The sequence below is a fragment of the Ruegeria sp. YTSC325 genome, assembly GCF_059609525.1.
In genome coordinates this window covers 1-54,557 of the sequence record NZ_JBXWLY010000021.1, presented here as the reverse complement: position 1 = coordinate 54,557, position 54,557 = coordinate 1, and the positions used below count along the sequence as shown (strand labels likewise).

Sequence of the window (54,557 nt, the reverse complement as noted above, 5' to 3'; positions counted from 1 at the left end):
AAGCCGAAGCCGAAGCCGAAGCCGAAGCCGAAGCCGAAGCCGAAGCCGAAGCCGAAGCCGAAGCCGAAGCCGAAGCCAATCTTGAACGTTTCAAGGAGAACCTGTCCGAACGTCATTCGGAAAAGAAAGGTGGCTTTGTTCCGGCGTTGATCGGCGGTGCGATTGCAGCCGCAATCGGGTTCGCGGCGGGCAGTGCTGGTTTGTTCGACTCCGGCAGCTCGGACGCGTTGACCACGCTCGAGGCAAAGCTGACCGATCAAGCCAACCAAATCGACGCGCTCTCGAAATCTCTGTCCGATGGCTCGGACTTGGAAAGCAAGATTGCTGCTTTGACAGAACAGTTGGCTCCGATCACTTCGGATCTGGACGCCGTCCAATCCGGCCTTGATGGTTTGTCAGGACAGATCCAGCCTCTGGCTGATCGCTTGGCCGCGCTGGAAAGCGGCGCGCTGACCCAAGGAGCCACCCCCGAAACCACAGCCGCATTTGAAGCCGAGTTGAAAAAACTGCAGGACTCGCTGGCTGCCCAACGCGCCGAGGTTGAAAAGATGGTTGCGGAAGCTCAGGCTCTGGAAGCAAAAGCTTCGGATGAGGCTTTGGCCGCGACCAATGCAGCGATACTGTCTAAGCTCCACGGGCAGTTGGATGCAGGGCAACCCTATTCCGACCTTCTTTCCGAGCTGTCAGCTGGCGGGGTCGAAATCCCGGGCGCGCTGTCCACGGCGGCCGACAATGGAGTTGCGACGGTTTCGGCCCTGCGTGAGGATTTTGCGCCAGCCGCCCGCGCTGCTCTTGCCGACGCCCGAGAGGCGGAGAAAGGCACGGGGATCGTCGCGTTCCTCCAGCGCCAGACGGGTGCGCGTTCGGTAACACCGCAAGAGGGTGATGATCCGGATGCGATCTTGTCTCGTGCGCAAGCGGCGCTGTCCGCCGGTGATGTGGCTGGGGCTTTGAACGAACTGAAATCTCTGCCCGAGGCGGCCCGTGCTGCGCTGGCTGAATGGGAACAAGCGGCGCAGACACGGGTATCTGCCGTGGATGCCGCAGATGCGCTTGCTTCTGGCGCGAACTCGAACTGAAGGACCTGCCATGCTGTGGTCACTGATAAAAATCCTTGTATTTGTTGCCATTGTTGGCCTTCTGGCTATCGGTGCCGGGTTCCTGATGGAAACCAGCGGCGGTATTCAGATCACGGCAGGTGGCACGGAATACACTCTGGGGCCTTTGCAATCGGTTATTGCGCTGGGCGTGTTGGTCTTTGCGATCTGGCTGTTCTTCAAACTGCTGACCCTTCTGATCGCCACGCTGAAATTCCTAAATGGCGATGAAACCGCCCTGTCGCGCTATTTCGACCGCAGCCGTGAACAGCGCGGCTATCAGGCGCTGGCTGATGGGCTGATGGCACTGGCTTCGGGCGAGGGGCGCATTGCCATGTCCAAGGCCACCAAGGCCGAAAAACTGCTGAACAAGCCTGAACTAACCAATCTGCTGGTGGCACAGGCGGCCGAGATGAATGGTGACACCAAGAAAGCCTCGGACACCTATAAGAAACTGGTGACGAACAACGCCACCCGGTTTGTGGGCGTGCGTGGTATCTTGAAGCAGAAACTGGCCGAGGGTGATGACGATACCGCCCGGAAGCTGGCCGAAAAGGCGTTGGCGATCAAGCCGCGCCACGCCGAAACGCAGGATATTCTGCTGGGTTTGCAGACCAAGTCGCAGGATTGGACGGGCGCGCGTTCGACTCTGACGGCCAAGCTTAAGGCTGGTCATCTGCCGCGCGACGTGTTCAAACGCCGTGATGCAGTGCTGGCGCTGTCCGAAGCCAAGGGCATTCTGGACGAAGGCGCCACGGTCGAACAGCAAGAACACGCGATCGAGGCCAACCGCTTGTCGCCTGATCTGGTTCCTGCCGCTGCGATGGCCGCGCGGGCCTATATCGAAAAGGGCAAGCCGCGCGCCGCGACCAAGATCCTGAAAAAAGCGTGGGAGGTGCAGCCGCATCCCGATCTGGCCCATGCCTTTGCGGAAATCGCGCCGGATGAAACGCCGGATGCGCGGATCAAGCGGTTCACCGCCCTGACCCGTATCCACCCGGAAAACCCTGAAACGCGCCTGATCCTGGCCGAGTTGAACATCGTGGCCGAGGATTTCCCCGAAGCTCGCCGTGCGCTGGGCGATGTGGTAGAAAAACAGGCCGATGCCCGTGCCTATACGCTGATGGCGGCGATTGAACGGGGCGAGGGCGCCCCGGACGCGGTGGTGCAGGGATGGCTGGCCAAGGCGCTGAACGCGCCGCGCGGGCCGCAATGGGTCTGCGACAACTGCCATGATATCCAGCCCGAATGGGCTCCGGTCTGCCAGAACTGCCACAGCTTTGACACGCTGAGCTGGCAAACTCCGCAAACGCCCGAGATCGCCTCGGCGACCGGTGTTCACATGCTGCCCCTGATCGTTGGCGCGCTTGAAGACAAGGTCGAGCCGGAGGTTGAAGAGCCGGAAGAAGAAGTTGCGCCCGACGTGATCGAAATGGAGGCCGAACCCGTGCGCCCCGATGTCGAGCCTGCGATCGAAGAGAAGGTCTGAGGACTCGGATCAACGGACACTTTAGAACCTTGATGCCACTTACGTGTCGCTGGGCAAGTACGTCCAGCGATACTTTGGCGGGGTCGGTCCCTTGTTTCGGCCACCCTGCTGAGACTGTTCCCACGCATGTGCAAGAATGCCGACAGAACGGGACAGGCAAAACAGGCCGCGTGCCAGCGGCGCGTCAAAACCAAGCTCGGCATAGATCACCGCTGTGGCTCCGTCGATATTCATCGGAATGGGTTTGCCTTTACGCTGCGCCAATTCGCCTTCGATGTCGATCGCGACAGATTTGTAGCGCCCATCACAGGCACCTGCCTCAATCGCTTCGTCCACAAGGCTCATCAAACGTGGTGCGCGTGGATCCGCTGGGGTGTGAAAGCGGTGGCCGAATCCGGGCAGAATTTTCCCTTGCGCGGCAATCCAGTCATCCAGCGCCGGGCCAACGGCGGATGGGTGAGCATTGACAAACTGATACAAGGTCACCGCTTGCTCGCCAGCACCGCCGTGGATGTCCCCTAGCATGTTCACCGCGCTTGCCATGGCATTGTTGAGTGGCAGTCCACACGTTACTGCCATGCGGGCCGTAGCGATCGAAGGGGCTTGTGGCCCGTGATCCACGGCAGCAACTAAGGCGGCCTCGAACAATTTCAACTGTGCGGCGGATGGCCTGTCTCCGCGCACTATGAACCAGATCATTTCTGCGAAACCAAGGTTGCCGATAAGGTCCTGAATAGGTGTGCCCCGCAGGTCTATTCGTCCGGGTTCCATGTCGATGATGGATGTTGACCACCAGTCAGCGACATCGCTCATATGATCCCCTCCTTCGTCAACGCGTTTATTTCGTCACGGCTCAGACCAAGCTCAGACCAGATCACGGCATTATCTGCCCCCAAGTCCGGTGGGGCGGTCCGGGGCATTCTGCGTTGACCATCCATCACAACAGGGCTGCCGGTCAGTTTCAGCTCGTCGCTGTGGGACGGCAAAGATCCAATCAATCCGCGGCCTGTAAGCTGTTCGTCAGCCAACGCTTCGGGCACGGTCATCACCTGCCCGGTCGGAACGCCAATCGCGTTCAACTCGCGAACCCATTCCCGGGAGGGTCGGGTGCGCAGCGTGGCTTCAAGATCGTCCCTCAGGGTATGGCGGTTCCTCTTGCGATCTTCACGCGAGGCATAGTCAGGGTTACCCAGCAAATCTTCCCGTCCAAGATGTCGAGCAAGCGCCTGCCATTGTTCGTCACGATTGGCCGCGATGTTGATCGGGTTATCCGCAGTGGCAAAGGTTCCTGACGGGGCGGATGTGGTGTTTTCGTTGCCATGCGCTGCCGGTGTGACATCCCCGATCAGGTAGTTCGACACCACCCAGCCCATGGTGGAGATCACCGCCTCGGACATTGCGATATCCAGAAACGTGCCGCGTGGTCTGGCGTTCAGGGCCGCACTGATCGCAAAAGCGGCCGTTAGCCCCCCGACGGTATCGGCCAGCGGGTAGCCGACGCGATAGGGCGCTGTATCGGCTGCTCCGGTGATCGACATGACACCGCTGATACCCTGAACGATTTGGTCGTAGGCCGGGTCTTTTTTGCGAGGACCGTCCTGCCCAAAACCGCTGATTGCACAATAGATCAGGCTGGCATTTTCAGCGCGCAGAACGTCATAGCCAAGGCCAAGCCGGTCCATTACACCGGGCCGGAAATTTTCGACCAGCACGTCGGCGGTTTGAACCAGCTTCTTCAGCAAGTCTTTGCCCTTTGCTGGCTTCATATCCAGCGTGACGGATTTCTTATCCGCGTTCTGGGCGAGAAAACTGATGCCCATCCCGGCCTTGTTGCGGTCTGGGTCTGCGCCCAACACCCGAGCAAGGTCGCCGCCCTCAGGCCGTTCGACCTTGATCACCTCGGCCCCCATCAGGGCAAGCTGATAGCAGCAATACGGGCCCGCCAGAACATTCGTCAGGTCAAGAACTCGTATTCCTGCCAAAGGCTCAGTCGCCATCGGCGATACCGGCAGCCCGTGCCCGTGCGCGACGCGCGCGATAGCTGGGCAGCAGCACCAGCAGCGCGGCGATGACCAGCAGGCCCAGCGTCATGGGGCGTTCCCAGATAAACCCGATCCCGTCATAAAGCTGCATGGACCTCGCAAAGTTGTCTTCCATCATTCCGCCAAGGATGAACCCGATCAGCAGCGGGGCCAGCGGATAATCGGCAAACTTCAAAGCCGTGGCGCAGACGCCGAAACCCACAAGGATCAACAACTCCGTTGCATTGTTCTGCCCAATATAAGCGCCCATCAACGTAAAGAACAAAATGAACGGTATCAGGTAGTTGCGCGGAACGGATAGCACCTTTGCGATGTAAGGAATCAGCGGCAGGTTCAGGATCAACAGGACAAGGTTTCCGATAAACATGGACATGATCACAGCCCAGAAGATCTGAGGCTCATCCAGCATCAGACGCGGACCGGGTGTCACGTTCAGAGCAATCAGCGCGCCCAGCAGGATCGCCGTGGTGCCGGAACCTGGAATACCCAAAGTCAGCAGTGGAACGAATGATCCTGTGCAGGCCGCGTTGTTCGCTGTTTCCGGGGCTGCCAGACCCTTGATCGAGCCTTTGCCAAATTCTTCCTGTTCCTCTTTCGGAGCGATGTTGCGTTCAACAGCGTAGCCGAGGAAGCTGGCGATTGTCGCACCGGCGCCGGGAAGAACGCCGATGAAGAAACCTTGTACGGACTGCCGTCCCACAACTGGCGCAATTGCTTTGGCTTCTTCTTTGGTGATGCGCAGGTCCTTGATCTCACCATCATCACCTTTCAGATCTTTTGGCTTCAGGACCAGAAACAGCGCTTCGGGCAAGGCAAACATGGCCATGGCCAGCGTGATGAAGCCAAAGCCGGATTGCAGGTCCATGATTCCCATGGTGAACCGAGGCAGGTTGAACAACGCGCCTTCGCCGACAGTTGCCATGATCAGCCCTAGGACTGTCATGATGACGGCCTTGGCGACTTGCCCGCTTCCAGCAAAGGCTGCGATGGCTGAAAGACCGACAACCATAAGCGCGAAATACTCGGCCGAATGGAACAACAGCGCCACTGATGACAGGGCAGGGGCAAACACCATTAGAAGCACAGCACCCAGCGTGCCGCCGGCAAAACTGGCGATCGCAGCGATTGTCAGCGCCTTGCCTGCTTTGCCTTGTCGTGCCATCGGATAGCCATCGAAACTTGAAGCTACCGTGCCCGCGACACCTGGCGCGTTCAGCAGAATCGAGGATGTCGATCCTCCAAAGATCGCTCCGTAATACACCCCAGCCAAAAGGATCAGTGCGGCGGATGGGTCGCCCATCGAGATCGCAACCGGGATCATGATGGCGATGATCGACATCGGTCCAAGACCGGGCAACATCCCGATGAACGTGCCGATCAGGCACCCAGCGATAACCATCAGTAGGTTTTGGATTGAGAATGCCGTTTGCAGGCCGATCAGAAGTCCTTCAAGCATGTCAGCCTCCGAAAATGCCCGGCAGGGGGCGCATGTAAATGCCAAGAACTTCCTGAACCAGATACCAGACGGCCCCAGTAGCGATGAAGGCAACAGGCAGCATGATGTGCCACTTGCGCTCACCCAGAATGAAAGAGCCAAGGATCAGGAATGCCGATGTGGAAATCAGGAAACCGACAGGACGCAGGCACAAAGCGTAGATCACCATCAAAGCCAGCAGCATTAGCGCCTGATCCAGATGGTAATCACCCAGCCGGCGATAATCGATGTCGGCTTCCTTGATCTCGGACTTTTCAAAGCCCAGCAGGATAATTGTCGTCGTGACGATACCCAGAATGGACAGCACTTTGGGGAAGGTGCTTGGCCAGATGGGATTTCTTTGCATGAAGGGGGGAAGGCTACCGTCCATCGTGAACCAGGCGGCGTAGCCATATGTTAAACAAACACCCAGCAGAACGAGCGCGATCCAGCGATCCAACGCCATGATGCCCCCTCCTTTTTTGTTGTCTTTGGGGAAGGCAGAGCGGCGGTCCGCTCTGCCGATTTTCAGTTAGAGAAAGCCCAGCTTCTTCATCAGATCACCGATCTGCTGTTCCTGCTGCTCAAGGAACGTCTGGAAGTCAGCGCCCGAGTTGTGGATGTTGACCCATCCGTTGCGCGCCCGAACCTCTTCCCATTCAGGAGTGTCGTACATCTTGGCGATTGCGTCTTGATATGCCGCCAGCTTGTCTTCCGGTAGACCAGGTGCTGCGAAGAATCCGCGCCAGTTGACGAAGGTGGTATCAATACCCTGCTCCTTCATGGTCATCGCATCAGGAGCGGCGTCAACGCGTTCTTCCGATGTGACACCGATGATTTTGACTTCGCCCGCGTTCGACAGGTCAACAGCTTCCGAGAAACCCGTCGACAGAGCCGCGATTTCGCCGGACAGAAGCGCCGCCATGGCTTTGCCGCCTGCGTCATACGGAATGTACTTTACGCCCAGAGCGTCTTTGCCAGCTGCTTCCATGACCATGGCTGCAACCAAGTGATCCATGCCGCCCGGTACCGAGCCACCACCAATTGCTGTGGCCGAAGGATCTGCGTCAAAAGCTGCCAACAGATCGTCCATCGAGTTGATCGGGCTGTCTTTGCCTACGACGATCGCCGCATAGTCACCGATGGTGCCTGAAACCAGAGTCAGGTCGCGGAAGTTATGCGGGAAAACACCGGTCAGCGAACGGATTACGATGGGCGTTGAGTTCACCATCAATGTGCCGTGATTGCTGTCAGCGTTTTCAATCAGAAAGCCGATGGCCTTACCGCCGCCGCCACCTGACATGTTCTCATAGGATGCAGTGCCAACAAGACCCGCATTCGTAAGGGCTTCACCCGTGCCGCGGGCAGTTCCGTCCCAGCCACCACCGGCACCGCCGGGGATCAGAAAGTGGATGCTGTCCACGACTTGATCTTCGGCCAATGTCGGGCCGGTCAGGCCGATTGCGGCCACAGCTGCGATTAGGGCGCGACGGCCCAGTTTAATCGTTGTCATGATTTCCTCCCGTTTGACAACCGGCCGCATGGCGGCTCAGATTGGATGGAACAAAAACACACCAACCTGACATCAACCTGTCACGCGGCAAAATACTGAAAAAGCCTGATGAAATTTCTACTTGTCGAAGACAACCTGGACCTCGCGAACGCGGTCAGTTCGCGCATGCGTCTGGACGGTCATGTCATTGATCACGCAGCGAATTTGGAGGACGCAACCGCCTTTGTCGAAACCGAAGAATACGACCTGATTCTGTTGGATATCATGCTCCCAGATGGGGATGGCCGAGACTTTCTGAAACGGCATCGGGCAAGTCGACTGGACACTCCCGTGATTGTATTGACCGCGCGCAGTCAGGTTTCTGATCGAATCGGTTCTTTGGATCTTGGGGCCGACGATTACGTCACAAAGCCATTTGATCACGCTGAACTCGAGGCTAGATGCCGTGCCGTTTTGCGTCGCAAATCAGGCATCACAAAAACGACGATCGAGATGGGCGGCATTGTCTTCGATCCGGTCGCGGGGCATTTGGTCGTCGCCGGGGACATCGTTTCTTTGCGGAATCGTGAATTGCGTATGATGGAGCTGTTCATCAACGCACCCGGTCATGTGTTCTCGAAACAGAAGCTGGCAGATCGGCTGTTTTCCTACGATGACAACATTTCAGACAACGCCATCGAGGTCTATGTGGGCCGATTGCGCAGGCATCTTGAAAAGTCGGACCTCAAGATAACTACTCTGCGCGGTCTGGGGTATAGGCTGGATCATGACAACTAATCCGACCGTTTCAGGGTCATTGCGAAACAGGCTGGTGCTCGCGTTGATTGGCGGTGCGGCTGTTCTTGCAATTCTTCTGTTTTTCACAGTTCGCAATTACGCGGCGCAGGTGGCACAACAAGGTCAGGACAACATACTTGAAGCTTCAGTGACATCAATACTGGATGCTGCGGCGCTCAGAGATGGTGCACTCGAGGTAGATATCCCGTACGCAGCATTTTCAATGCTGAGTACTCCGTCAGATGACCGAGTGTTCTATGCGATCTTTCAGGACGGTGAGTTCCTATCGGGCTACGAAGACCTTCGGTTTGCTGGTGGGCTCGGAGAAAGCGATTGGTCGTTCAAAACCGGCGAAGTTCGCGAAGAACTTATCCGACAGGTCAGCGCCAGCCGGACTCTTGTTGGACTTGACCGACAAACCGAGGTCGAAGTCGTACTGGGTCAAACTCAGGATGCGCTTTCCGAAACTCTTGATCAGATTTCGCGCAATGCTGCTTTTCTTGGGTTGGGGTTCTTTCTACTCACCGCAGCTTTATCTTTCTGGATCACGTCGACAACCATTGGTCAGCTCAACAAGTTGACGACTTCGGTAACCCGAAGGGGGCCGCAGGATCTGAGTCCTTTCAAAAAACCAGTGCCACGAGAAATGGCGCCGCTTGTCATGTCCTTGAATTCCTTGATGGGCCGGTTGGATCAGTCGCTTAGCCAATCCGAGGACTTTATCGCCGAAGCGGCCCACCGCGTCAGGACACCTTTGGCGACTGTCAGATCATACGCCGAAGCCACGCTCCACCGCGTGGAAAGAAAAGAAAACCGCGAGGCGCTGCGTGCTATGGTTCGCGCGATCGACGAAAGCTCGCGCGCAGCAGGTCAGCTTTTGGATCACGCCATGATTACGTCTCGCGCGGACCGGCTAGAGCGCGAGAATGTTGACCTTGTCGAATTGATCCAAGAGCTGGTTCAGCGTTTGACGCCTATCGCTGAAATGAAGGAACTGTCGCTCTGTCTGACGGGCGATAAATCGGTTCCGTATTCTGGAGATCCTATTCTTATTCAAAACGCTGTCAGAAACATGATCGACAACGCGTTGAAATATGCACCTGCAGACAGCATCGTAGAAATAGAGGTCACAGCGAAACCCGAGATTAAGGTCAGCGACACCGGGCCCGGCTTTCTTCCCAGCGAAGTTGACAGACTGACCCGGCGATTTGAGCGTGGGGAAAACGCTGTAGGAACCATTGGCTCTGGACTGGGACTAACCATTGCAAAGGATGTGGCGACTGCACATGGGGGAATGCTGGTTCTATCGAACCGGCCAATGGGGGGCGCATGCGTTACATTATCGCTTTGATGCTGGCTTTTCTGCCCGGCGCTGGATGGGCAGAAGACTGGGAAGATCAGTTGATTTTCAACGAAGGCGCAGAGGGTCCCAGGCTGCGGGTAATCTCGAGCACGGACACAGTTCTATTTGCGCCACTGATCGAGGAGTTTGTGGCGAAGAATCCCTCAATTAGTGTCGAATACCTGGTCTCGGGCACGGCCGATATCAACATGCGGGTCCGAGCCGCTGCTGATGCATTTGACGTGGTCGTGTCCAGTGCGATGGATCTGCAACTCAAACTGGCCAATGATGGGTATGCCCTACCAATCGACGACATCGATACACCGCACTGGGCACAATGGCACAACAGCCTTTTCTCGTTCACCACTGAGCCGGCGGCCATTGTGATCAACAGGGCGGCATTTGAAGGCCAGCAAGTTCCCGTAACGCGCCAAATGTTGATCGAAGCTTTACGGAAACGTCCGGAGGAATTCCGTGGCAAGGTAGGCACTTATGATGTTCGCCAGTCCGGTTTGGGTTACCTCTTTGCAACGCAGGATGCGCGAGCTTCGGAAACCTATTGGCGCTTGATGGAAGTTATGGGCGGGCTTGATGTGCGGCTGTATTGTTGTTCGGGCGAAATGATCAATGATCTGGCCGATGGCACGATTTTGGTCGCATATAACGTGTTGGGCAGCTACGCCGCTGTCCGAGCCGAAGGTAAAGATGCGCTTGAAGTTATTTTTCCGACTGATTTTCAAACGATTATGATGCGTACAGCTTTGGTTTCTAATGCAACTCGGGAACCAGACGCAGCAGAAGCTTTCATCCGCCATCTCGTTGCCGAAAAGTCTGCCGCGCAGGAAACGCAGTCCTCCCTCCCGCCGCTGACGTCTCCGGGAGGGGTGACTGACAGAGAAACGATTGGATTGAACCCGGCTTTGCTGACTTTTTTGGATGACCTTAAGCGTAAAAAGTTTCTTTCCGCATGGGAAAATGCGGTGATTCAATAGGCAGCGGAGACCATCAAGTAGATCTGAGCGCGAACTTGTAACGCGCTGAATTTCTAAGTCGCAAACGAAAAAAGGTTACGGCCGAGGCGAGCACCGAATTCGTGTTCAAGAGCCAATTGTCCCAATCAAATCCGTTTGCTAACGTCGTCCACGCGTCGGGGAGGGCGCCTAAACCAAAAATGCTGGACTATTCGCATAACGCTTGGCTTGTGGCAGCCTCGTTAGCTGTGGCGCTCATGGCGGGGTTTACCGGCCTTTATCTTACACATGGCGCATCGAAGCTGGACGACCAGCGCCGTAAGATCATCGTGGCGCTGGCTGCGGTGGTTCTGGGCGGCGGCATCTGGTCGATGCATTTCGTCGCCATGCTGGGCCTGCAACTTCCGATCCTGTTCTACTATGACGCGCTGATCACACTGATTTCGGCCCTTGTGGCGATCCTGATGGTAGGTTTGGCGCTGCTGTTGCTGCATTTCCGGCCACGTTCGGTGCAGACCATAGTGGGGGCGGGCGTGATCGTGGGCCTTGGCATCGTTGTGATGCACTATATAGGCATGGCCGGGATGGAACTGTGTCGCCCGGTCTACAACGTGTGGGACGTACTGTTGTCAACGCTGGCCTCGGTCGTGCTGTCGGTTGTGGCGATCTGGGTGGCCTACGACAACCGCACGCAGCGTAACATCTTGCTGGGAACGGCCTGTTTCGGATTGGCGGTGTTTACAATGCACTTCGTGGCCACCGGTCTGACCGATTTCACCGTCAGCGACAGCACCGGCGGGGCCGGTCCGGCACTGAACAATCAGGTGCTGGCGATGGGTGTCACCGTGGCGGTGTTCCTGATCTGTGGAGCGTTCCTGTTGACTGGCGTTAGCTTCCTTGAACCTGCTGCTGTTGTGGCGCCTGCTCCACCCAGCCCTGAACCTGCAACCTTGCGGGCAGGCATTCCGTTTGAGCGCGAAGGCCAGACCTTTTTCGCCACCCCGACCGAGATTGCCGCAATCCGGGCCGAAGGGCATTATACCGTTCTCTATATCGGGGCCGAGAAACTGTTCTGTCCCTGGTCCATCACCGAGGCTGAAACCCGCCTGACCCCCGATGGCTTTTTGCGTGCCCATCGCAGCTATCTGGTGAATCCCAAACATGTCTCCAGTTTTGAGCGTCACAAGGACAATGGCACTTGTTATTTCGACGGTGTGGACGCGTTGACCAAGGTGCCGGTCAGCCGGTCACGCCTATCTGACATTCGCGACGCGCTGGGCCTTTGATCGCAACTCGTGCAGCCTATTCGTATTTCGTGAAACAAGCTGCGCGCCCCGTTCTCGTTGACTGGAACGGCTGACGCGGGCGTTCTTTCCTAACGTCAGGTCCCCCAAGGCATATTGCTCGGACCCAGGGAGGAAAAACATGATACCAGCCGGTTTTGAGTATCACCGGCCAGGCGATATCGCCTCGGCCATCGGCATTTTGCAGGAACACGGAGACGAAGCGCGCGTGATCGCGGGCGGGCACAGCCTGATCCCGATGATGAAGCTGCGCATGGCCGAGATGGGCCATCTGGTCGACCTGCAAGCCATCGACGAACTAAGGGGCATTGAGGTCGGCTCCGACACCGTGACCTTGGGTGCGATGGTCACGCAGCACGAGTTGATCACTCATGACGGTCTGGCCGCTGCCATTCCGCTGATCCGCGAGGCGGCTTTGCAGATCGCTGATCCGCAGGTGCGCTATGTGGGCACCGTCGGTGGCAATGTGGCCAATGGTGATCCGGGCAATGACATGCCGGGGTTGATGCAATGCCTGAACGCGACGTTTGATCTGTCCGGCCCCGATGGCAATCGCAGCGTCGCTGCGCGTGAGTTTTACGAGGCAGCGTATTTTACCGCTCGCGAGGACGAGGAAATCCTGACCCGTATCTCGATCCCGGTGCCCAGCGCCGGAGTCGGTCAGGCGTACGAAAAGCAAAAGCGCAAGATTGGCGACTATGCCACGGCGGCGGCTGCTGTGATGGTGGGTAACGGAACGGCCTCGGTCGCAATGACCAATCTGGCCGATACGCCGGTCTGGTCCGAAGGCGCAAGCGCTGCGCTGGCGGACGGTGATGTGAATGGCTGCGTTGCTGCCATGTTGGATGCGATTGATCCGGTTGCCGACAATCGTGGCCCCGTCGAGTTCAAGAAACATGTGGCAGGCGTCATGCTGCGCCGCGCCATCGACCGCGCCCAAAGCCGCGCGGGTTGAGGGGAGGAGAACCCATGTCAAAAATGCACGTCAAACTCACCGTGAACGGCAAAGAGGTCGAAGGTCTGGCCGAGCCGCGCACGTTGCTAATCCACTTCCTGCGGGAAGATCTGAAAATCACCGGCCCCCATATCGGATGCGAAACCAGCCATTGCGGCGCTTGCACTGTTGATATCGATGGCAAGTCCGTCAAGTCCTGCACGACTTTTGTAGCGCAGGTGAACGGTGCCGATATCACAACGGTCGAAGGGCTTACCAACGACGATGGCAGCCTTGGCGTACTGCAGGAGATGTTCCGCGAACATCATGGCCTACAATGCGGTTTCTGCACGCCGGGCATGATCACCCGCGCCCATCGCTTGTTGCAAGAAAACCCGAACCCAACCGAAGAAGACATCCGTTTCGGTATGGCTGGGAACCTCTGCCGCTGCACCGGCTACCAAAACATCGTCAAGGCGATCTCGGCCTCGGCTGACATGCTGAACGCTCAGAAGGAGGCTGCGGAATGAACGACCAGACTCTGACCCCCGAAGAACGCGCCGCCAATCTCAAAGGGATGGGCAGCTCGCGCAAACGCGTCGAGGATGTGCGCTTTACCCAAGGCAAGGGCAACTACGTCGACGACATCAAGCTGGATGGCATGTTGTTCGGCGACTTTGTGCGCTCCCCCTACGCACATGCCCGCGTTGTCAGCGTCAACAAAGAAGCCGCGCTGGCGCTGCCCGGCGTGATCGCTGTTCTGACTGCCGAAGACTTATCGCCGCTGGGCCTGCATTGGATGCCGACACTGGCAGGCGATAAACAGATGGTGCTGGCCGATGGCAAAGTGCTGTTCCAAGGTCAGGAGGTCGCTTTCGTTGTGGCCGAGGATCGCTATATCGCGGCGGATGCTGCAGAACTGGTCGAGGTTGAATACGAGGAACTTCCTGTTCTGACCGACCCGTTCGAGGCGCTGAAATCCGATGTGGTCCTGCGTGAAGACCTTGAGGGTCAGACCGAAGGTGCGCACGGGCCGCGCAAGCATCACAATCACATCTTCACCTGGGAACAGGGCGACAAAGACGCGACCGAGGCTATTCTGGCCGAGGCCGATGTGGTGGCTGAAGAGATGGTCTATTACCACCGTACCCATCCTTGCCCGCTGGAGACCTGCGGCTCGGTGGCCAGCATGGACAAAGTGACCGGCAAGCTGACGCTCTACGGTACGTTCCAAGCCCCGCACGCGATCCGGACGGTTGTGTCGCTGATCTCGGGCATTGCCGAGCACAATATCCGCGTCATCAGTCCCGATATCGGTGGTGGCTTTGGTAACAAGGTTGGGGCCTATGCGGGTTATGTCTGCTCGGTCGTGGCCTCGATTGTCACCGGCAAGCCAGTGAAATGGGTCGAGGACCGGATGGAGAATTTGATGTCCACCGCCTTTGCCCGCGACTACTGGATGCAGGGCAAAATCGCGGCAACGACGGACGGTAAGATCACCGGTCTGTGGTGTCACACGACGGCGGATCACGGCGGCTTTGACGCCTGTGCGGACCCGACCAAATTCCCGGCTGGGTTCATGAACATCTGCACCGGATCCTACGACATCCCGACCGCCTATCTGGCCGTGGATGGGGTCTATACCAACAAGGCTCCCGGCGGGGTAGCCTATCGCTGTTCCTTCCGTGTGACCGAGGCGGCCTATTTCATCGAACGGATGATCGAGGTTCTAGCCATCAAGCTGAACATGGACGCGGCCGAGCTGCGCCGGATCAACTTCATCAAGGCCGACCAGTTCCCCTATCAGTCGGCACTGGGCTGGGAATACGACTCGGGTGATTATCACACCGCTTGGGACAAGGCATTGAAGGCGGTCGACTACGAGGGTCTGCGGGCGGAACAGGCGCAACGGGTCGAGGAGTTCAAAGCCGGTAAGACTCGCAAACTGCTGGGCATTGGCCTGACGCATTTCACAGAAATCGTGGGCGCGGGGCCAGTGAAGAACTGCGATATCCTTGGGCTAGGTATGTTCGACTCGTGCGAAATCCGCATTCACCCGACCGGGTCGGCTATCGCACGGCTGGGGACAATCTCTCAGGGTCAGGGTCATGCCACTACCTTTGCGCAGATCATCGCCAGTGAGATCGGTTTGCCTGCTGATGATATCACGCTGGAGGAAGGCGACACCGACACAGCACCCTATGGTCTGGGGACTTACGGGTCTCGGTCCACTCCTGTGGCCGGTGCTGCAACGGCAATGGCTGCGCGTAAGATCCGCGCCAAGGCGCAGATGATTGCGGCCTATCTGCTGGAGGTCCATGACGACGATGTCGAGTGGGACGTGGATCGGTTCTCGGTCAAGGGCGCGCCTGAGCGGTTCAAGACGATGAAGGAGATCGCCTTCGCCGCCTATAATCAGGCAATCCCCGGTCTGGAGCCCGGTTTGGAGGCGGTCAGCTACTATGATCCGCCGAACATGACCTATCCGTTCGGGGCCTATATCTGCGTCATGGAGATCGACGTGGATACTGGCGAATGGGATGTCCGGAAGTTCTATGCGCTGGATGATTGCGGCACGCGGATCAACCCGATGATCATCGACGGGCAGGTTCATGGTGGCGTGACCGAAGCGTTGGCCATCGCGATGGGTCAAGAGATTGCCTATGACGAGATGGGTAACGTTAAGACTGGCACGCTGATGGATTTCTTCCTGCCGACCGCGTGGGAGACGCCGAACTATATCACCGACTATACGGTGACGCCGTCCCCGCACCATCCGATTGGCGCGAAGGGTGTTGGGGAAAGCCCCAATGTGGGTGGTGTGCCCTGTTTCTCGAACGCGGTGCATGATGCGTTCCGGCCCTTTGGGTTGGTGCAGAGCCATATGCCGCATGACCACTGGCGCATCTGGAAGATTGCCAATGGGTTGGGGATGCACGGGTGAATGGGTTCGGATCGGCTTGGCCGATCCGACCGAACGGAGGGGGCCAGCCCCCTCCGAACCTCCCCCGAGGTATTTTTTGCCAGATGAAGAATGGATCCTGGTTTTGACTTTGAGTGATGTGCAGAACGGATTGGCCGCGCAAGGCTATGTTGCTGATGATCGGTTGGCGATGGCGCTGCATCTGGCGCAGACTTTGGGGCGGCCCTTGTTGCTGGAAGGTCCGGCCGGGGTGGGTAAGACCGAGGTAGCCAAGACTGTGGCAGCGTCGCGTGAGGCGCGTTTGATACGCTTGCAGTGCTATGAAGGGCTGGATGCCAGCCATGCGATTTATGAGTGGAATTATCAGCGGCAACTGCTTGCGATCCGGGCGTCGGAGGCGCAGGGAGGGGTTGGCGAGGCGCAGTTGTTTTCCGATGCGTATTTGCTGAAACGGCCTTTGTTAGAGGCTATTTCTCAGGATATTCCTCCGGTTTTGTTGATTGATGAGATTGATCGGGCGGATGAGGCATTCGAAGCTTATTTGCTGGAAATACTGTCCGACTTTCAGATCACCATCCCCGAGCTTGGGACGGTCGAAGCGACGACTCGGCCCATTGTGATCCTGACCGCCAATGGGACGCGTGATTTGTCGGATGCCTTACGTCGGCGGTGTCTTTACAGTTTCCTTGATTACCCTTCGAAAGAGGTTGAAATGGCGATCCTTCGGGCGCGGATGCCCGAGGTTGAAGGCGTGCTGGCGCGGCAGATCATTGGGGTCGTACAGGCGTTGCGCAAAGAAGATTTGGAAAAGACGCCGGGCATTGCAGAGATGTTGGACTGGGCTGCAGCTCTGTCAGGTTTGGGCGTTAACGACATGGCGCAATCGCGCGATGCCGTGCAGGCGACGCTTGTATGTTTGTTGAAGACGGCTGCGGACTATGACGCGGCTCCGCCCGAGCTGATGGACCGGCTGATCGGCAAGGTGGCGTGATGCAGGTCACGCGGTTTCCTTCTCGGGCCGATGGCCTTGCCGACCGAATGTCCGGGTTCATCGCGCATTTGCGGTCGAACGGGCTGCGGGTTGGTCCGGGTGAGACCGCGGATGCGTTGTCTGCATTGTCTCAGATCACGGCGACGGATGCGGATCAGGCCCGCCGGGCGCTATGTGTGTTGCTGGCGAGCGACGCCGAGGATTGGCGACGTTTTGATGATCTGTTCGATGCCTATTGGTTCAACGTTGGAAAGCAGCGCGAAGGGGTCGCACAAACGAGCCACGTGAGGGTGCAATCTGCCAAACCCATGATTTGGCAGGATGCCGCACATTCCGACGAACAGGGTGCGGAAAGCGCAGAGCAAGAGGGTTCTGCCGATCAGGGCGAAGGCGATGCCGAGGGGACTGATGGCAAGTTGATTGCGACACGCACAGTCAACCTGTCACGCAGGGACCTGCGCGAGTTGATGGATGACGAGGCTCTAAGGCAGGCTGAAAAGGCGGCCTTGATGTTGGCACGTGCCATTCGTGATCGGCGGTCGCGTCGCAGAAAGCAAGCGTTGCGGGGCGCTACGTTGGATATGCGGAGGATACAACGGGCAAGTCTTGCACGAGGGGGTGAGCCGATTGATTTGTATCGCCGCGCCAAGCCGCCGCGTCCGATGCGGATCGTAGCGCTGTGCGATGTCAGCGGGTCGATGACTGTTTATTCGCGGGTGTTTCTGGCCTTTCTCAAAGGTTTGATCGGTAGCGGGACTGAAGCAGATGCTTATCTGTTTCACACGCGCCTGATGCGGGTGACGGACGCCCTGCGTGATCACGACTCGATCCGTGCGGCTGGGCGGTTGTCCTTGATGGCCGAGGGGTTCGGCGGCGGCACCGACATTTCGGGTAGCTTGGAAAGCTTTCTGAACGGCTATGGCGCGCGTGCTTTGAACGGGCGGACCATCGTTCTGATCCTGTCGGACGGCTATTGCAGTTCGGATCCGCAGGCGCTGAGCGCAGTTCTGGCGCGCATCCGGCGCAAGTCACGGCGCATCGTCTGGTTGAACCCGTTGAAGGGATGGAAAGACTACCGACCCATCGCAGCGGCGATGCAGGCGGCCGGACCCCATTTGGACGCGCATTTGCCTGCCAACACGCTCGAGGCGCTGGCAGCTCTTGAGCCGCAGTTTCGCAAGTTGTGAAAGGAGTCTGATATGGCAAATTTCGACATATTCGACACGATCGAAACCCTGCGCCGAACCGGTGAGCCTTTCTGCGTCGCCACGGTGCTGCGCACAGCGGATGCAACCTCGGCCAAGGCCGGGGGAAAGGCGGCGATTGCGCGCGACGGGCGGATATTGGGTCATCTGGGCGGTGCCTGTGTGCAGCGCGCGGTGCGCAGTTCAGCGATACAAGCGCTGGCCAGCGGTGCGCCGCAGATGATCCGCGTGAAACCCTCGGATAAGGTGGTCGACATGACGGACCCGGATGGCGTGCAAACCTTCAAAAGCGGCTGCCCCTCGGGCGGGACGGTGGATTTGCTGGTTGAACCGTATCAGCACGCGCCAAGATTGGTGATCTTTGGCACCTCGTTAATTGCCAAGGCGCTGGGCGAACACGGGACGCTCGCCGGGTTTCGGGTGACGAGCAGCACGCCCGAGACGGTCGAAGACTTGGGTATCGAGGCGCGCGACTTTGTTGTCGTGGCCTCGCAAGGTCAAGGAGACGGCGCAGCCCTTGGGGCCGCGCTGAACACGCAAGCCGCGCGGGTGTCGATGGTGGCCAGCCGCCGCAAAGCCGAAACACTCGCGGAAAAGCTGATTGGTCAGGGTCTGGATCCAGCCCGCGCGGCGCGTCTGAAATCCCCTGCCGGGCTGGACATTCATGCCATTGATCCGCACGAAATCGCCCTGTCAATCCTGGCCGAGATCGTGATGTGGCGAAACACGGACAAATCGACGGAGGTTTCTCAGGATGAAAAACTTGCTTAAGCGCCTGTGGCCCGAGCGCCCGAAACAAACACCGGAACAGGCGACGGAAACCGCCCTTCTGGTTTTTCCGAAATGCTGTTGAACAGAGGAAACGTGAATGGAACTGAGTGACGAAATCCGCATCGCAGCCCCGCGCGACGTGGTTTACAAAGCACTGAATACGCCCGAGATATTGCAGGAGTGCATTCCGGGTTGTGAAGAATTGATCCAGAACTCGCCCGAGGATCTTGAGGCCAAAGTGGTCCTGAAAATTGGTCCGGTCAAAGCGAAATTTGCCGGGCAGGTCACACTAGACAATTCCAACGCTCCCAGTGGATTTTCTTTGACCGGAGAAGGCAAGGGCGGAGCGGCTGGTTTCGCCAAAGGTGGCGCCGAGGTCACGTTGACCGAGGACGGGGCTGAGACAATTCTGGCCTACACCGCGAAGGTCGATGTCGGCGGCAAGATCGCCCAACTTGGCAGCCGTCTGATTGCAGGAACGGCCAAAAAGCTGTCGGGCAAGTTCTTCACCCGATTTGGCGAAATCGTAGCGGAACAAGCGGTGTCCTGATCAAAAAAGGTCAAGAACCGGCACAAACTGCCGGTTCTTGCGCATTTGAGTTGACGACAGGCGTGATGAGGGCGATCACCTTGCTGGCAGAGAGTTTCTCTGTTTCAGGAGAGGTGTGATGTCCGTCGACGCGCAAGTTAGGCAGCTTGAACAATGGGTTGCGATTAAACCAGATGATGGTGCCAGTGTCCGGCGGCTTGTGAATCTGTTGGAAACACCCCGAGGATGCACGACAGCTTTTGGCGCATTCGGAACGGCCCAAAGCCGGATAAATGAATCTTTGGGGTTTGATTGGCGATTGGGCATGTTGGACCGCAGAGTATACGGCGATGCCTACCGCCAGTGGATGAGTATTCTGGAAACCTTGGGCATTACTCAGGTTGTTCCTGTGGCCCAGATGTTCTCTGGTCGGGTCTTGACCATCAATGGTCAGCATACGCATTGCGACGTGCGTTTGAAATTCTTCAAAGAAACCAAAGTTATCCCGAGCTTGTGCCATGATTGTTTCAAAGTTCAGATTTTGCCCGAGAATCTGGATGATCTTTTTCTGGCCTATTTTATGCTACTCAACCTCGACCTGCCGAACGACAACGCACGAAAATGCATGATAGAGCTGAGGAGTGGCATAAAGTATCCCTACAAGGGTTATATTTATTGTCAGAGCCTTGCCGAAGCTAAAAGCTGTCTTGCTGCTTTTGACGACTTGAAAACCAAGCATGCGATCTGTGGTCTGCCCGCAAAAATCTCGCACGGGTGCTCCGAATTCGGACAGGAATACCCTGATTTCAAATACGAAGATTCGGATGAGCAGAAGCCGTTTAAGACTCCGCAAGGCTGGGCTGCAGATGAAAAGAAATATTTCCGGGATCTGAAACTTGCGAAACCTGGGCGGCAGACAAACAACAAGTCAATAATCAGTCTGCGCGATGTTTTTGTGTTCCGAACATGGGTCAGATACGCTCAGCTTATAGGGGACGAAACAAGTGCAAGATTTGGTGTCGACTCTGGTCCAAGTTTATTTCCCGCGTTCGACCAGCGTGTCAGGCGACAGTCAAAAACCAGAAACGCCGAAATGAACGAGCTGGAATGCAGATCCTGAACAAAAAGACCAGGCGTCTCCGTCATACGCATGCGGGAATACCAATTCTCAACTATGTGGAGGATACGGTGCCCAAGATAAGAAACACAAACACTGCATAGTCAATTGGTTAGGTCATGTGGGCAGTGTCAAGACGGACGTCTTGAAAGAAAACTCCGCTACGGGTGTTGTCACAACGGCGTCAAAAGTGCCCATGAAGCCCTTAGACTTAAATCACTGGTTTTCAAAACAGGTGCATTCGCCACTTGGCCAACTCTGAGGGGATCTTCGAAGGTTGATCACTTAGGGTAAGCATTCAACTTGAAAGCCCATTGCTCGTCTCAAGTAGGAAACCGCTTCATTCTAGTTCGTGCGCTCGGCTTTGTAACAGGCAGTTCGCACAGTCCGACTATTGCCGGAAAGATCAGGTTCTAGTGTGAATTTACCAACCATTTTGCCAGAGGCTGTCAGACATTCGTTCAATTGGCTCAGAACGGTTTCGACTTCATCCCCATCCTTACGGATCAATGTCTGGACCGAGCCATTTACCAGCGCGCGGTCCTTGTTGGTAGTGTTTCAGGAGACCCCGAGGAACCCGCCTCTAAAGCAATAGATGCCGTTCTTGTTGAACGAAAAAGAGGACCGAATTGTCATACGCCATGTTCTACAACCGCACAGCTAGGACAAGTAAACTGAGAACAATTAATACGTTATCGGGGGATTTGGTGCCCAGGAGAGGACTCGAACCTCCACGTCCATACGGACACTAGCACCTGAAGCTAGCGCGTCTACCAATTCCGCCACCTGGGCAGGTGTCGTGGAGGGGCGTTTAAGCCCACTGGCGAGGAGGGTCAACCGGATTCGGGAAGTTTTTTAAAAGTTTTTTGACCCCATCCAAAACGCACCCGAAAAAGGCAGGGTTTTTCCCCTACACGCGGCGTTATTGCGCCTTGTTCCGCGCCTCTTTGGGCGGTAGATCGGATCAGGAGCCAAAAGCAGGAGCCCTTCTATGTCAAAACTGGTCACGATTTATGGCGGATCCGGATTTGTCGGCAGGTACGTCGCACGACGTATGGCGAACGAAGGGTGGCGTGTTCGGGTCGCTGTCAGGCGCCCGAATGAAGCGATGTTCGTCAAACCTTACGGCGTGGTTGGACAGGTTGAACCCATCCTGTGCAACATTCGCGACGATGCGTCGGTTGCGGCGGCGATGCAGGGCGCGGATGCGGTGGTGAACTGCGTGGGTGTGCTGAACGAGCTGGGCAAGAACGCGTTTGACGCCGTACAGGCCGACGGGGCCGAACGGATCGCGCGGATCGCAGCCGAACAAGGGATCACGCGGATGGTCCATATTTCTGCCATTGGTGCAGACGCGGATTCGGACAGTGAGTATTCGCAAACCAAGGCACAGGGTGAGGCCGGAGTGCTTGCTCATATGCCCAATGCCGTGATCCTGCGCCCCTCGGTTATTTTCGGGACCGAGGATCAATTCTTCAACCGCTTTGCCGGGATGACCCGGATGGGGCCGTTCCTGCCGCTGGTCGGGGCCGAAACGAAGTTTCAGCCGGTCTATGTCGATGATGTGGCCAAAGCTGCCGTTCAGGGCGTTCTGGGGCAGGCTGCGGCCGGCACGTATGAACTGGGCGGCCCTGAGGTCAAGACATTCCGTGCGCTCATGCAGCAGATGCTTGACGTGATCCACCGCCGCCGCGTGATTATCGGGATGCCTTTTTTTGCCGCGCGGATCATGGCCGGGGTTCTGGACATCGTTAAGTTCGTCAGTTTCCAACTGTTCCCGAATAGCATTCTGACACGGGATCAGCTGAAAAACCTGCGCCGCGACAACGTCGTGTCGGATGGGGCGAAAAGCTTTGCCGATCTTGGGATCCAGCCGGCCACGTTGGAGTCGGTTCTGCCGGACTATCTTTGGAAGTTCCGCCCCTCGGGTCAGTATGATGAAATTCAAAGATCCGCTGACAACCTGCGGACCTGATCAACTGTAGGCAATGGCCAGCAGAATTACGCCCAGAACAACGCGATAAATTACGTATGGCGTAAAGCTGACGCTGCGCAGCAAGCGCATCATGAAAGACAGCGCCAGAAGGGCCGCAACAAAGGCAAAAAGCGCGGCGATTGCTCCGTCAATAGCCAGTTGAGCGTCGGCTTCTTTGATCACATCGACTGAAAGCAATATGCCCGATGCCAAGATAGTCGGGATCGACATCAACATCGCGATCCGCGCGCCGTCTTCTCGGGTGTACCCCAAGTGCCGGGCGCCCGTAATCGTGATGCCGGACCGGGATGTGCCGGGGATCAGGGCCAGCATTTGCCACAAACCCATAATGGCCGCATCTTTCAGACCCCAGTCATTTGCCTTTTTTCTTTGCTGTCCTTTCTGGTCCATCCAATAGAGCAGCAGACCAAATCCCAACATGGTCCATCCAATCACCGCCATCGAGCGCAAAGACTGGCTGAGCCCGGTTTGATAAAGAATGGCGCCAAGGATAACCGTCGGAATCGTCGCAATGATCAGACCAAGCGCAAGCCGTGCCTGTGGCGTGTCTGTTTGACCCCGCAGCGCGTCTGGCAAACCTGCTGCGGCTGATTTTACGTCAGACCAAAAATAAAGAACCACCGCGCCTAGGGTGCCCACATGAACCGCCACATCAATGGCAAGGCCTTGATCCGCCAGACCGGTCAGGTTGGGCAGCAGAATCAGGTGCCCGGATGACGAAATCGGCAGAAATTCGGTGATACCCTGAATGATCGCCGCAAGAATCAGTTGAAATAGACTCATTAACCTGCCCGTGCCATCGTCACCTGTTCTTTGCGGTTCATGGGTATAAGCGTGATGAAGAAAAGGAAAGAACGCATATAGGTCCGATTCGGATCTAAATTTTTGCTTTTTTCCATGCGAACCTAGGATTTTTGATCGCAAATTCACTAATTAGGTCAGCATAATTGACTTTTCATCCTACCGTGCATCACTTAAAGAAACTCGACCAAGCCAATTCATGGAGTCTGACCCGTGGCCAAGCAACCGATGCTGAAATTTGTGCAAGTCGATCGCGCCATGCCTGAAAAGCGTGCCGCTGACACGCGCAAGGAAGACTTTGACGAGATCTATGCCGAATACGCTTCGGCCAAAGCCGAAGAGCAGGCCAGCCGCTGCAGCCAATGCGGTGTGCCCTATTGTCAGTCGCATTGCCCGTTGCACAACAATATCCCCGACTGGTTGCACCTGACCGCCACTGGCCGTCTGGAAGAGGCCTATCAGACCAGCCAGGCGACCAATACCTTCCCCGAGATCTGTGGCCGCATCTGCCCGCAAGATCGCCTGTGCGAAGGCAATTGCGTGATTGAACAGTCCGGTCACGGGACAGTAACCATCGGCACAATCGAGAAATACATCACCGATACCGCGTGGGAAAAAGGCTGGGTCAAACCCACCACCCCCACAGTCGAGCGCAGCGAAAGCGTTGGTATCATCGGTGCGGGCCCCGGCGGTCTGGCGGCCGCTGACATGCTGCGCCGCGCAGGTATTCAGGTGACGGTCTATGACCGCTATGACCGCGCCGGAGGCCTGTTGATGTACGGTATTCCGGGCTTCAAACTGGAAAAGGACATCGTGCAGCGCCGCAACGACCTGCTGGCCGATGGCGGCGTGACATTCGAGTTGAATTGTGACGTCGACGCCGCGAAATTCGAAGACATTCGTGGCAAGCATGACGCGGTTATCATTGCCACTGGCGTTTACAAATCGCGTGACCTGTCTATGCCGGGCAGTGGTCTGGCCGGGATCGAAAAAGCGATCGACTTCCTGACCGCCTCGAACCGCAAAAGCTTTGGCGATGCGGTCGAAGACTTTGACAATGGCCGCTTGAACGCCTCTGGTAAAAAGGTCGTCGTGATCGGTGGCGGGGATACTGCGATGGATTGCGTGCGCACCTCGATCCGTCAAGGTGCGACCTCGGTCAAATGCCTGTACCGTCGCGACCGCGCGAATATGCCTGGCTCGCAGCGTGAGACTCAGAACGCCGAAGAAGAAGGCGTGGTGTTTGAGTGGCTTAGCGCGCCCAAGGGCTTTACCGGCGACGACCAAGTCACAGGCGTGATGGTGCAGAAGATGCGCTTGGGCCAGCCCGACGCAACCGGCCGTCAGGCACCTGAGGTGATCGAAGGTGCGGATTATGTCGAAGACGCCGATCTGGTGATCAAGGCGCTGGGGTTTCAGCCCGAAGACCTACCCACCCTGTTCGGTCAGCCCGACCTGCCCGTGACACGTTGGGGCACCGTCAAGGCCGCCTTCCAGACCGGCGAGACCGAGATGGACGGTGTTTACGCCATCGGTGACATCGTGCGCGGGGCCTCTCTGGTCGTGTGGGCGATCCGTGACGGGCGCGACTGTGCCGATGCGATCATCGACCGTTTCAACGCCAAGGCTGCGGTTGCAGCCGAATAACCCAGCAATCAGGAGCGCCGGAATGCCCGAGTTGCGAGGCCAATGCATGTGTGGCGCGGTCACCGTGACCGCGACTCCCGCGCGCGATGCGCTGGGCGCGTGCCATTGCGACCAGTGCCGCCGCTGGACCAGCTCGATGCTTGTGACGTTTGAGGCCGAAGAGGGCTATGCCGCGTTAGGCCCCGTGAAAACCTTCACCTCGTCCGATTGGGCCGAGCGCGCCTTCTGCGCTGACTGCGGCTCGGCGCTGTGGTACCGGATCACGCTTCCAGGTGAAATGCACGGACACACGCAAATCGCGGCAGGCCTGTTTCAGGATACAGGCCACACGCTGAAACTTGAACTTTACTTCGACAAAAAGCCCGAAGGATACGCGTTCGCAGGTGAACGCAAGCAAATGACCAAAGCCGAGGTTGAGGCCATGTATGCCTCCTCGGAAGAAGGAGACAGCCAATGACTAAATACGATGCCGATTGGGTGCGCGCCGAAGAAGCCAAACGTCAGTGGATGGCCGAAAACGGTCTCTATTCCAAAGAGGAAGAGCATTCTTCCTGCGGTGTGGGCCTTGTCGTTTCCGTCGACGGCAAGCCGTCGCGCAAGGTTGTAGATGCGGGGATCGACGCGCTCAAGGCGATCTGGCATCGGGGCGCTGTGGATGCCGATGGCAAAACCGGCGACGGCGCGGGCATCCACGTGCAGATTCCGGTCCCCTTCTTCTATGATCAGATCCGTCGCACCGGTCACGAGCCCAATTTGGACGAGCTGATCGCCGTCGGTCAGGTCTTCCTGCCCCGGACCGATTTCGGTGCGCAGGAAAGCTGCCGGACCATAGTGGAAACCGAAGTGCTGCGCATGGGTTACTACATCTATGGCTGGCGCCACGTGCCGGTCGATGTGACCTGCCTGGGGGAAAAGGCCAACGCGACCCGCCCCGAGATTGAGCAGATCCTGATCTCGAACTCCAAAGGCGTGGACGAAGAAACCTTTGAGCGTGAGCTGTATGTGATCCGTCGCCGGATCGAAAAAGCGGCGGCAGCGGCTGGGATTTCGGGAATGTATCTGGCGTCGCTGTCGTGCCGCTCGATCATTTACAAGGGCATGATGCTGGCTGAACAAGTGGCCGTCTTCTACCCCGACCTGATGGATGAGCGTTTCGAATCCGCATTTGCGATCTATCACCAGCGTTATTCCACCAACACCTTCCCGCAATGGTGGTTGGCGCAGCCCTTCCGCATGTTGGCCCATAACGGCGAGATCAACACGCTGAAAGGCAACGTCAACTGGATGAAAAGCCATGAGATCCGCATGGCATCCTCGACCTTTGGGGACTATGCCGAGGACATCAAACCGATCATCGCGGGCGGATCGTCAGATTCCGCTGCATTAGACTCGGTTTTCGAGGTTCTGGTACGTGCAGGCCGGTCTGCCCCAATGGCGAAAACCATGCTGGTGCCGGAAAGCTGGTCCAAACAGGCGGTTGAGCTGCCGCAGGCGTGGCGCGACATGTATTCCTACTGCAACTCGGTGATGGAGCCATGGGATGGCCCTGCCGCTCTGGCCATGACCGATGGTCGCTGGGTCTGCGCCGGGCTCGACCGGAATGGCCTGCGTCCGATGCGCTATGTCGTGACAGGGGATGGTCTGGTCATCGCCGGATCTGAGGCTGGGATGGTGCCGATTGATGAGGCGTCGGTAACGGAAAAAGGCGCGCTGGGTCCGGGTCAGATGCTGGCCGTGGATATGAAGCGCGGCAAGCTGTACCGCGACACGCAGATCAAGGATAAACTGGCCCGTGCTCTGCCGTTTGGTGAGTGGGTTGGCAAGATCAATGATCTGAATGAAAGCCTGTCAGGCGTGACAGAGACCGCGAAGTTCAGCGGAGAGGAACTGCGCAAGCGCCAGATCGCGGCTGGTTATTCTGTTGAAGAATTGGAGCAAATCCTTGCCCCCATGGCTGAAGACGGCAAGGAATCACTGGCCTCGATGGGCGATGACACCCCGTCGGCAGTTTTGTCCAAGCAATACCGCCCGCTCAGCCATTTCTTCCGCCAGAACTTTAGCCAGGTGACCAACCCGCCGATCGATAGCCTGCGCGAATACCGCGTCATGTCGCTGAAAACACGGTTCGGAAACCTGAAAAACGTGCTGGACGAAGACAGCAGCCAGACCGAGATCATCACGCTGGACAGCCCCTTTGTAGGCAACGCCCAATGGGACCGTCTGGTGGAAAATCTCGGTTCGCCGCTGGCGGAAATCGACTGTAGCTTTGAACCCGGTCGGGGCGCGCTGAGCGCTGCTTTGGTCCGTGTTAGAGCCGAAGCAGAAGAGGCCGTGCGCTCGGGCGCGGGGCATCTGGTGCTGTCCGATATGAACTCGGGAGAGGGCCGCGTGGCGATGCCGATGATCCTGGCGACCAGCGCCGTTCATTCGCATCTGACCCGTCAGGGGCTGCGGACTTTCTGTTCGCTGAACGTGCGTTCGGCGGAATGTGTTGATCCGCACTACTTTGCCGTTCTGATCGGCTGTGGCGCGACCGTTGTGAACGCTTATCTGGCAGAAGACTCGCTGGCTGACCGCATTGATCGCGGCTTGCTGGATGGCACTTTGACCGAGAATGTCGCGCGCTACCGCGAGGCGATTGATCAGGGCCTGCTGAAGATCATGGCCAAGATGGGGATTTCGGTGATCTCCTCGTACCGCGGTGGTCTGAACTTTGAGGCCGTGGGCCTGAGCCGCGCCATGGTGGCCGAGTTTTTCCCGGGCATGACCAGCCGGATTTCCGGCATCGGTGTCACCGGTATTCAGGCCAAGGCCGAGGAAATCCACGCCAAAGGTTGGGACAGCGGTCTGGACGTGCTTCCCATCGGTGGTTTCTACAAAGCGCGCAAATCGGGTGAGACCCACGCTTGGGAAGCGAGCTCGATGCATATGATGCAAATGGCGTGTAACCGCGCATCCTATGAGCTGTGGAAACAGTATTCGGCCAAGATGCAGTCAAACCCGCCGATCCACCTGCGTGACCTGATGGATTTCAAACCGCTGGGCAAACCGGTGCCGATTGAAGAGGTCGAATCGATCACCTCGATCCGCAAACGCTTTGTCACGCCGGGCATGTCGCTGGGTGCTCTGAGCCCCGAGGCGCATAAGACGCTGAACGTGGCGATGAACCGGATCGGAGCTAAGTCTGACTCTGGTGAAGGCGGCGAAGATCCGGCACATTTCGTGCCGGAGCCGAATGGCGACAACCCGTCGGCCAAGATCAAACAGGTGGCTTCGGGCCGCTTTGGCGTGACCGCCGAATACCTGAACCAGTGTGAAGAGCTTGAGATCAAGGTCGCCCAGGGTGCGAAACCGGGTGAAGGTGGTCAGTTGCCGGGCATGAAGGTCACCGACCTGATCGCGCGCCTGCGTCACTCGACCAAGGGCGTGACGCTGATCTCACCGCCGCCGCACCACGATATCTACTCGATCGAGGATCTGGCGCAGCTGATCTATGACCTCAAGCAGATCAACCCGCGCTGTAAGGTGACCGTGAAGCTGGTGGCGTCCTCGGGCGTTGGCACGATTGCTGCCGGTGTGGCCAAGGCGAAAGCGGATATCATCCTTATTTCGGGCCACAACGGTGGCACGGGTGCGTCGCCTGCGACGTCGATCAAATACGCCGGTCTGCCGTGGGAGATGGGCCTCACTGAGGCGCATCAGGTTCTGGCGATGAACAACCTGCGCGACCGCGTGACTCTGCGGACCGATGGCGGGCTGCGCACCGGGCGTGACATCGTGATGGCCGCGATGATGGGGGCCGAGGAATACGGCATCGGCACCGCTGCCCTGATCGCGATGGGCTGTATCATGGTACGTCAGTGCCAGTCGAACACCTGCCCGGTCGGTGTGTGTACGCAGGACGAATCCCTGCGCGCCAAATTCACCGGCAATGCCGACAAGGTCGTCAACCTGATCACCTTCTACGCGCAGGAAGTGCGCGAGCTGCTGGCCAGCCTTGGTGCGCGCTCGATTGACGAGATCATCGGACGGGCCGATCTGCTGGCGCAGGTCAGCCGTGGCTCGGCGCATCTGGACGATCTGGACCTGAACCCGCTGCTGATCACCGTCGATGGCGCACATGACATCGTCTACAACCGCGACAAGGATCGCAACGCAGTGCCCGATACGCTGGACGCCGAGATTGTGCGCGATGCGGCGCGGTTCCTGAAAGACGGTGAGAAGATGCAGCTGTCCTACGCCATCCAGAACACGCATCGGACCGTGGGGACCCGCGTGTCCAGCCATATCGTGCGGAATTTCGGGATGCGGAACACGTTCCAGGACGACCATCTGCATGTGAAGCTGCAGGGCTCGGCTGGTCAGTCGCTGGGGGCTTTTGCGGCGCCGGGTCTGAAACTGGAAGTGTCGGGTGATGCCAATGACTATGTCGGCAAAGGTCTGTCGGGCGGCATGATCGTCGTGCGCCCACCGCAGGTCAGCCCGCTGAAGGCAGACGACAACACGATTATCGGCAACACGGTTCTATACGGCGCCACCGACGGCCACCTGTTCGCAGCAGGTCGCGCAGGTGAACGGTTCGCGGTCCGGAACTCGGGTGCCAAAGTGGTGATCGAGGGCTGCGGCTCGAACGGGTGCGAATATATGACTGGCGGTGTGGCTGTGATTCTGGGCGACATTGGTGCCAACTTTGGCGCGGGCATGACCGGTGGCATGGCGTACCTGTACGATCCCGAAGGCAAGGCGCAGGCGTTGATGAACATGGAAACACTGGTGACCTGCCCGGTGACGGTGGATCACTGGATGGATCAGATGAAAACGCTGATTGAACGCCATGCTTTGGAAACCAACAGTCGCAAAGCTGCAGATATCCTGCAGCATTGGGATGTGGAAAAGGCAAACTTCCTTCAGGTTTGCCCAAAGGAGATGCTGAACAAGCTCAGCCATCCTCTGACCAACGAAGTTGAAGCAGTTCCGGCGGAATAAGACCCCGTCCGATCGTTAGTCGAGAAACCCGCGTGTCTCCTGAAACACGCGGGTTTTTCTATTTTTTGGCATTTTTGACGGCTTTCTTGCGTTTTTAATCGTTTCACGCCTAGCTAACGAAAACGTTATCTCGGCGCTCTGGTCGCCAGCCCATTTAACGCGTCGCAGGGAGCAGGCACATGCCAACAACCTACACAGATCAGTTTTTTGTCATCGACCCGGCCAATCCCGGAGCGAACGGCACGACACCTGGCTCGACCCTGACGATTCAGAAATTCGACATCGTCGACCAGAACGACAACGGCCTGATCAACCGGCTGAACAACGACTCGGTCGACGGATCAGACATTACGGCGTCCTATTTCAATGACATGGTGACCATAGAGTTGGATGACGGCACTCAGATCACCTACACGGGTGTGACCTTCTATCTTGCCGATGGGCGCGAGGTGTTTACACCCACCGACGGACAAGTTTTGGAAAGCGGGACGTTCGTCAGCTCATCTGCGACTGATTTCAGCGACACAGGAGGTTCATTTGGTTCGGTCGATATCGGAGCCGGCGATCTGGGCCCACCTTGTTTCACGCCCGGCACAATGATCGAGACGGCATCCGGCCCTCGCCGGGTCGAGGACTTGCGTCCCGGTGATCTGGTTCTGACCTCTGACAACGGGGCACAGCCTTTGCTTTGGGTCGGCAGAACAACGGTGAAAGCCCAGGGGAAACTTGCCCCGGTACGCTTTGAAGCCGGTGTTTTGGGGACGAACAAACCGCTGATCGTCTCTCCGCAACACCGTATTCTGATCGAGGACTGGCGCGCGCCCTATCTATTTGGGTATTCCGAAGTTCTGATTGCGGCGCATTGTCTTGTGAACGGCAAGACGGTCACGCGCGTCGAAGGTGGCGAGGTCGAATATCTGCATCTGCTGTTTTCACGACATGAGATCGTGACGGCAAATGGCGCAAAAAGCGAAAGTTTTTATCCGGGTCATGCCGTATCAATGGCCGACAGCCAAACGCAGGCCGAGATTTTGACCTTGTTTCCCGAGCTTGGTCGCGAAAACCCTGTTTTGCCGGATACCGCCCGTCCGGTAGTGCGCCCGCGCGAAGCCCGCGTAATCGCGATTTAACCCGTTCCATACCCGTCTTCGGCGTCGTATAGCAACAGCATGGCAAAAAAAGCAGCGCGCAAATCGAGCAGCAAGAAACGCAAGGCCGCTAAAAGAAAAACACCGATTATTCCGAGAATCCGCCGCTGGGTAGGGCGTGGGTTTTTGGTGGTGATCGCATGTGTTGTTGGGCTGGTGGTTTTGTATTCGGTGGTGAATCCGCCGGTGACCCACACGATCTGGTCCGAGTGGCGGCGCCTAGGTAAAGTCGAACGGGATTGGGTTCCGATAGAACAGATTTCTCCGGTCATGGCGCGCTCGGCTGTGGCGGCGGAAGACGCCAATTTCTGTCTGCACTGGGGCTTTGATGTCGAAGCCATTCGCGATGCACTTGAGGACGGAGGGTCAAGGGGTGCGTCAACGATTACACAGCAGGTGGTGAAGAATGTGTTCTTGTGGCAAGGGCGCAGCTGGATACGCAAAGCGCTTGAAACCTCGATCACACCGGTTGTCGAAATCTTTTGGAGCAAACAACGTATCCTTGAGGTGTATCTGAACGTGGCCGAGACCGGGAATGGCGTTTTTGGAGTCGAAGCAGCGGCTCAGCGTAACTTCAATGTACCCGCCTCCAAGCTGTCGCCGGTTCAGTCCGCTCGGATCGCTGCAATTCTGCCCTCCCCCCGAAACAGATCGGTCACTGATCCATCAGTACGCACACGTAGGCGGGCGGCCTCGATCCTGGATGGGGCGGCCACCATCCGCGCAGATGGTCGCGCAGATTGTTTCGAGGATTGAAATACTAACCCTCTCGGCGCTAAAGCTGGATTGTATTCACTGGTTCGATTGGAAGCTCATGGCGCGTCTGTTTCACGTTCCCCTGTCCCCATATTGCCGCAAGGTCCGTCTGTCGCTAGCGGAAAAGAAGATCGAGGTTGAGCTGGTCGAAGAGAAATACTGGGAGCAAGACCCGGATTTCCTGCGCCGCAATCCGGCGGGTAAAGTTCCCGTTCTGCGGTTGGACGGTCAGGTGATGGCGGAAAGCGCGGCGATTTGTGAATACATTGAGGAAACGCGCCCCGAGCCATCTTTGATGCCGAAGACCCCCGAAGCTCGGTATGAGGTGCGGCGTTTGGTGGGTTGGTTCGATGACAAGTTTCATCACGAGGTGACGTCGAAACTGTTGTATGAGCGGGTCAACAAGAAGATGACCGGTCAGGGATACCCGGACAGCAAGAACGTGAAAGAGGGTGCCAAGGCCATTAAATATCATCTGGATTATATGGCATGGTTGCTGGATCATCGGCGTTGGTTGGCCGGCGATCAGATGACGCTGGCGGATTTTGCGGCGGCTGCGCATTTGTCGGCGTTGGATTATATTTCGGATGTGGATTGGAACCGGTCGGCGGCGGTGAAGGATTGGTATGCCAAGATCAAGTCCCGGCCTGCGTTCCGGTCGATACTGGCGGATCAGGTGCCGGGGTTCCGGCCTCCGCCGCATTACGCGGATCTGGATTTCTGATAGGGTGGAAGGGGGGCTGTCTGCCCCCCATCGCGCCGGGGCGCGATTCCCCCCGAAGGTATTTTTAGCCAGATGAAGAGCGGATCGGATTTAAAGCGCAAGGTGGTCGCTCGGGCATTGAGCGAGGGGTTTGTGTCCTGTCGGATTTGTCGGCCGTGGGATGTGCCGGAAGTGCCCGCGCGGTTGCAGGCGTTTTTGGATTCCGGGTATCACGGACAGATGGGGTGGATGGCCGAACGGACCCATTGGCGGGGCGATCCGTCGGCTTTGTGGCCCGAGGCGCGGTCGGTGATCATGCTGGCCGAGAGCTATACGTCTGAACATGATCCTACCGAGGTTTTGAGCCATCCAGACCGGGCTGCGATTTCGGTCTACGCGCAGAACAAGGATTACCATGATCTGGTGAAAAAACGCCTGAAGCGGTTGGCGCGGTGGTTGATTGCCGAAGGTGGCGGCGAGGTGAAGGTGTTCGTGGATACCGCGCCGGTGCCTGAGAAGGCCCTGGGCCATGCGGCGGGGTTGGGTTGGCAGGGGAAGCACACCAATTTGGTCAGCCGTGATTGGGGAAATTGGGCCTTTATAGGCTCTGTTTTCACCACATTGGACCTGCCTGCGGATATAGCCGAGGTGGATCATTGCGGATCGTGTCGCGCTTGTTTGGATGCCTGTCCAACGGATGCGTTTCCTGCGCCGTACAAGTTGGATGCGCGGCGGTGTATTTCCTATCTGACCATCGAACATAAGGGGCCGGTGGACGAAGAGTTGCGCGGCAAGTTGGGCAATCGGATTTACGGATGCGATGATTGTCTCGCAGCCTGTCCGTGGAACAAGTTTGCCGTTGCGGCCAGCGATATTCGCTATGCTGCGCGGGATGATTTGGTGGCCCCGCCTCTGGCCGAATTGGCGGGGTTGGATGATGCGGCGTTTCGGGCCAAGTTCTCGGGCTCGCCCATTAAGCGGATCGGGCGGGATCGGTTTGTGCGCAATGTATTGTATGCGATCGGCAATTCCGGTTTGCCCGCAATGAAGCCGGTGGCGCAGGGGTTGGTGGATGATCCGGACCCAGCCGTGGCAGATGCCGCGCGCTGGGCGGTGCAACAACTGCCATAAGTGCCGCAAACAGGCTGGACGTGTCGGTCCAAACCGCTACACCCAATTCAGCGAACAGGAAGGAGAACCCGATGGCGCTGGCTTTGGGGGTGGATACGGGTGGAACCTATACGGATGCGGTGCTGATCCGGGATGAGGCTGAGGTGATCGCCTCGGCCAAGTCGCTGACCACGCGGGCGGATTTGGCGATTGGCGTCGGTAAGGCGATTTCGGCTGTGTTGGAACAGGCAGCGGTTGGCCCTGAGCAAATCTCTATGGCATCTTTGTCGACCACTTTGGCCACCAATGCTCTGGTCGAGGGGCAGGGCGGGCGTGTGGCGCTGGTCTATATCGGGTTCAAAGAGGGCGACCTGGATCGGCACGGGTTGCGCGACGCGTTGAAGGGTGATCCGGCCTTGGTTATTGCCGGGGGCCACAGCCATGCAGGGGGTGAAGCTGCTCCGCTGGATGTGGCGGCGTTGGAGGCGTTTTTAGAATCTCATAAAGGCATTTCCGGCTTTGCTGTGGCCGCGCAATTTGCTACGCGTAACCCCGCACACGAGTTGGAAGCGGCGCGGATTATCACCGAGCGGACAGGCGCTCCGGTCACATGTTCTAATCACCTGTCGGCCAAGCTGAATGGGCCGAAACGGGCGGTGACGGCGGTATTAAATGCACGGCTGATCGGGATGATCGAGCGGCTGATCGGACGGGCGCAGGATCAGTTGCTGGCGCTGGGCATTACTGCGCCGATGATGGTGGTGCGTGGCGATGGTGCGTTGATGAGCGCCGAGCAGGCGCGGGAACGCCCGATTGAGACGATCCTCAGCGGGCCTGCGGCCTCGATCGTGGGGGCCAGTTGGTTGACCGGGGCTGAGAATGCCTTGGTATCGGATATTGGCGGGACAACCACGGATATTGCGCTGATCCGCGACGGTAAGCCCGCGATTGATCCCAATGGTGCGCAGGTTGGCGGTTTCCGCACCATGGTCGAGGCGGTGGCGATGCGCACCCATGGTCTGGGCGGCGACAGTCAGGTCCATGTGGTGACCGAGGGGCTGGGAGGCGGCGTGGTCCTTGGGCCGCGTAGGGTATTGCCAGTGTCGCTGATCGCGGCCGAGGCCCCGGATGTGGTGCATGCTGAGTTGGACAAACAACTGCGCGCGACCACGGTAGGTGAACATGACACGCGGTTTGCCCGTCGCGTGCCCGGTATCCATGCCGAGGGGCTGGGTGCGCGGGAAGAGGTGTTGTTGGACCGTCTTGGCGATCAGGTTTTGCCGCTGAGCGATCTGTTGCGCACACGGATGGAGAATGGGGCTCTGACGCGGTTGGTGGATCGCGGGATCGTTCAGGTCTCGGGCGTGACGCCGTCGGATGCCAGCCACGTTTTGGGGCGGCTGGACGCCTGGGATGCCGACGCCGCGCGCAAGGCGTTGGAACTGGTGTCACGCAAACGGGTCGGGTCGGGTGATGTGCTGGCGAAAACGCCCGAGGCTTTGGCGCAGATGATCGGGGATCAGTTGACCGAGCAGACCTCATTGATCTTATTAGAGACTGCTTTTGCCGAAGAAGCCGAGGATTTTGGTATCCCTTCCGCCGATCTGGCGCGGCATGTTCTGACCCGCAAGGGGTTGGCCGGGCATCGGGGCCTGCTGGCGTTGGATGCGGCGCTGAACGTGGATGTGATCGGGTTGGGTGCGTCGGCCCCTAGCTATTACCCGGCGGTCGGGGAGCGTTTGCATTGCAAGATGATCTTGCCCGAACATACCGGCGTGGCCAATGCCATCGGTGCGGTCGTCGGTCGCCTGACTTTGCGCCGGGCGGGGACAGTCACGTCGCCGTCCGAGGGCAAGTTCCGAGTGCATCTTGAGGACGGGCCGCAAGATTTCAACGATTCAGAGGCGGCGCTAACCCTGCTGGAATCCGTGCTAAGATCCGAGGCCGAAGGCGCGGTGCGTGACGCCGGGGCCGAGGATATCCGCGTGATCGTTGACCGCGACATCCGCACTGCCCGCGTCGAGGCGCAGGAGGTGTTTGTCGAAGCCATGATCACGGTTGAAGCCAGCGGCCGCCCAAGGGTTGCCGCCGGCTGATCGCTTATTCCGCCGCGTCGCGTTTGGGCAGAACCCAGTCGGGCCGCGGGAAATGGCAGGTATAGCCGTTGGGGATACGCTCCAGATAGTCCTGATGCTCGGGCTCGGCGTCCCAGAAATCACCGACGGGCTCCAGCTCGGTCACGACTTTGCCGGGCCAGATACCGCTAGCGTTCACATCGGCAATCGTATCCAACGCCACCTGTTTCTGATCGTCATCCACATAGTAGATGGCCGAACGATAGCTCATCCCGCGGTCATTGCCCTGACGGTTTACCGTGGTCGGATCGTGGATCTGGAAGAAGAACTCCAGCAACTCACGATAGCTGATCTGCGCAGGATCAAAGAAAATCTCGATCCCTTCGGCATGGGTGCCGTGGTTGCGGTAGGTGGCGTTGGGGACATCGCCGCCGGTATAGCCGACGCTGGTGCGGGACACACCCGGCAGCTTGCGGATCAGGTCCTGCATTCCCCAGAAACAACCTCCGGCCAGGACAGCGCGTTCTTCGGTCATCAGATTTCCTCCACATGGATCAGATAGTCGGCATAGCCTTCTGCCTCCATGTCATCGCGGTGGACAAACCGCAAGGAGGCTGAGTTGATGCAATAGCGCAGCCCGCCATGTTCGCGCGGACCGTCGGGGAAGACGTGGCCCAGATGGCTGTCGCCGTATTTCGAGCGCACTTCGGTACGGATCATGCCGTGAGTGGCGTCGTGAAACTCTTCCACATGTTCATGCACGATGGGTTTGGTGAAGCTGGGCCAGCCACAGCCGGATTCGTATTTGTGGGTCGAGGCGAACAGCGGCTCGCCCGAGACGATATCCACATAGATCCCCGGTTCCTTGTTGTTCAGCAGCTTGCCAGTGCCCGGGCGTTCTGTCCCGCTGTTCTGCGTAACGTGATATTCTTCAGGTGAGAGGGCGGCGATGGCCTCGGGGGATTTGGTGTATTGAGTCATGGATCCTCCGGTCGGTTGGTTTGCACCATTATTTGGGGGCTGGGGCGCAGAAATCAAAGCCTGATTCACGCACCTCGCGTGCTCGTGCGTTGATCCGGTGGGCGATTTGGCGCGTATACTGTGGCAGAGGAGAGTTCACCATGTTCCGCATCTTGCTGTTGACCGCTTTGATTCTGACCGGGCGCACCGTGCAGGCCGCGCCGCTGACCGGAGAGTTTCCGTCCATCGACGGCGGCACCCTGTCGATCGCGGATTGGCGGGGGCAGCCGGTTTTGGTGGTGAACACGGCCTCGCATTGTGGCTTTACCGGGCAATACAGCGCGCTGCAGCAAGTCCACGAAGACTATGGTCCGCGTGGTCTGGTCGTGCTGGCGGTACCGTCGGATTCCTTCAATCAGGAATTGGGATCGGCGGAAGAGGTCAAGGAGTTCTGCGATTTCAACTACAACCTGACCCTGCCGATGACGGACATTACCCCAGTTCGGGGCGCTGAGGCGCATCCTTTCTACCAACAGGTCGCGGCGCTGACCGGGTTTGAGCCCAGTTGGAACTTCAACAAAATCCTTCTGGACACTGAAGGCGAAGTTGTAGCGACCTATGGCGCGACCACGCGCCCCGATTCCCGGCAAGTTCTGTCTCAGGTCGAGGCTTTGCTGCCCTGAGCAGGTTGCCGCGATAACTGAACGGCCAAAATCCCGGCTGTGGTGATCAGTACGCCAACGGCATCCAGTGGGCCGAGTTTCTCCCCCAGAAGCAACGTAGCAATCGTCACACCGAAAACAGGGTTTAGGAAGTGGAAGGTGGCTGCGCGGGTCGCTCCGATCCGGTCTAGCAACAGGAACCAGATCAGAGTGGCCAACAAGCCGGGGAACAGGGTTGTGTAGGTGAAAGCCAGCGCCAGCGGAACGGTGAGGTGGATATGGATCACCTCGAACAGCGGTGCCGCGACAAACAAAACGGCCGAGCCCACCAGCATCTGCAACCCCACGACCATCATGAAATTCCCGCCCGAGGTCGCCCCGCGCACCGCCAAGGTGGCGAAGGTCAGTGCCAAGGCTCCAACACCACAGAGCATCACGCCGAACATATCAACGCCCGCGCTGATGCGGCTGCTCATGATCAGTGCGACGCCTGCAAACCCTGCCAGCAGGCCGATCACGCCCATGGGCCGCAGACGATCACCCAAAAACAGCCAGCTTGCCAGCGCCACCAGCAGGGGCATAGTCGAGGCGATAATGGCGGCAACCGACGCCTCAATCGTTTGCATTGCGTAGAAATTCAGACCCAAATACAGGGCATTTTGGCAGATTCCAAACAGGATGGTCGCGTACCATTGTTGCGGCGTCAGCCGCCAACTCTGTCCCATTGCGCGCGCAATGGCCACGCCGATCAACCCGGAAATCAAAAAGCGCAGTGCCAGCGAAAACAGCGGTGATGCGTCCATCACGATGATCCGCGCCGAAGTAAAGGCCGACGACCAGATCAGTGCAAATGTTAGCCCCATGGCCATGGCGCGCAGATCCATCGCCCATCCCCTTTGTTGGTTTCGCGCACTGTTCCTTAAATCAGTAAGGGTCGCAAGATGTACCGTCTGGCCGTAGTAACTAGGAATCTCATAAGGGCACCACACGCGGGGCGCACAATTTAATTCTTACCGGAGTTGGAGTTACTTTTCGGCCCGCTAGATCATAAGTGACCACAACAAAGGCGAAGCCCGTTATGTTGCAAGAGAAGCGAAAAGACCTGGATTCGGAGCGGCAGAAAAAGCTGCTGTTTCGGCTTGTGGATGAACTCAGTCAATCTTCGCCTGATCTGTACTATCGCCCAACCAGTGAGATCGCGACGTACCTTGAAACGTATATTCGTAAGGAAGCAAAACTGTCTGCAGACGATCGGGCCTTGATGAACCGGCTCAGCCGTCGTGATCTGGAAGTGCTATTAAGTTTGCACTGATCCCCAAGAAAAAGGGCCCCCAAACGGCGGCCCTTGATCGTATGTTTGCGACAGCTGAGATCAGCCGTTGACGCTGTCCTTCAGTGCCTTCGCAATGGTCATTTTAACCACCTTGTCGGCCTCTTTCTTGAACTGCTCGCCGGTGGCGGGGTTGCGCACCATGCGCTCGGGGCGTTCGCGGCAGTAGATTTTGCCAACGCCGGGCAGGGTCACTGCGCCGCCGGCCGAAACTTCGCGTGTGATCAGGCCGGTCATGGCCTCCAGCGCGGCGTTCGCGGCTTTTTTGTCAGTCCCCATTTCCTCAGCGAGAGCAGCAACCAGCTGAGTCTTTGTCATAGGCTTTGCCATTTCTTGGTCTCCTTAACGTGCCCGATGTCTTGGGCCTCACCGCGTAACTGTAACGGGATATTGTGGTCGAACACAACGAATAGTAGCGCGAAAAACCCTAAAAATAGGGGGAAAACGTTGCTTTTTTGCTTCAGAGAAAGGCTGTTTCGTCAAAAGAACGCAATTTCCGGCTGTGCAGACGCTCAAGCGGCATGCCTCGCAGGTGTTCCATCGCGCGAATTCCGATCGCCAAATGGCGGCTGACCTGTGTGGTATAGAAGTCCGAGGCCATGCCCGGAAGCTTCAATTCCCCGTGCAGCGGTTTGTCCGAGACACAGAGCAAAGTGCCATAGGGCACCCGGAACCGATATCCATTGGCGGCGATCGTGGCGCTTTCCATATCCAGCGCAATCGCGCGAGACTGGCTGAGGCGCTGCACCGGGCCGGACTGGTCGCGCAGTTCCCAGTTGCGGTTGTCGACCGAGGCGACGGTGCCGGTGCGCATGACGCGCTTTAGCTCGTAGCCGTCCAGTTCTGTCACTTCGGCCACGGCGCGTTCCAACGCCACCTGCACTTCGGCCAAGGGCGGGATCGGCACCCAGACGGGCAGGTCATCGTCCAGCACCTTGTCTTCACGTAGATAGGCATGGGCCAGCACGAAATCCCCCAGCGCCTGCGTGTTGCGCAAGCCGGCGCAATGGCCAACCATCAGCCACGCATGTGGTCGCAGAACTGCGATATGGTCGGTCGCGGTTTTTGCGTTGGATGGCCCCACCCCGATATTGACCAACGTGATCCCCGACCCATCGGCGCGTTTCAGGTGGTAGGTCGGCATCTGAGGCAGCTTCAGCGGCTGCTCCAAAACGCCATCGGCCGAGGTGATCTGCGCATTCCCGGTTGACACAAAGCTGGTATAGCCGCTTTCCGGGTCGGCCAGTTGTTCGCGGGCGTAGTTCTCGAACTCGGACACGTAGAACTGGTAGTTGGTGAACAGCACATGGTTTTGGAAGTGGCTGGGATCGGTGGCAGTGTAGTGCGCCAGACGGGCCAGCGAATAATCCACACGCTGGGCGGTGAACAGCGCCAAGGGGCCAATCTCGGTTTCGTGGTCATGCACCCCGTTGACGATATCGTCATTGGTGGTCGTCAGATCCGGCACGTCGAACACATCGCGCAAGGTGAATCCCGCCGCGCCCTGATGCGGCACCACGAGGTCGGGGTTATTGGCCACCGCGAAATGAACCGGGATGGGTGTATCCGAGGCGCCAATCGTCACTGGTTGGTCGTGGTTTTTGATCAGCAGGGCAATTTGTTGGGTCAGATAGGCCCGGAACAGATCGGGCCGTGTGACCGTCGTGGCATGGGTGCCGGGTTCCGAGACGTGACCAAAGCTCAGCCGGCTGTCCACATGCGCGTATGAGGTCGTTTTGATGCGAATCTCGGGGTAATAGGCTCTGAAACGCTCAGTCGGAGTGCCTACCTCCATCGCTTTGGCGAAGTTTTCGCACAGGAAACTTGTGGCCTTTTCGTAGAGCTCTTCCAGGCGCGCCACGGCTGCAGCAGGGTCGGTGAATTTCTCAGGGTTTGGGACGTCGGGTGTTCTTATTATTGTCATGCGAGGGGTTCCAAAAGGTCGATCTTTTCAAATGTCCGCACATCCACCAGCCCAAGGTCGGAAATCCGCAGTTCGGGGATCACGACAAGGGCCAGCAGCGAGTGCTGCATATAGGCGTTGTTCAACTGACAGCCGCAGTCCTGCATCGCCTGAACCATCCGGTCCGCCTTGGCGGCCACATCGGCGGCGGGACTGTCGGACATCAGGCCAGCGATGGGCAGTTCCACCATCGCCAGTTCCTCGCCGTCGCGGAAAAGGGTGATACCTCCGCCCACCTCGGCCAGCCGGTTCGCCGCCAGCGCCATCTGTTCGCGGTCGGTGCCGACCACGATCATATGGTGGCTGTCATGCGCTACGGTCGAGGCCATGGCCATGCGCCCTTGATACCCAAAGCCCGAGACAAAGGCGTTCGTGACCCCTCCGGTTGCGCGGTGCCGTTCGACCAGCGCAATCTGGCAGACGTCGCCTTCGCCCTCGACCAGCCCGCCGATGATCGGCAATTCTGCCTTCAGCGCCTTGGTCGGGGCCTGATTCTCCACCACGCCGATCACATTGGCCCGCACGCGGTTGGCACCCTCGGGGGCTTTGATTTCAAAATCGGTATCAGCCAGCACATGGCCCAGATGCACCGTATTGCGCGCGCTGTCCGGCCAGTTCAGATGCGGGCAGTCCACGGTGATCGCGCCATTTTCGGCGACGATCTGGCCGCGGGCGATCGCCACCTCAATTGGAAGCTCGCGCAAATCAGAACTGAGGATAACATCCGCCCGCCTGCCCGGTGTGATCGACCCGATCTCGCGTTCCAGCCCGAAATGGGTGGCTGTGTTGATCGTCGCCATTTGCAGTGCGATCAGCGGGTCACATCCGCAGGCAATCGCGTGGCGCACCACGCGGTTCATATGCCCCTCATTCACCAATGTGCCCGAGTGGCAATCATCCGTGCACAGAATAAAGCCGCGCGGGTCTAACCCTTTCTCGGTCACCGCCGTGATCTGGCTTTCCACGTCATACCAGGCCGAGCCCAGCCGCATCATCGACCGCATCCCCTGCCGCACCCGAGCTATGGCGTCGGCTTCGCAAGTTCCCTCGTGGTCGTCAGCGGGGCCGCCGGCAACATAAGCCGCAAAATCAGGCCCTAAATCGGGTGATGCATAGTGTCCTCCCACGGTTTTGCCCGCATTCTGAGTCGCCGCGATCTCGGCCAGCATCTTGCGGTCGCCGTGGATCACACCGGGGAAATTCATCATCTCACCCAATCCGATGATGCCGGGCCAGTTCATCGCCTCGGCCACGTCCTCGGGGGTGATTTCATAGCCCGTTGTTTCAAGCCCTGGGGCCGACGGCGCGCAGGACGGCATCTGGGTGAAGATGTTGACCGGTTGCATCAACGCCTCGTCATGCATCATGCGCACGCCGTCCAGTCCCAGCACATTGGCAATCTCATGCGGGTCGGTGAACATCGACGTCGTGCCATGAGGAATGACCGCGCGGGCAAACTCCGCCGGGGTCAGCATCCCTGATTCGATATGCATATGCGCGTCGCACAGACCGGGCAGCATATAGCGCCCATTGGCCTCGATGATCTGCGTCTTTGGGCCGATGCAATGCGAGGCATCCAGTCCCACATAGGCGATGCGCCCGTCTGCGATCGCGATGTCATGATCCGGCAGCGCTTCGCGCGTGTGTACGTTCACCCAGATCCCGCCGCGCACGACCATGTCGGCTGGATCACGTCCAGCGGCAACAGCGATCAATCGGGGGGCGGTATCGGGCCAACTTGGGAAAGGCGTATATTCCATGGCTCAACTTTTCTGAATGTGTCCGAAGGTGCAACCCCTGCCGAACATCTATCATCAAACCGTCACGCAGCGCGTCAGCGCTGCCCGGCCCAACCAAAGGAGGGGGCGCGAAAGCGCCCCTGACGATGGGCGGGAGCGCCTACCCCGCCAGATCGCGGGCAATTTCCCGCCTTACCCAATCGGCGAACAGGACGGCACCCGGCGTTTCCTCGGCCTGAGGCGACAGTAGCAGGTAATAAGCCTCGGGCATCTCCGCACGATACTCAAACGGAGCCACCAGTTGTCCGCGCTCGATCAGGTCGCGAGCTATGGTGTCATGGGTCAGGCAATACCCACCCCCGGCCATCGCAACAGACAGGCTAACCAGATAGGTTGTTGAATAGGTTATGGGTGAATTTTCCCAATTTAGACCCTGTTCCGTGATCCAATTCTGCCAATTCGACAACAGGTTAGAGCAATCAAACAGGGGTTGTTCCTGAATATCTTCCAGCCGCACTTCATAGCCCGGCGCGCAGACCGGGTAATAGTGATCGGTGCGCAGTAACTCGGTGCGCACCGTGTCGGACGGGCGCAGGGAATAGCGGATTTCGACCGCAGCGCCCTCGGCCATTTCGCGCGGCTCCCAGAGTTCGGTGAAGATGTTCAATTGCACATCCGGGTGCGCAGCCCGGAACCGGGGCAGGCGCGGTCCCAACCAGTTCACGGCAAAAGTGATGTTGCTTTGAACCTGAACCGCGTTCTGCTGCGCGCCGGTGACGGCCTGCGTGCCACGCACCAGCGTGCGAAACGCCTCACGCACCACGGGCAGATAGGTGATTCCGGCCTCGGTCAGCTCTAGCGCGCGAGGACGGCGCAGAAACAGAGGTTGGCCCAGATAACCCTCAAGCGATTTTATCTGCTGACTGACCGCGCTTTGCGTCATGTTCAGATCACGCGCCGCACCGGTGAACGACAAGTGTCGCGCGGCGGCCTCGAACGTACGCAGCCAACCCAGCGGAGGAAGCGATGTCTGCATTGGCATAATCTCACCATTAGTTCAGCTTATGGAATAGGTGAGAATTTTTCGTTGGTCAAATCTGCCTTGCGTCGCCACCTTCTTGAGAAACCAGATGGAGGAGCCCGCCATGACCGTCACCGAATTGCGTCCCAATATCGACTACTGGCCCGAGCGGGTCGACCTGGCTGCCACCTTCCGCTGGACTGAACGCCTGAACATGCACGAGTCCGTGGCCAACCACTTCAGTTTAGCCGTCAACGAGGACGGAACGCAGTTCCTGATGAACGCCAATCAGATGCATTTCGCACGGATCAAGGCGTCGAATCTGTTGCTGCTGGATGCCAATGATCCCGATGTGATGGATCAGCCGGGCGCGCCCGACCCGACCGCTTGGGGCTTGCATGGCTCGATCCACCGCCATTGCCCGCATGCGCGCTGTGTGATGCATGTGCATTCGATCTTTGCAACCGTTCTGGCCTCGTTGGCCGATAGCAGCCTACCGCCGATCGACCAGAACACTGCCACCTTCTACAACCGCTATGTGGTGGACCAGGAATTCGGCGGGCTGGCCTTCGAAAGCGAAGGTGAGCGTTGCGCCGCGATGCTGTCGGACCCGAAGAAGAAGGTCATGATCATGGGCAACCATGGCGTGCTGGTGACTGGCAGCGACCCGGCCGATACGTTCAACCGCCTCTATTACTTCGAACGCGCGGCCGAGACATATATCCGCGCTTTGCAAACCGGCCAGCCCCTGCGTGTCTTGTCCGATGAGATTGCGGAAAAGACCGCGCAGGAACTGGACGACTACCCCGATCAGGCCGAGGCGCATCTGCGGGAAATCAAGGCTCTGCTGGATGCAGAGGGTTCGGATTACGCCAGCTAAAGGCAATTGCCATGACTGATTCTGCACAAGACCCCGAAGCCGCCCGCTGGCACTATCACCCCGAAGGTCCTGTGGGTTTGAACCCGCTGTTCGCATGGCCTCCGCGCCCCGCCTCCGTGTTGAAGTGGTACAGCGGGGCGTGGTTGCAGATTACCTCACTGACCCTGTGTATGGGGCTGGCGGTCATTGCCTATGCCGTATTTTTCCCTGGTTTAGAGTCAATGAAGAGCTTTGCTCCGGGGTGGATGTTCCGCATTTGGCTGCTGAACATGGTGCCTCAGATCTTGGTGGCGGGCGGGCTGCATTGGTGGCTTTACATGCGCAAGGGGCAGGGCATGTACAAAAAGTTCGACCGCCGCGACCTGACGCGAGACAACGGCAATTTCACCTTCCGCAATCAGGTCTGGGACAATATCTGGTGGACGCTGGGCAGCGCCATGACCGTGGCGACCGTGTATCAATGGGTGATCTATTGGGCGATGGCCAACGGATATGTGCCGACAGTCACTTGGGCCAGCGCGCCGATTTGGTTTATCGTCTGGATGTTGTTCATCCCGATGTGGTCTGGCTTGCATTTCTATTGGGTGCATCGGCTGGAGCATCACCCAAAGCTCTATAAACACGTCCACGCCGTGCATCATCGCAACGTCAATATCGGCCCGTGGTCGGGGATATCGAACCATTGGTATGAAAACCTGCTGTATTTCACGACCTATTTCATTCATCTGATCGTGCCGTCCCACCCTCTGCATCTTCTGTTTCACACGTATTTCCAGCAGATCAGCCCGGTTCTGTCCCATTCAGGGTTTGAAAAGCTGAAAGCCGGAGAAACTGAAGCGGCCCGTGCGGGGGACTTTTTTCACCAGCTTCATCACCGGTATTTCGAGTGCAACTATGGCACCTCGGAGATCCCCTTCGACAAGTGGTTTGGCACCTATCACGATGGGTCTGCCGAGGCGACGACGCGGACGCGGGCCTATAAAAAGCAGATGTATACCTAACCGGATCGCATTGCGCGCGGGGTGGTCCCGAACTCGGTCCGAAAGGCTCGGGTCAGGGCGCTGGGGTCGTCATAGCCTGCGCGCAGGGCGATCTCGGCGATGGTCAGGTCGGTCTCGGCTGCCAGTTTCCGGGCCAGGTTCAGGCGCAGGCGGCGATAGACCTGTGCGGGGCCTGCGCCCAGTTCGGTTTGCATTCGGGCCGCCAGTGCCTTTTGCGATCGTCCAACCCGGCGGGCGATCTCGGGGATGGGCAAGGGCGTTTCCAGGTGTTCCTGCATCAGCGCCAGCGCCTTGTTCACATAGCTGCTGGTCGCACCCGCCCCGCCGGAATGAGACCTGGCGGAATCGCGGGTCATGAAAAGCTGCGCAACCTCCAGCGCCAAAGCCTGCCCGTGGTCTCGCCCAATCAGGTGCAGCACCAGATCAAACGCCGCCATCGCGCCAGAACAGGTAATGCGGTCGCCGTCGATCACGTAGCGTTCGCGCTGTGCGTCTATCTCGGGGAACCGCTCGGTAAAACTGCCCAATTCTTCCCAGTGGATCGTCGCACGGTGCCCGTCCAGTAATCCGGCCAGCGCCAACAACCAGCTTCCTGTGTCCAGCCCGGCCAGCGCACTGTAACGCCCCGCTGCGGATCGCAACCCCGCCAGCGTCCGCCACCCGCCATGGGCGCGAAACCCGTAAGAGGGCATGACGAGCAACGTATCGCCCCGTGCATTCTGCAAGATGTCATGTGGCGCGACTTGGAGCCCCGAAGATGACGTGACGGGCGCACGATCTAGTGACAGAAATTGCCAGTCATACAGCTTGCGCCCCGCGATGGAATTCGCCGCCCGCAAGGGTTCGACCGCATTCGCAAGGCAGTGGTTGGAAAAGCCGTCGAACAGAAGCACTCCGAATTGCTGCGGCGCAGCGGGGGATTTGATCCATTTTTGCATGATTTAGGTCTATTTTTGCATATTCAGATTGGCAAGCCACGTCAGGATATCCGCAACCCCAGATGTGGAGACCCCAGATGCAATATGGCCTGTCCGACGAACAAGAGATGATCGCCGCGACCGTTCGCAGCTTTGTCGAAAACGAAATCTACCCGCACGAAGAGTTGGTCGAGCGGACCGGCGAAGTCCCACACGAGATCGCCGCCGAGATCAAGCGCAAGACGATCGAGTTGGGTTTTTACGCTTGCAACTTCCCGGAAAGCGTCGGCTGTGCCGGGCTAAACCATCTGGAATTTGCGCTGGTCGAACGCGAGTTGGGCCGGGGATCGATGGCGTTGAACCATTTCTTCGGGCGGCCTCAGAACATTCTGATGGCATGCGAAGGCGATCAGGTCGACCGTTACCTGATGCCGGCCGTCCGGGGTGAAAAGATGGACGCGCTGGCGATGACTGAACCGGGTGCGGGTTCGGACGTGCGGGGGATGAAATGCGCTGCCGTGCGAGATGGGGGCGACTGGGTGGTCAATGGCACCAAGCACTTCATCTCGGGCGCGGAACATGCAGACTTTATCATCGTCTTCATCGCAACCGGTGAAGATCAGACACCGAAAGGCCCCAAGAAACGCATCACTGCCTTTCTGGTCGATCGCGGCACCCCCGGCTTCACAATCCGGGATGGGTACAAGTCGGTCAGCCATCGCGGCTACAAGAACATGGTGCTGGACTTCGACGATTGCCGCCTGCCGGATGCGCAGGTTCTGGGCGAGGTCGATGGCGGGTTTCAGGTGATGAACACTTGGCTCTATGCCACCCGGATCACCGTTGCCGCCATGTCGGTCGGTCGCGCGCGCCGAGCGTTCGACTATGCGCTGGACTATGCCGCCACGCGTGAGCAATTCGGCCAGAAGATCGGCAAGTTTCAGGGCGTCTCATTCCAGATTGCAGACATGATCACCGAGATTGATGCCGCCGATCTGCTGACCCTTGCTGCCGCCGATCGTCTGGACAAGGGGCTGCCCGCCAACCGTGAGATCGCCTCGGCCAAATTGTACGCCTCGGAAATGCTGGCCCGGGTGACAGATGCGGCGATTCAGGTGCATGGCGGGATGGGTCTGATGGACGACTACCCGCTGGAGCGATTCTGGCGTGACGCGCGTGTCGAACGCATCTGGGACGGAACCAGCGAGATTCAGCGCCACATCATCAGCCGCGATCTGCTGCGGGCGCTGGGCGCATGACGACAGCGCTGGCCCGAGCGCTGAACCCTAAAACTATCGCCGTGATCGGCGGAGGCGCGTGGTGTGCGGCAGTCATCGAACAGGCGCGCAAGTTCGGGTTCAAGGGCGAGATTTGGCCGGTTCATCCTAAAGCGGTCGAAGTTGCTGGGGAGCGGGCGTTCGCAACGCTCGAAAATTTACCCTCTGCACCTGACATGGCATTTATCGGTATCAACCGCCACGCAACCGTCGAGGCGGTTGCGGTTCTGTCCGCGATGGGTGCGGGCGGCGCGGTCTGTTTTGCCTCGGGTTTTACCGAGGCTCAGGCCGAAGACCAATCAGGCGCGGGCTTGCAGGATCAACTGATCGCCGCCGCCGGTGAGATGCCAATATTGGGTCCGAATTGTTATGGCTTCATTAACGGTTTGGATCGCGTGGCCGTATGGCCCGATCAGCACGGCATGCGACCTGTGGATCGCGGAGTCGCGATCCTGACGCAAAGCTCGAACATTGCCATCAACATGACCATGCAGCGCCGCGCTTTGCCGTTGGCCTTCATGCTGACCTGTGGGAACCAGGCGCAGACGCATCAAGCCCAGATTGCCTCGGCGTTGTTGGATGACGACCGCATTACGGCCATCGGCGTGCATATCGAAGGGTTTGGCGATCTGCGCAAATGGGAGGCGCTGGCTAAAAAGGCTCGTCAGTGCGGTGTCCCGATTGTCGCGCTGAAGATGGGACGGTCGGTCCATGCCCAGGCGGCAACGATTTCGCATACGGCCTCGCTGGCGGGTCAAGACGCGGGTGCGCAGGCGTTTCTGGATCGGTTGGGGATTGCCCGCTTGGATGACATCCCCAGCTTTCTGGAATGCCTCAAGCTGTTGCATGTAACCGGGCGTCTGGACAGCAACGGGCTTGGTACGATCAGCTGCTCGGGGGGCGAGGCCAGTTTGGCCGCTGATATGGCTGAGGGTCGCGATCTGCACTTTCCGCCTCTGACGGATACGCAACGCACCGATCTGCGCGCGGCTTTGGGGCCGATGGTGGCGCTGGCGAATCCGCTGGACTACCACACCTATATCTGGCGCGACACGCAGGCGATGACGCGCGCGTGGTCTGCGATGATGGGGCCGGAACAGGCACTGACTATGGCCATTGTGGACTATCCGCACACTGATCAAACCGATTGGACCTGTGCGACGCAGGCCGCGTTGAGTTGCGTGGCACAAACCGGGCGGCCCTTTGCAGTAACGGCGACTCTGCCCGAGTTGATGCCCGAGCACGTCGCGCGGCGACTGATGGATGGCGGGGTTATTCCCTTCGCCGGGCTGCATGAGGCACTGTCGGCTGTCGAAGCGGCGGCGCGCCCTGCAGGTCAGGACTCTGATCCGGTGGTCCTTCCCAGTACTGCCAATCCAAACGTTACGCTGACCGAGGCGGAGGCCAAGGACCAGCTTGCAGCCTTCGGTGTGTCCACTCCGAAAAGGTTGGTGATTCAGGCCGATGCCGCCTGTGCGGGTGACTTGACCGGTCCTTTCGCCGTCAAGGGCGTTGGACTGGCCCATAAGTCGGATCACGGGGCGGTTCAGTTAGGGGTAAGCGCGGGCGATTTGCCGGCCGTCGCGGCCCATATCGGCACCCATGAAGTTCTGATCGAGGAAATGGCGCCCGAAGGCGTTGCCGAGTTGCTAATCGGTGTCACCTGCGATCCGGCCCATGGTTATGTTCTGACCTTAGGCGCTGGCGGGGTGTTGACGGAAATCCTACGGGACTCGGTGTCTCTGCTGATCCCGTCGCCTCGGAATGTAGTTGAAAAGGCGCTGGGCGAGCTGGCCTGTGCGCCGTTGTTGGCTGGCTATCGCGGCAAGCCCGCCGCAGATATGGGCGCGATCCTGGATACGGTCGAGGCCGTGCAGGCCTATGTTATTGCCAACGCAACCCATGTCAGCGAAGTTGAAATCAATCCGCTTATCTGCGGGCCTAAAGGGGCCGTGGCGGTGGATGCACTGATCCGAAAGGCACGCACATGAACCCGGTCAAAACCCAGCGCGACGGCGCGATATTGCAGGTCACTCTGGACCGTCCCAAAGCCAATGCGATTGATCTGGCCACCAGCCGCGTTATGGGCGAGGTGTTTCGGGATTTCCGCGATGACCCGGACCTGCGCGTGGCGATCATCACCGGCGGCGGCGACAAGTTCTTTTGCCCCGGCTGGGATCTGAAGGCTGCGGCGGATGGCGACGCAGTGGATGGCGATTATGGTGTGGGCGGCTTCGGCGGGTTGCAAGAGCTGCGCGATATGAACAAGCCGGTGATTGCCGCCGTGAACGGTATCGCCTGCGGTGGCGGGCTGGAACTGGCGCTGAGCGCGGACATGATCATCGCCGCAGATCACGCCAGCTTCGCCCTGCCCGAAATCCGATCCGGCACCGTTGCGGATGCGGCCAGTGTCAAACTGCCCAAGCGCATCCCCTATCACATCGCGATGGAATTATTACTGACGGGCCGCTGGTTCACCCCGGATGAGGCCAAGAACTGGGGTCTGGTCAACGAAATCGTGCCCGGCGATCAGCTGATGGACCGCGCATGGGAACTGGCGCGTTTGCTGGCCAGCGGGCCGCCTCTGGTCTATGCCGCGATCAAAGAGATTGTGCGCGAGGCTGAAGACTCCAAGTTTCAGGACGCCATGAACCGGATCACACGGCGGCAGTTGCCGACCGTGGATACTCTGTACGGGTCCGAGGACAATCTGGAAGGTGCTCGCGCCTTTGCTGAAAAACGCGATCCGGTCTGGAAGGGGCGCTAAACTCGTTCGAACAGGGCGATCAAAGCCGTATCGTCCTTGTTTGGGCCGTTGGCAAGTTCGCCGTAGATTCGAACCTCGGGTAGGGCGAGATTCCTAATCTGGCCCTGTGCCAGTTTGTGCAGAGCTTCGGCAAACCCCAGTTTTTTATAGTGCTGCGCGTTGATCGACAGGGCGAATTGCGCTCCGGGGCGGGCGACGCGCAGCAAGGGCATCAAAGCCTCGGGGCCCAGATGGCCATGGGTGAAGGTGCCTGACGACACGACGCCCGAGTAGTTTTCGCGCGGAACCGGGATACCCTCGTTCAGGTCAGCTTCTATCGCGTCGCGGTAGATATCCTTGCGCATGGCCTGATCCAGCATCTCGGCGCTGATATCGGTGGCGTCGATAGGTCCGACACCCAAACCTGCAAGAACGGCTCCGCACAATCCTGTTCCGGCTCCGACATCCAGCACCGGACCCTGACCTCCTGCGCCTACAAACGCGCGGGCGGTGCGGATATGCAGCTGGTAATCCTCTCGGGTGGCAAAGCCTTCGTCATAGTCCCCGGCCCATTCGGCATATAGCCGTCGGTTATCTTCGGGTGTTTCTAGCGCATAAGCCGTGTGCAGATCGGGGGTTTTGTCACTCATGCCTAAAAGAAAGGCGCATTGAGAGATTCGAATCAAGTATCCCGTCGACCCCGCTTGCATCCGGTGGATTTGCGGATCATCAATGGCGGCATGACAGGTACTCTATTTTCGTTTGGTCATGGCTATTCCGCGCAGGAGTTGACGCGACTGCTGTCGCCCAATGGATGGCGGGCTATCGGAACCACGCGGGATCCGGCGCAATCACCGGCTTTACGGGCATCTGGGTCGGAACCAGTTGTCTGGCCGGGACAGCAGGTCAATCTGGACGGGGTGACGCATCTGCTGATCTCAACGGCACCCAATGCTGATGGCGATCCGGTTCTGGCAGCGCTGCAAGACGAAATCACGGCACGGGCTGCACAGTTCAAGTGGGTTGGGTACTTGTCCACAACCGCCGTTTACGGTGATCATCAAGGTGCGTGGGTGGATGAATCAACTCCTGTGACGCCCACCGCCCAACGCGGCAAATGGCGGGTTCAAGCCGAGCAGCAATGGTTGGGTATTCCGAACCTGCCGACCCATATCTTTCGGTTGGCCGGCATTTACGGCCCCGGACGCGGTCCATTTTCCAAACTGAAACGCGTTGGGATGCGGCGGATCATCAAGCCGGGTCAAGTATTCTCTCGCATTCATGTGGCCGACATTGCGCAGGTTCTTGCTGCGTCCATGTCTGCGCCCAATCCGGGCGCCATATATAACGTCTGCGATGATGAGCCGGTCCCTCCACAAGACGTAATTGCCTATGCGGCGGAATTGCAGGGGCTGCCTCTACCACCCGCGGTCCCGTTTGATGAGGCGGAACTAACCCCCATGGCGCGTAGCTTCTACAATGAGAACAAGCGCGTCAGGAACGACCGGATCAAGGATGAACTGGGCGTGAAGCTTCTGTATCCTGATTACCGGGTTGGCTTGGACTCGTTAACGCGAGACGGATGATAATTTTTAGTTATCACAATCATCCGAAAACAAAACTTTTTAGCATAGCTTGAATTTGCTAGGAGTGGCGTCGACAAGACCCGAGAGTCGCTGTTGCCCGCCCTGCTGCCTGCGCGAATTTTCGCGGCGCCTGTAGGATGGATAAAAGTGTCATCTATATGTGTTCTTGACCGACCGAGTTTTTAGCGGCGCCACAGCGCCGGAATTTTGCCAGGAATGGAGATCGACATGGACGGAAGTGATAACCCCAAAGCAGGCGGATGCCCTGTCATGCACGGCGCAGGAACCCGGTCTAACCGGGACTGGTGGCCGAACCAGCTGAACCTGTCGATCCTGCATCAGCACGGACCGGCCTTGAATCCGATGGATGCGGATTTCGATTACGCCGAAGCGTTCAAGGCTCTGGACATGAAGGCGCTGAAGGAAGACCTCTATGCGCTGATGACGGATTCGCAGGACTGGTGGCCTGCGGACTATGGCCATTACGGCGGGTTCTTCATCCGTATGGCGTGGCACAGCGCGGGCACCTACCGAACGGCAGATGGCCGTGGTGGGGCCTCGACCGGGAACCAGCGGTTTGCGCCGCTGAACAGCTGGCCGGACAACGGCAACCTCGATAAAGCGCGTCGTCTGCTGTGGCCGATCAAGCAGAAATACGGCAACCAGATTTCCTGGGCCGACCTGATGATTCTGGCGGGTAACTGCGCCATCGAGTCGATGGGCGGCAAGACCTTCGGTTTCGCCGGTGGTCGCGAAGACATCTGGGCCCCAGAGGAGGACATCTATTGGGGTTCGGAAACCGAATGGCTGGCCCCAACGGACAACCCGCATAGCCGTTACTCGGGCGAGCGGGATCTGGAAAACCCACTGGCCGCCGTGCAGATGGGTCTGATCTACGTGAACCCAGAAGGTCCGGACGGACAGCCCGACGCGCTGGCCTCGGGCCGTGATATCCGCGACACCTTCGGTCGTATGGCGATGAATGACGAGGAAACAGTCGCTCTGGTCGCAGGTGGCCACACCTTTGGTAAGGCCCATGGTGCGGGTGATCCCGATCTGGTCGGTCCCGATCCAGAGGCCGCTCCGATTGAAGAGATGGGCTTTGGCTGGATTAACAAGTTTGGCTCGGGCAAGGGTGACGACACCACCACCTCGGGGATCGAGGGCGCGTGGACGGCCAACCCCACTAAGTGGGACAACGGCTATTTCGACCTGCTGTTCGGCTATGACTGGAACCTGACCAAAAGCCCCTCGGGCGCGTGGATCTGGGAGCCGGTGAACGTCAAAGAAGAAGACATGGCCCCGCAGGCGCACGATCCGTCGAAAAAGGTCAAAACCATGATGACCACCGCCGATATGGCGATGCGCATGGACCCGATCTATGGCCCGATTTCGAAACGCTTCCACGAAAACCCGGAAGAGTTCGCCGATGCCTTTGCTCGCGCATGGTTCAAGCTGACCCACCGCGATATGGGCCCCCGCTCGGCCTATATCGGTGAAGAGGCCCCGACCGAAGAGCTGATCTGGCAGGACAACGTCCCCGCTGTGGATCACGATCTGGTGGATGACGCGGACGTAGCCGACCTGAAAGCCAAGATCGCGGCAACCGGCCTGTCGGTGTCGGAACTGGTATCGACCGCTTGGGCTTCGGCCTCGACCTTCCGCGGGTCGGACAAGCGCGGTGGTGCCAATGGTGCCCGTATCCGCCTTGCCCCCCAGAAAGACTGGGATGTGAACGAGCCGATGAAATTATCCAAGGCGCTTGATGCGTTGGAAGGCGTACAGGCTGCGTTCAACGAAGCGCAGTCGGGCGGTAAAAAGGTCTCGCTGGCGGATGTGATCGTTCTGGCCGGTGCCGTAGGTATCGAACAGGCGGCCAAGGCTGGCGGTCAGGATGTCGAGGTTCCGTTTACTCCGGGCCGCACTGATGCGTCGCAGGACCAGACTGATGTCGATAGCTTTGCTGTGATGGAGCCCATCGCTGATGGCTTCCGCAACTACCAGAAAGGTGACTATACCGTTTCACCCGAAGAGCTGCTGGTCGACAAAGCCCAGCTGCTGACCCTGTCCGCGCCCGAGATGACAGCACTTGTCGGTGGCCTGCGTGTGATGGGTGCCAATTTCGGCGATACCAAGCACGGCGTGTTCACGGATCGAGTCGGTACTCTCAGCACCGACTTCTTCACCAACTTGCTGGACATGAGCACCGAATGGAAACTCGCAGGCAAGGGCGTCTATGAGGGCCGCGACCGCGCCAGCGGTGAGGTCAAGTGGACCGGCACCCGTGTTGATCTGGTCTTTGGCTCGAACTCGCAACTGCGGGCGCTGGCCGAGGTCTATGGCCAGTCCGGGGCCGAAGCCAAGTTCACCGCCGACTTTGTGTCCGCTTGGACCAAGGTGATGAATGCGGACCGGTTCGACCTGAAATAATTAAGACTACCACCACTCACAAAACGACGCCGCGCGAGGGAACTCGGGCGGCGTTTCTTTTGACTGGATCCAGCAGGCGTACCAAGCATTGGGTACGATTCCACAGAAAGCGATCGTGCTACAGGATTAAGACGCGTCCATGGACGGGTTTTTGATCCTGTTTGTGAAGGTAACTTATTGTTTTTATTAAGGTCAGGAAGTTTCTTCTGAGAAATGTAAAGTTTTTTCAAAATGGGGGTTGCAGGTCCCAGACCTAATCCGTAAATACCCCTTCACCGGCGCTGCTGAGGCGGTGCTGGGGCGCTGGAGACGGTGCTGACGGACTGGAAAGACGGTTGAGACGC

The 54,557-nt window shown here is 58.4% G+C and carries 48 protein-coding genes and 1 tRNA gene; 32 read left to right on the top strand and 17 right to left on the bottom strand.

Annotated features, from left to right (window positions below; all coding sequences use genetic code 11):
- Both AC2FF7_RS21015 and AC2FF7_RS21010 read left to right on the top strand, forming a co-directional pair.
- Positions 1 to 1,079: COG4223 family protein (locus AC2FF7_RS21015; protein ID WP_496906272.1), on the top strand; the 1,079-nt coding region annotated here is incomplete at its 5' end.
- 10 nt (positions 1,080 to 1,089) lie between these two features.
- On the top strand, positions 1,090 to 2,586 hold the full coding sequence (locus AC2FF7_RS21010; RefSeq protein WP_496906271.1) for a heme biosynthesis protein HemY: 1,497 nt from the start codon (positions 1,090 to 1,092) through the stop codon (positions 2,584 to 2,586).
- A 39-nt stretch (positions 2,587 to 2,625) separates the two neighbouring features.
- Here the strand turns inward: AC2FF7_RS21010 and AC2FF7_RS21005 are convergent, their stop codons facing one another.
- The 5 genes from AC2FF7_RS21005 to AC2FF7_RS20985 form a co-directional block, all read right to left on the bottom strand.
- Positions 2,626 to 3,399: a citryl-CoA lyase gene (locus AC2FF7_RS21005; RefSeq protein WP_480868850.1), complete on the bottom strand. Its 774-nt coding sequence runs from the start codon at positions 3,397 to 3,399 to the stop codon at positions 2,626 to 2,628.
- Complete coding sequence (locus AC2FF7_RS21000) at positions 3,396 to 4,583, bottom strand: CaiB/BaiF CoA transferase family protein (protein ID WP_480868849.1); 1,188 nt, start codon at positions 4,581 to 4,583, stop codon at positions 3,396 to 3,398. The genes AC2FF7_RS21005 and AC2FF7_RS21000 overlap by 4 nt, the downstream gene beginning before the upstream one ends.
- Complete coding sequence (locus AC2FF7_RS20995) at positions 4,573 to 6,084, bottom strand: tripartite tricarboxylate transporter permease (protein WP_170355570.1); 1,512 nt, start codon at positions 6,082 to 6,084, stop codon at positions 4,573 to 4,575. Before AC2FF7_RS20995 ends, AC2FF7_RS21000 begins: the two co-directional genes overlap by 11 nt.
- Before the next feature lies 1 nt (position 6,085).
- Positions 6,086 to 6,568 carry a tripartite tricarboxylate transporter TctB family protein gene (locus AC2FF7_RS20990; RefSeq protein WP_170755555.1) on the bottom strand — a complete coding sequence of 161 codons (483 nt, stop codon included), beginning with the start codon at positions 6,566 to 6,568 and terminating at the stop codon, positions 6,086 to 6,088.
- 66 nt (positions 6,569 to 6,634) lie between these two features.
- Positions 6,635 to 7,615: a Bug family tripartite tricarboxylate transporter substrate binding protein gene (locus AC2FF7_RS20985; RefSeq protein ID WP_170355568.1), complete on the bottom strand. Its 981-nt coding sequence runs from the start codon at positions 7,613 to 7,615 to the stop codon at positions 6,635 to 6,637.
- Positions 7,616 to 7,723: 108 nt separating this feature from the next.
- Here AC2FF7_RS20985 and AC2FF7_RS20980 point away from each other — a divergent pair, with 108 nt between their 5' ends.
- The 12 genes from AC2FF7_RS20980 to AC2FF7_RS20925 all read left to right on the top strand — a co-directional run bounded on the left by AC2FF7_RS20980 (position 7,724) and on the right by AC2FF7_RS20925 (position 20,482).
- Entirely contained in the window at positions 7,724 to 8,392 is a 669-nt protein-coding gene (locus tag AC2FF7_RS20980) for a response regulator transcription factor (RefSeq protein WP_170355567.1), read from the top strand.
- Positions 8,382 to 9,743: a sensor histidine kinase gene (locus AC2FF7_RS20975; protein ID WP_480868846.1), complete on the top strand. Its 1,362-nt coding sequence runs from the start codon at positions 8,382 to 8,384 to the stop codon at positions 9,741 to 9,743. Before AC2FF7_RS20980 ends, AC2FF7_RS20975 begins: the two co-directional genes overlap by 11 nt.
- A complete protein-coding gene (locus tag AC2FF7_RS20970; protein WP_480868844.1) occupies positions 9,722 to 10,726 on the top strand; it encodes an ABC transporter substrate-binding protein in 1,005 nt (334 codons plus the stop codon). Before AC2FF7_RS20975 ends, AC2FF7_RS20970 begins: the two co-directional genes overlap by 22 nt.
- Before the next feature lie 179 nt (positions 10,727 to 10,905).
- A complete protein-coding gene (locus AC2FF7_RS20965; RefSeq protein ID WP_170355564.1) occupies positions 10,906 to 11,991 on the top strand; it encodes an MHYT domain-containing protein in 1,086 nt (361 codons plus the stop codon).
- Between the two features lie 139 nt (positions 11,992 to 12,130).
- Entirely contained in the window at positions 12,131 to 12,964 is an 834-nt protein-coding gene (locus AC2FF7_RS20960; protein ID WP_480868842.1) for an FAD binding domain-containing protein, read from the top strand.
- A gap of 14 nt (positions 12,965 to 12,978) precedes the next feature.
- Positions 12,979 to 13,473 carry a (2Fe-2S)-binding protein gene (locus AC2FF7_RS20955; protein ID WP_170473684.1) on the top strand — a complete coding sequence of 165 codons (495 nt, stop codon included), beginning with the start codon at positions 12,979 to 12,981 and terminating at the stop codon, positions 13,471 to 13,473.
- Positions 13,470 to 15,887 carry an aerobic carbon-monoxide dehydrogenase large subunit gene (locus AC2FF7_RS20950; protein ID WP_480868840.1) on the top strand — a complete coding sequence of 806 codons (2,418 nt, stop codon included), beginning with the start codon at positions 13,470 to 13,472 and terminating at the stop codon, positions 15,885 to 15,887. Before AC2FF7_RS20955 ends, AC2FF7_RS20950 begins: the two co-directional genes overlap by 4 nt.
- Before the next feature lie 103 nt (positions 15,888 to 15,990).
- On the top strand, positions 15,991 to 16,857 hold the full coding sequence (locus AC2FF7_RS20945; protein WP_496906270.1) for an AAA family ATPase: 867 nt from the start codon (positions 15,991 to 15,993) through the stop codon (positions 16,855 to 16,857).
- Complete coding sequence (locus tag AC2FF7_RS20940; RefSeq protein WP_480868837.1) at positions 16,857 to 18,044, top strand: vWA domain-containing protein; 1,188 nt, start codon at positions 16,857 to 16,859, stop codon at positions 18,042 to 18,044. The genes AC2FF7_RS20945 and AC2FF7_RS20940 overlap by 1 nt, the downstream gene beginning before the upstream one ends.
- 12 nt (positions 18,045 to 18,056) lie before the next feature.
- Positions 18,057 to 18,833 (top strand): XdhC family protein, encoded by a 777-nt coding sequence (locus AC2FF7_RS20935; protein ID WP_496906269.1) that lies wholly within the window; start codon positions 18,057 to 18,059, stop codon positions 18,831 to 18,833.
- 97 nt (positions 18,834 to 18,930) lie between these two features.
- Positions 18,931 to 19,383 carry an SRPBCC family protein gene (locus AC2FF7_RS20930; protein ID WP_170755563.1) on the top strand — a complete coding sequence of 151 codons (453 nt, stop codon included), beginning with the start codon at positions 18,931 to 18,933 and terminating at the stop codon, positions 19,381 to 19,383.
- 118 nt (positions 19,384 to 19,501) lie between these two features.
- Positions 19,502 to 20,482, top strand: coding sequence for a hypothetical protein (locus tag AC2FF7_RS20925; protein WP_496906268.1), 981 nt, complete (start codon positions 19,502 to 19,504; stop codon positions 20,480 to 20,482).
- 702 nt (positions 20,483 to 21,184) lie between these two features.
- On the opposite strand, the gene AC2FF7_RS20920 is transcribed toward AC2FF7_RS20925, so the two are convergent.
- Positions 21,185 to 21,271 (bottom strand) — tRNA-Leu (locus tag AC2FF7_RS20920).
- Between the two features lie 199 nt (positions 21,272 to 21,470).
- Here AC2FF7_RS20920 and AC2FF7_RS20915 point away from each other — a divergent pair.
- Positions 21,471 to 22,454 (top strand): complex I NDUFA9 subunit family protein, encoded by a 984-nt coding sequence (locus tag AC2FF7_RS20915; RefSeq protein ID WP_353392441.1) that lies wholly within the window; start codon positions 21,471 to 21,473, stop codon positions 22,452 to 22,454.
- Here AC2FF7_RS20915 and AC2FF7_RS20910 read toward each other — a convergent pair whose 3' ends face one another.
- Entirely contained in the window at positions 22,455 to 23,258 is an 804-nt protein-coding gene (locus AC2FF7_RS20910) for an undecaprenyl-diphosphate phosphatase (protein WP_170756114.1), read from the bottom strand. It abuts the gene before it with no gap.
- Between the two features lie 231 nt (positions 23,259 to 23,489).
- Between AC2FF7_RS20910 and AC2FF7_RS20905 the strand changes: the two genes are divergently transcribed.
- From AC2FF7_RS20905 to AC2FF7_RS20890, 4 genes are all read left to right on the top strand, one after another.
- A complete protein-coding gene (locus AC2FF7_RS20905) occupies positions 23,490 to 24,923 on the top strand; it encodes an NAD(P)-dependent oxidoreductase (protein WP_496906267.1) in 1,434 nt (477 codons plus the stop codon).
- A 22-nt stretch (positions 24,924 to 24,945) separates the two neighbouring features.
- Positions 24,946 to 25,380, top strand: coding sequence for a GFA family protein (locus tag AC2FF7_RS20900; RefSeq protein ID WP_480868813.1), 435 nt, complete (start codon positions 24,946 to 24,948; stop codon positions 25,378 to 25,380).
- A complete protein-coding gene (gene gltB / locus AC2FF7_RS20895; protein ID WP_496906266.1) occupies positions 25,377 to 29,909 on the top strand; it encodes a glutamate synthase large subunit in 4,533 nt (1,510 codons plus the stop codon). Before AC2FF7_RS20900 ends, gltB begins: the two co-directional genes overlap by 4 nt.
- A gap of 179 nt (positions 29,910 to 30,088) precedes the next feature.
- Positions 30,089 to 31,039 carry a Hint domain-containing protein gene (locus AC2FF7_RS20890; RefSeq protein WP_496906265.1) on the top strand — a complete coding sequence of 317 codons (951 nt, stop codon included), beginning with the start codon at positions 30,089 to 30,091 and terminating at the stop codon, positions 31,037 to 31,039.
- Here AC2FF7_RS20890 and AC2FF7_RS20885 read toward each other — a convergent pair.
- Positions 31,036 to 31,254 carry a hypothetical protein gene (locus tag AC2FF7_RS20885; RefSeq protein ID WP_331252861.1) on the bottom strand — a complete coding sequence of 73 codons (219 nt, stop codon included), beginning with the start codon at positions 31,252 to 31,254 and terminating at the stop codon, positions 31,036 to 31,038. The genes AC2FF7_RS20890 and AC2FF7_RS20885 overlap by 4 nt on opposite strands.
- Between AC2FF7_RS20885 and mtgA the strand changes: the two genes are divergently transcribed.
- The 4 genes from mtgA to AC2FF7_RS20865 all read left to right on the top strand — a co-directional run bounded on the left by mtgA (position 31,187) and on the right by AC2FF7_RS20865 (position 35,722).
- Positions 31,187 to 31,813 carry a monofunctional biosynthetic peptidoglycan transglycosylase gene (gene mtgA / locus AC2FF7_RS20880; RefSeq protein WP_480869034.1) on the top strand — a complete coding sequence of 209 codons (627 nt, stop codon included), beginning with the start codon at positions 31,187 to 31,189 and terminating at the stop codon, positions 31,811 to 31,813. The genes AC2FF7_RS20885 and mtgA overlap by 68 nt on opposite strands.
- Positions 31,814 to 31,871: 58 nt before the next feature.
- Complete coding sequence (fzlA, locus tag AC2FF7_RS20875; protein WP_480868809.1) at positions 31,872 to 32,537, top strand: FtsZ-binding protein FzlA; 666 nt, start codon at positions 31,872 to 31,874, stop codon at positions 32,535 to 32,537.
- A gap of 72 nt (positions 32,538 to 32,609) precedes the next feature.
- A complete protein-coding gene (gene queG, locus AC2FF7_RS20870) occupies positions 32,610 to 33,647 on the top strand; it encodes a tRNA epoxyqueuosine(34) reductase QueG (RefSeq protein WP_480868807.1) in 1,038 nt (345 codons plus the stop codon).
- 71 nt (positions 33,648 to 33,718) lie between these two features.
- The gene (locus AC2FF7_RS20865; protein ID WP_496906264.1) at positions 33,719 to 35,722 is read left to right on the top strand and encodes a hydantoinase/oxoprolinase family protein; all 2,004 of its coding nucleotides are present in this window, start codon (positions 33,719 to 33,721) and stop codon (positions 35,720 to 35,722) included.
- Positions 35,723 to 35,726: 4 nt separating this feature from the next.
- Here the strand turns inward: AC2FF7_RS20865 and msrA are convergent, their stop codons facing one another.
- Complete coding sequence (gene msrA, locus AC2FF7_RS20860) at positions 35,727 to 36,236, bottom strand: peptide-methionine (S)-S-oxide reductase MsrA (RefSeq protein ID WP_480506066.1); 510 nt, start codon at positions 36,234 to 36,236, stop codon at positions 35,727 to 35,729.
- Entirely contained in the window at positions 36,236 to 36,682 is a 447-nt protein-coding gene (msrB, locus tag AC2FF7_RS20855) for a peptide-methionine (R)-S-oxide reductase MsrB (RefSeq protein WP_170355545.1), read from the bottom strand. Before msrB ends, msrA begins: the two co-directional genes overlap by 1 nt.
- Before the next feature lie 140 nt (positions 36,683 to 36,822).
- Here msrB and AC2FF7_RS20850 point away from each other — a divergent pair, with 140 nt between their 5' ends.
- The gene (locus AC2FF7_RS20850) at positions 36,823 to 37,344 is read left to right on the top strand and encodes a glutathione peroxidase (protein ID WP_480868802.1); all 522 of its coding nucleotides are present in this window, start codon (positions 36,823 to 36,825) and stop codon (positions 37,342 to 37,344) included.
- On the opposite strand, the gene AC2FF7_RS20845 is transcribed toward AC2FF7_RS20850, so the two are convergent.
- Positions 37,320 to 38,207: a DMT family transporter gene (locus tag AC2FF7_RS20845; RefSeq protein WP_496906263.1), complete on the bottom strand. Its 888-nt coding sequence runs from the start codon at positions 38,205 to 38,207 to the stop codon at positions 37,320 to 37,322. The genes AC2FF7_RS20850 and AC2FF7_RS20845 overlap by 25 nt on opposite strands.
- Before the next feature lie 194 nt (positions 38,208 to 38,401).
- Between AC2FF7_RS20845 and AC2FF7_RS20840 the strand changes: the two genes are divergently transcribed.
- Positions 38,402 to 38,635: a hypothetical protein gene (locus AC2FF7_RS20840; RefSeq protein WP_170355542.1), complete on the top strand. Its 234-nt coding sequence runs from the start codon at positions 38,402 to 38,404 to the stop codon at positions 38,633 to 38,635.
- Positions 38,636 to 38,695: 60 nt separating this feature from the next.
- On the opposite strand, the gene AC2FF7_RS20835 is transcribed toward AC2FF7_RS20840, so the two are convergent.
- From AC2FF7_RS20835 to AC2FF7_RS20820, 4 genes are all read right to left on the bottom strand, one after another.
- On the bottom strand, positions 38,696 to 38,983 hold the full coding sequence (locus tag AC2FF7_RS20835) for an HU family DNA-binding protein (protein WP_039533371.1): 288 nt from the start codon (positions 38,981 to 38,983) through the stop codon (positions 38,696 to 38,698).
- A 130-nt stretch (positions 38,984 to 39,113) separates the two neighbouring features.
- The gene (locus AC2FF7_RS20830) at positions 39,114 to 40,577 is read right to left on the bottom strand and encodes an AMP nucleosidase (RefSeq protein ID WP_480868799.1); all 1,464 of its coding nucleotides are present in this window, start codon (positions 40,575 to 40,577) and stop codon (positions 39,114 to 39,116) included.
- Positions 40,574 to 42,376: an adenine deaminase gene (gene ade / locus AC2FF7_RS20825; RefSeq protein WP_480868797.1), complete on the bottom strand. Its 1,803-nt coding sequence runs from the start codon at positions 42,374 to 42,376 to the stop codon at positions 40,574 to 40,576. The genes AC2FF7_RS20830 and ade overlap by 4 nt, the downstream gene beginning before the upstream one ends.
- A 139-nt stretch (positions 42,377 to 42,515) precedes the next feature.
- A complete protein-coding gene (locus AC2FF7_RS20820; RefSeq protein WP_170771530.1) occupies positions 42,516 to 43,391 on the bottom strand; it encodes a LysR family transcriptional regulator in 876 nt (291 codons plus the stop codon).
- Between the two features lie 109 nt (positions 43,392 to 43,500).
- Here AC2FF7_RS20820 and AC2FF7_RS20815 point away from each other — a divergent pair, with 109 nt between their 5' ends.
- Together AC2FF7_RS20815 and AC2FF7_RS20810 are read left to right on the top strand one after the other, a co-directional pair.
- Entirely contained in the window at positions 43,501 to 44,256 is a 756-nt protein-coding gene (locus AC2FF7_RS20815) for a class II aldolase and adducin N-terminal domain-containing protein (RefSeq protein WP_480868795.1), read from the top strand.
- 11 nt (positions 44,257 to 44,267) lie between these two features.
- Complete coding sequence (locus tag AC2FF7_RS20810; RefSeq protein ID WP_496906262.1) at positions 44,268 to 45,257, top strand: sterol desaturase family protein; 990 nt, start codon at positions 44,268 to 44,270, stop codon at positions 45,255 to 45,257.
- Here AC2FF7_RS20810 and AC2FF7_RS20805 read toward each other — a convergent pair.
- A complete protein-coding gene (locus AC2FF7_RS20805) occupies positions 45,254 to 46,195 on the bottom strand; it encodes a GlxA family transcriptional regulator (RefSeq protein ID WP_480868791.1) in 942 nt (313 codons plus the stop codon). The two genes, AC2FF7_RS20810 and AC2FF7_RS20805, sit on opposite strands and share 4 nt — an antisense overlap.
- A 77-nt stretch (positions 46,196 to 46,272) precedes the next feature.
- Here AC2FF7_RS20805 and AC2FF7_RS20800 point away from each other — a divergent pair, with 77 nt between their 5' ends.
- Genes AC2FF7_RS20800 through AC2FF7_RS20790 form a run of 3 tightly spaced genes read left to right on the top strand, consistent with a single transcriptional unit; the run spans position 46,273 to position 50,218 of the window.
- Positions 46,273 to 47,433 carry an acyl-CoA dehydrogenase family protein gene (locus AC2FF7_RS20800; RefSeq protein WP_480498489.1) on the top strand — a complete coding sequence of 387 codons (1,161 nt, stop codon included), beginning with the start codon at positions 46,273 to 46,275 and terminating at the stop codon, positions 47,431 to 47,433.
- Positions 47,430 to 49,442, top strand: a complete 2,013-nt coding sequence (locus AC2FF7_RS20795; protein WP_496906261.1) for an acetate--CoA ligase family protein — start codon at positions 47,430 to 47,432, stop codon at positions 49,440 to 49,442. The genes AC2FF7_RS20800 and AC2FF7_RS20795 overlap by 4 nt, the downstream gene beginning before the upstream one ends.
- Entirely contained in the window at positions 49,439 to 50,218 is a 780-nt protein-coding gene (locus AC2FF7_RS20790; RefSeq protein WP_170355534.1) for a carnitinyl-CoA dehydratase, read from the top strand. The genes AC2FF7_RS20795 and AC2FF7_RS20790 overlap by 4 nt, the downstream gene beginning before the upstream one ends.
- Here AC2FF7_RS20790 and AC2FF7_RS20785 read toward each other — a convergent pair.
- Positions 50,215 to 50,847 carry a class I SAM-dependent DNA methyltransferase gene (locus AC2FF7_RS20785; protein ID WP_480868785.1) on the bottom strand — a complete coding sequence of 211 codons (633 nt, stop codon included), beginning with the start codon at positions 50,845 to 50,847 and terminating at the stop codon, positions 50,215 to 50,217. The genes AC2FF7_RS20790 and AC2FF7_RS20785 overlap by 4 nt on opposite strands.
- 90 nt (positions 50,848 to 50,937) lie before the next feature.
- On the opposite strand from AC2FF7_RS20785, the gene AC2FF7_RS20780 reads away from it, so the two are divergent.
- Complete coding sequence (locus AC2FF7_RS20780) at positions 50,938 to 51,783, top strand: SDR family oxidoreductase (protein ID WP_496906273.1); 846 nt, start codon at positions 50,938 to 50,940, stop codon at positions 51,781 to 51,783.
- A gap of 228 nt (positions 51,784 to 52,011) precedes the next feature.
- A complete protein-coding gene (katG, locus tag AC2FF7_RS20775) occupies positions 52,012 to 54,213 on the top strand; it encodes a catalase/peroxidase HPI (protein ID WP_496906260.1) in 2,202 nt (733 codons plus the stop codon).
- Positions 54,214 to 54,557: the final 344 nt, after the last annotated feature.

What these genes read in the sequence shown, in the direction of transcription:
- AC2FF7_RS21010 (WP_496906271.1), top strand. Translation starts at nt 1,090, where the DNA reads ATGCTGTGGTCACTGATAAAAATCCTTGTATTTGTTGCCATTGTTGGC.
- AC2FF7_RS21005 (WP_480868850.1), bottom strand. Translation starts at nt 3,399, where the DNA reads ATGAGCGATGTCGCTGACTGGTGGTCAACATCCATCATCGACATGGAA.
- AC2FF7_RS21000 (WP_480868849.1), bottom strand. Translation starts at nt 4,583, where the DNA reads ATGGCGACTGAGCCTTTGGCAGGAATACGAGTTCTTGACCTGACGAAT.
- AC2FF7_RS20995 (WP_170355570.1), bottom strand. Translation starts at nt 6,084, where the DNA reads ATGCTTGAAGGACTTCTGATCGGCCTGCAAACGGCATTCTCAATCCAA.
- AC2FF7_RS20990 (WP_170755555.1), bottom strand. Translation starts at nt 6,568, where the DNA reads ATGGCGTTGGATCGCTGGATCGCGCTCGTTCTGCTGGGTGTTTGTTTA.
- AC2FF7_RS20985 (WP_170355568.1), bottom strand. Translation starts at nt 7,615, where the DNA reads ATGACAACGATTAAACTGGGCCGTCGCGCCCTAATCGCAGCTGTGGCC.
- AC2FF7_RS20980 (WP_170355567.1), top strand. Translation starts at nt 7,724, where the DNA reads ATGAAATTTCTACTTGTCGAAGACAACCTGGACCTCGCGAACGCGGTC.
- AC2FF7_RS20975 (WP_480868846.1), top strand. Translation starts at nt 8,382, where the DNA reads ATGACAACTAATCCGACCGTTTCAGGGTCATTGCGAAACAGGCTGGTG.
- AC2FF7_RS20970 (WP_480868844.1), top strand. Translation starts at nt 9,722, where the DNA reads ATGCGTTACATTATCGCTTTGATGCTGGCTTTTCTGCCCGGCGCTGGA.
- AC2FF7_RS20965 (WP_170355564.1), top strand. Translation starts at nt 10,906, where the DNA reads ATGCTGGACTATTCGCATAACGCTTGGCTTGTGGCAGCCTCGTTAGCT.
- AC2FF7_RS20960 (WP_480868842.1), top strand. Translation starts at nt 12,131, where the DNA reads ATGATACCAGCCGGTTTTGAGTATCACCGGCCAGGCGATATCGCCTCG.
- AC2FF7_RS20955 (WP_170473684.1), top strand. Translation starts at nt 12,979, where the DNA reads ATGTCAAAAATGCACGTCAAACTCACCGTGAACGGCAAAGAGGTCGAA.
- AC2FF7_RS20950 (WP_480868840.1), top strand. Translation starts at nt 13,470, where the DNA reads ATGAACGACCAGACTCTGACCCCCGAAGAACGCGCCGCCAATCTCAAA.
- AC2FF7_RS20940 (WP_480868837.1), top strand. Translation starts at nt 16,857, where the DNA reads ATGCAGGTCACGCGGTTTCCTTCTCGGGCCGATGGCCTTGCCGACCGA.
- AC2FF7_RS20935 (WP_496906269.1), top strand. Translation starts at nt 18,057, where the DNA reads ATGGCAAATTTCGACATATTCGACACGATCGAAACCCTGCGCCGAACC.
- AC2FF7_RS20930 (WP_170755563.1), top strand. Translation starts at nt 18,931, where the DNA reads ATGGAACTGAGTGACGAAATCCGCATCGCAGCCCCGCGCGACGTGGTT.
- AC2FF7_RS20925 (WP_496906268.1), top strand. Translation starts at nt 19,502, where the DNA reads ATGTCCGTCGACGCGCAAGTTAGGCAGCTTGAACAATGGGTTGCGATT.
- AC2FF7_RS20915 (WP_353392441.1), top strand. Translation starts at nt 21,471, where the DNA reads ATGTCAAAACTGGTCACGATTTATGGCGGATCCGGATTTGTCGGCAGG.
- AC2FF7_RS20910 (WP_170756114.1), bottom strand. Translation starts at nt 23,258, where the DNA reads ATGAGTCTATTTCAACTGATTCTTGCGGCGATCATTCAGGGTATCACC.
- AC2FF7_RS20900 (WP_480868813.1), top strand. Translation starts at nt 24,946, where the DNA reads ATGCCCGAGTTGCGAGGCCAATGCATGTGTGGCGCGGTCACCGTGACC.
- gltB (WP_496906266.1), top strand. Translation starts at nt 25,377, where the DNA reads ATGACTAAATACGATGCCGATTGGGTGCGCGCCGAAGAAGCCAAACGT.
- AC2FF7_RS20890 (WP_496906265.1), top strand. Translation starts at nt 30,089, where the DNA reads ATGCCAACAACCTACACAGATCAGTTTTTTGTCATCGACCCGGCCAAT.
- fzlA (WP_480868809.1), top strand. Translation starts at nt 31,872, where the DNA reads ATGGCGCGTCTGTTTCACGTTCCCCTGTCCCCATATTGCCGCAAGGTC.
- queG (WP_480868807.1), top strand. Translation starts at nt 32,610, where the DNA reads ATGAAGAGCGGATCGGATTTAAAGCGCAAGGTGGTCGCTCGGGCATTG.
- AC2FF7_RS20865 (WP_496906264.1), top strand. Translation starts at nt 33,719, where the DNA reads ATGGCGCTGGCTTTGGGGGTGGATACGGGTGGAACCTATACGGATGCG.
- msrA (WP_480506066.1), bottom strand. Translation starts at nt 36,236, where the DNA reads ATGACCGAAGAACGCGCTGTCCTGGCCGGAGGTTGTTTCTGGGGAATG.
- msrB (WP_170355545.1), bottom strand. Translation starts at nt 36,682, where the DNA reads ATGACTCAATACACCAAATCCCCCGAGGCCATCGCCGCCCTCTCACCT.
- AC2FF7_RS20850 (WP_480868802.1), top strand. Translation starts at nt 36,823, where the DNA reads ATGTTCCGCATCTTGCTGTTGACCGCTTTGATTCTGACCGGGCGCACC.
- AC2FF7_RS20845 (WP_496906263.1), bottom strand. Translation starts at nt 38,207, where the DNA reads ATGGATCTGCGCGCCATGGCCATGGGGCTAACATTTGCACTGATCTGG.
- AC2FF7_RS20840 (WP_170355542.1), top strand. Translation starts at nt 38,402, where the DNA reads ATGTTGCAAGAGAAGCGAAAAGACCTGGATTCGGAGCGGCAGAAAAAG.
- AC2FF7_RS20835 (WP_039533371.1), bottom strand. Translation starts at nt 38,983, where the DNA reads ATGGCAAAGCCTATGACAAAGACTCAGCTGGTTGCTGCTCTCGCTGAG.
- AC2FF7_RS20830 (WP_480868799.1), bottom strand. Translation starts at nt 40,577, where the DNA reads ATGACAATAATAAGAACACCCGACGTCCCAAACCCTGAGAAATTCACC.
- ade (WP_480868797.1), bottom strand. Translation starts at nt 42,376, where the DNA reads ATGGAATATACGCCTTTCCCAAGTTGGCCCGATACCGCCCCCCGATTG.
- AC2FF7_RS20820 (WP_170771530.1), bottom strand. Translation starts at nt 43,391, where the DNA reads ATGCAGACATCGCTTCCTCCGCTGGGTTGGCTGCGTACGTTCGAGGCC.
- AC2FF7_RS20815 (WP_480868795.1), top strand. Translation starts at nt 43,501, where the DNA reads ATGACCGTCACCGAATTGCGTCCCAATATCGACTACTGGCCCGAGCGG.
- AC2FF7_RS20810 (WP_496906262.1), top strand. Translation starts at nt 44,268, where the DNA reads ATGACTGATTCTGCACAAGACCCCGAAGCCGCCCGCTGGCACTATCAC.
- AC2FF7_RS20805 (WP_480868791.1), bottom strand. Translation starts at nt 46,195, where the DNA reads ATGCAAAAATGGATCAAATCCCCCGCTGCGCCGCAGCAATTCGGAGTG.
- AC2FF7_RS20800 (WP_480498489.1), top strand. Translation starts at nt 46,273, where the DNA reads ATGCAATATGGCCTGTCCGACGAACAAGAGATGATCGCCGCGACCGTT.
- AC2FF7_RS20795 (WP_496906261.1), top strand. Translation starts at nt 47,430, where the DNA reads ATGACGACAGCGCTGGCCCGAGCGCTGAACCCTAAAACTATCGCCGTG.
- AC2FF7_RS20790 (WP_170355534.1), top strand. Translation starts at nt 49,439, where the DNA reads ATGAACCCGGTCAAAACCCAGCGCGACGGCGCGATATTGCAGGTCACT.
- AC2FF7_RS20785 (WP_480868785.1), bottom strand. Translation starts at nt 50,847, where the DNA reads ATGAGTGACAAAACCCCCGATCTGCACACGGCTTATGCGCTAGAAACA.
- AC2FF7_RS20780 (WP_496906273.1), top strand. Translation starts at nt 50,938, where the DNA reads ATGACAGGTACTCTATTTTCGTTTGGTCATGGCTATTCCGCGCAGGAG.
- katG (WP_496906260.1), top strand. Translation starts at nt 52,012, where the DNA reads ATGGACGGAAGTGATAACCCCAAAGCAGGCGGATGCCCTGTCATGCAC.